The sequence below is a fragment of the Bradyrhizobium sp. 1 genome, assembly GCF_023073315.1.
In the GTDB taxonomy this organism is placed as follows: domain Bacteria; phylum Pseudomonadota; class Alphaproteobacteria; order Rhizobiales; family Xanthobacteraceae; genus Bradyrhizobium.
In genome coordinates, this window is record NZ_JADPJH010000037.1 from 272,238 (window position 1) to 318,802 (window position 46,565).

A 46,565-nucleotide genomic window follows, 5' to 3' on the forward strand; every position below is an offset into this window, starting at 1 on the left:
GGCGCGGCTCCTGCCCGGCTTTGCGCTGCGTGGTCAGCCAGTTAGCGATGGCTTGTATTGTCTGTTCGGTGGACGTGTTGAAGGCCTGCCAGCTGTCGCGGCTGGCGAGAGTCTTGCGTGCGAGCAGTCCCTGATTGACGAGGAGCATAGCGATCGTGCACGCCACAGCAAAGCGCAGGGTCCTCTGCGCGGCAGGCCGATTAGGGAGATGGGATAACCGTCCGAGTACGATGGCCGCGACCAGCGAGGTCACTACGAATATTGGGTAGCCGTAGCGTATCGAGATGGCGTCGTTCTCGCCGGCATAGGTCGCCGCATGCGTGAGATAATAGATCATGAAGCGCATCGCCTCGATTGACAGGGTAGCAAGCAGCATGGCGATCAGCTCGCGGCCGTCGACCTCGAGAGTGTTCCGGGCCTTTTGTATTGCCGCGATTGCGAGCGCGACCAGCAGCGCGATCGTGATCCATGCCGTGCGGTCGTGATGCCAATGCCGCAAATAACTCTTCAGGGGCAGCGTGAGCGGGATGATGCCGTCCGTCGCGGTGGGCGTCGTTTTGACCAGAAGCAGCAGCACAACCGCGCCGCAGGGAATGCAGACCGCGCCCACGATGGCCATTCTGCGGTTGGCGAGGAGTGCGCCGCAGGTCGCGAGCAATCCACCGATCGCGATCAGGAATACCGAACTCGGCTCTTTTGTCGTGGCGTAGGTCAGCGCGGCGACGATGGCCAGCGCAAGCAGGATCGGACGCCCCTCGGTGATCCAGCGCCAACAGAAATAGATCGCGATGGTGCCGATCAGGATGCAATCGATCTCGACCGGACCGAGGCGGGGCATGATGTCCGACCATGCCGGGTGACCGAAATAGAGCGCCGAAAACAGCAGGCCGATCACAAGCCCGAAGCGCCGGTAGACCAGCGTGAACAGCATGGTTGCAGTGGCGACATAGATTGCGAACGCCGCGATGTACCAGAGACGGAAATTGTCGCCGAACAAATAGATCTGCAGCGACTTGAAGGGGTAATGGAACGGCCGGAAGCGCTCGGCTTTGCCAATCGTTGCGAACGACTGGAAATCATCCGTCTGCCGGAGATCCTCGAGAACGTCCGCAGCCGGAGCCGTTGCCGACGATCCCAGCGGGGCGATGATGTCGTGATCGTCGACGAGTGCGGGGTAAGCGCGATCGAGGAACTGGGCGAAGTGGAAGATGAGAATAACGGACAGGATGGCAGCAAACCAGGCGGGGACATTGATCAGTCGATGATGATCTGCCACGTGCACTCTGCTTCAATTTCAGATTGTGGGTGCATGGCTAATCGATGCTGACGCGGTTGGCAAATGCCGGAGGTGGGCAGCCCGATCTTTTCCCGTCAGAGGACCAATCGATAGGTTTTTGCGCGCTTGCTCCGCGGCTCTGTCGCCGGCTTGCCGGTTTTGAGCGCGAATCATACCGATGCGGGCCAGCATGGTCTGGCCGTTGCGCTCGGCGACCAGCAGCAGCGCCTCGGTCGCGCCGTCCACTCCGGCCGCTGCTGCGTCGCGGCCGGCACGGCGGAGATGTGGTTGCTGGCGATGTCTAAGGTATTTGCTGGCGATCCCGGCAGGAATCGAACCTGCAACCCTCAGAGTAGAAATCTGATGCTCTATCCAGTTGAGCTACGGGACCGTCTTGAGCCGCCCCGGTTTTGGGGGCCAGCCGTTCATCTACCATGCCAATATGAAAAATCTGGTCTTTCGCCAAGCCTGAACCGAACCGTTTTCGCACTTAAAGCGACAAAGCGGAACGGTGGGGTGTCAGGGTGCCGGGTTGAGCGGCAGCGGAGCGGACGATGGTTCACATCGCCGGGAACGCTGATCAGCTTCCGGGACACGGCCGCCGGTCGACTGGTCGGATATGGCTGCGCCATCAGGACGGCGTGCGCGGCGATATCTTGATTGGTCTCCTTTGGGCTTGCCTTGCCATGGCGAATGCGACGATTTGCACCTTTGGTTCCATCGCCTTGAGTCCGTCACCTTTCCGAGCATTTCATGCTGCCGCGGTGCTTGTCCGCGATTTCCGGGAGTCCATCCATGATCGGTCTTGTTCGCGCCGTCACACTCTGCGCCGCGCTGGTGTTCGGCCTTTCGGCCGCGCAGGCCGCCGACAAAGCCTTCAAGCGCGACGATCTCGCTGATTCCGCGATCAAGCTGGAAGCGCAGATCAAGAGCGAGGCGGGGCCGGTCGCCAAGACCAATGCAACGCTGAAAACGGACGCCGACGCCGCCTTCCGCCGCAACGACTACCGCACCGGCCTGTCGGTGCTCGGTCAGATCGCGGCAACCACGCCTGAAGATACCGGCAACTGGCTGCGGCTTGCCAAGGTGATCTTCCAGATCACGCCAAAAAGCTCGAGCGAGCAGACGTTCCTCCTGGAGCGCGCCTCGACCGCCGCCTACATCGCCTATCAGCGCGCCGGCAATCCGGGCGAGGAGGCGGATGCGCTCGCGGTGCTCGGCAAGTCGCTGTCTGAACGCAAGCTTTGGCGGCCATCGCTGGATGCGCTGCGGCTGTCGCTTGATATGCGCGAGGTCGCCGACGTCCGCGGCCAATATGAGAAGATGCGCGACGAGCACGGTTTCCGGCTGCTCGACTATACCGTGGATTCGGATTCGGCCAGCCCGCGCGCCTGCTTCCAGTTCTCGGAGGAGCTCGCCAAGCGCACCGATTTTGCGCCATACCTCGCGCTGGCGGGCCAGGACAAGCCGGCGCTGTCGGCCGAGGGCAAGCAGCTCTGCGTCGACGGGCTCAAGCACGGCGAGCGCTACAACATCAATCTGCGCGCTGGCCTGCCGTCCACGGTAAAGGAGGGCCTGCCGAAATCGGCCGAGTTCAACGTCTATGTGCGCGACCGCAAGCCGTTCGTGCGCTTCACCAGCCGCGCCTATGTGCTGCCCAGGACCGGTCAGCGCGGCATTCCCGTGGTCAGCGTCAACACGCCCGCGGTCAACATCAATGTCTTCCGGATCGGCGACCGCAATCTGATCAACACGGTCGTCGACAGCGATTTCCAGAAGACGCTGTCAAAATATCAGCTCAGCGATCTCGGCGGCGAGCGCGGCGTGAAAGTCTGGACCGGCGAGCTCGCGACCGCGATGACGCTGAACCAGGACGTCACCACCGCATTCCCGGTCGACCAGGCGCTCGGCGAACTCCAGCCCGGCGTCTACGTGATGACGGCTGCCGCCAAGGGCCCGGGCTCGGACGACGACTATCAGCTCGCCACGCAATGGTTCATCGTCTCCGATCTCGGTGTCACCGCCTATTCCGGCAATGACGGCATCCATGTGTTCGTCAACTCGCTGGCCTCGACCGATCCGGTCGGCAAAGCTGAGGTGCGGCTGGTTGCGCGCAACAACGAGATTTTGGCCACCCGCAAGACCGACGATAGCGGCCATGTCCTGTTCGAGGCGGGCCTTGCGCGCGGCGAGGGCGGTTTGTCACCGGCGATGCTGACGGTTACCGGTGAGAAGGCGGACTACGCCTTCCTCAGCCTGAGGACCTCGGCCTTCGACCTGTCCGACCGTGGCGTTGCGGGCCGCGCGGTGCCTGCTGGTGCCGACGCCTTCGTCTATGCCGAGCGCGGCGTCTACCGCTCCAGCGAGACCGTCTATCTCACCGCGCTCCTGCGCGACGGGCAGGGCAATGCCGTCACTGGCGGGCCGATGACGCTGGTGATCGAACGCCCCGACGGCGTCGAATACCGCCGCGCGGTGCTGGCTGACCAGGGCGCCGGTGGCCGCTCGCTATCCGTGCCGCTCAACTCGGCCGTCCCGACCGGGACCTGGCGGGTGCGCGCCTTCACTGATCCGAAGGGCTCGTCGGTCGGCGAGACCTCCTTCCTGGTCGAAGACTACGTCGCCGATCGGATCGAATTCGACTTGTCTGCCAAGGATAAGCTGATCAAAGCTAACGCTCCAGTGGAGCTTAAGGCGGACGGTCATTTCCTCTATGGCGCGCCCGCATCCGGCCTCCAGCTCGAAGGCGACATGCTGATCGTGCCCGCGAGCGAACGTCCGGGCTTTTCCGGATACCAGTTCGGCGTCGCCGACGAGGAGACCACCTCGAACCAGCGCACGCCGCTGGAGAATCTGCCGGAAGCCGACGCCAATGGTGTCGCCACCTTCCCGGTGACGCTGGACAAGCAGCCGGCTTCGACGCGTCCGCAGGAGGCGCAGATCTTCGTCCGCATGGTCGAGACCGGCGGCCGCGCCGTCGAGCGCAAGCTCGTGCTGCCGGTGGCACCCGCCAACGCTATGATCGGCATCAAGCCGCTCTTCGCAGACAAGAACGTCGCCGAGGGGGACAAGGCCGAGTTCGATGTCGTGTTCGTCTCGCCCGAGGGCGAGAAGCTGCGCCGCGACGGCCTGCGCTACGAGCTCCTGAAGATGGAGTCGCGTTACCAATGGTATCGCCAGAACAATTACTGGGAGTATGAGCCGGTCAAGTCGACCTCGCGCGTTTCCGACGGTGACGTGACGATTGCGGCCGACAAGCCTTCACGGATATCGCTGGCGCCGCGGCCCGGCCGCTACCGGCTCGACGTCAAGTCGAACGACGCCGACGGCCCGGTGACCTCGGTGCAGTTCGACGTCGGCTGGTATTCCGACGGCAGCGCCGACACGCCAGACCTGCTGGAGACCTCGATCGACAAACCGCAATACGCTTCCGGCGATACCATGGCCGTGTCGGTCAACGTGCGCTCGGCGGGCAAGCTCACCATCAACGTGCTCGGCGACCGCCTGCTGACCACGCAGACCATCGACGTCAAGGAAGGCACCGCGCAGGTAAAACTCCCGGTCGGCAAGGACTGGGGCACCGGCGCCTATGTGGTGGCGACGCTGCGCCGTCCGCTCGATGCAGCGGCCCAGCGCATGCCGGGTCGCGCGATAGGGCTGAAGTGGTTCGGCATCGACAAGCAGACCCGCACGTTACAAGTGAAGCTGACGCCGCCGGCGCTGATCCGGCCGAATGCGATGCTGAAGATCCCGGTCAAGCTCGACGGGCTCAATCCGGGCGAGGACGCCAAAATCGTCATCGCCGCGGTCGATGTCGGCATCCTCAACCTCACCAATTACAAGCCGCCGGCGCCGGACGATTACTATCTCGGCCAGCGCCGCCTGAGCGCGGAGATCCGCGATCTCTATGGGCAACTGATCGACGGCATGTCGGGCACGCGCGGCCAGATCAAGTCCGGCGGCGACGCCGGTGCGGCCGATCTCCAGGGCTCACCGCCTGCGCAGAAGCCGCTCGCGCTCTATTCGGGCATCGTCACGGTTGCCGCCGATGGTACAGCGGAGGTGAGTTTTGACATCCCCGAGTTCGCCGGCACCGCGCGCGTCATGGCGGTGGCGTGGACCGCGACAAAACTCGGCCGCGCCAACATTGATGTCGTGATCCGCGACCCCGTGGTGCTGACCACGACCCTGCCGCGCTTCCTGCTCAATGGCGACCACGGCACGGTCAATCTCGAGATCGACAATGTCGAGGGCCAGGCCGGCGACTACGCCATCAACGTCAGGACGGGCGGTCCGGTGAAGATGACCGGCAATCCCGCCACCACGGTGAAGCTCGCCGCCAAGCAGCGCAACTCGTTCGCGCTCGCAATCGATGCGACCGCGGCGGGGCAGGCGACGCTCGATGTCGACATCAAGGGGCCGAATGGCTTGGCGCTCGCGCGCCACTACGCGCTCGACGTCAAGGCGGCGACGCAGGTGCTGGCGCGGCGCTCGATCCGGACGCTGGCGAAAGGCGAGAGCCTGACGCTGACCTCGGACATGTTCGCCGACCTCGTGCCGGGCACCGGCAGCGTCTCGGTGTCGGCGAGCCTGTCGACCGCGCTCGATGCGGCGACGATCCTCAAAGCGCTGGATCGTTATCCCTATGGCTGCTCGGAGCAGATCACGAGCCGCGCGCTGCCGCTGCTCTATGTCAACGATCTCGCGGCCGGCGCCCATCTCGCGATGGACACCGAGGTCGACCAGCGAATCCGCGACGCCATCGAGCGGCTTTTGGCCCGTCAGGGCTCCAACGGCTCGTTCGGCCTGTGGTCGGCCGGCGGCGACGATGCCTGGCTCGACGCGTACGTGACGGACTTCCTGACCCGGGCCCGTGAAAAGGGCTTTGTGGTGCCTGACGTCCTGTTCAAGACCGCTCTGGATCGCATCCGCAACTCCGTCGTCAACGGCAACGAGCCGGAGAAGGACGGCGGCCGCGATCTCGCTTACGGCCTCTACGTGCTCGCGCGCAACGGCGCAGCTCCCATCGGCGATCTTCGCTATCTCGCCGACACCAAGCTGAACAATCTGGCAACGCCGATTGCGAAGTCGCAGCTCGCGGCGGCGCTCGCACTCGTCGGCGATCGCAACCGTGCCGAACGTGTCTACGGAGCCGCGCTCGACAGCCTCGCGCCAAAACCCGTGCTGGAGTTCGGCCGCACCGACTACGGCTCGCAGCTCCGCGATGCCGCAGCGCTCGTGTCGCTTGCGAGCGAAGGCAACGCGCCGAAGGCGACGCTGACGCAGGCTGTGACCCGGGTCGAGACCGCGCGCGGGCTGACGCCCTACACCTCGACGCAGGAGAATGCGTGGCTGGTGCTGGCCGCGCGCGCGCTCGCCAAGGAAAACCTCTCGATCGAGGTTGACGGCCAGAGCATCAAGACTGCGCTCTATCGCAGCTACAAGGCCGATACGCTGAGCGGCAAGCCGCTGAAGATCACCAACACCGGCGATGCGCCGATTCAGGCGGTGATCTCGGTGTCAGGCTCGCCGGTGACGCCGGAGCCGGCGGCATCGAACGGCTTCAAGATCGAGCGCAGCTACTTCACGCTCGACGGCAAGCCTGCCGACATCAGCAAGGTCAAGCAGAACGACCGCTTTGCCGTGGTGCTGAAGATCACCGAGGCCAAGCCCGAATACGGTCACATCATGGTGTCCGACTATCTGCCGGCTGGTTTGGAGATCGACAATCCAAAACTGGTGTCGTCGGGTGACAGCGGTACGCTCGGCTGGATCGAGGACGGCGTGGAGCCCAAGGATACCGAGTTCCGCGACGACCGCTTCACCGCGGCGGTTGATCGGGCCTCGGACTCCAAGGCGGTCTTCACCGTCGCCTATGTCGCGCGCGCGGTCTCGCCCGGCAAATACGTGCTGCCGCAGGCCTATGTCGAGGACATGTACAACCCCTCGCGCTACGGCCGGACGGGCACGGGCAATGTCGAGGTGCGGGCGGCGAAGTGAGTGATGCTGGGATGAGTGAGGTCGACAAAGACGGCTGCGGAGCAGGGCGCGGTGTTATGCGTGCCCTCTCGGCCGCCGCGCTGACGTTCATCCTCACCATCGTCGCCTTCGTCGGCTGGGTCTACTCGCTCGGCCCACTGCCGCTCGGCGAGTCGCGCGCAGTCTCCACCACAATCGTTGATCGCAACGGCAAATTGCTGCGCGCCTACGCCATGGCGGACGGGCGCTGGCGGCTGCCGGTCGAGACAAAAGCGAATGTCGATCCGACTTATTTAAAACTGCTGCTCGCCTACGAGGACCAGCGCTTCTACGCGCATAACGGCCTCGACCCGCTCGCACTGGGGCGCGCGGCGCTGCAGCTCGCCACGCGCGGCCACATCGTCTCGGGCGGCTCGACCATCAGCATGCAGCTGGCGCGGCTGATGGAGCCGCGACGGCAGCGCTCGCTCCATGCAAAGCTGCGGCAGATCGTGCGCGCGATCGAGATCGAGCGCAGCATGAGCAAGGCTGACATTCTCGACCTCTATCTCGCGCTGGCGCCTTATGGCGGCAATCTCGAAGGCATCCGCGCCGCTTCGATTGCCTATCTCGGCAAGGAGCCGAAGCGGCTCTCGCTCGCCGAAGCAGCGCTGCTGGTCGCGCTGCCGCAATCGCCGGAGACGCGCCGGCTCGACCGCTATCCCGAGACCGCGCGAAAAGCCCGCGACCGCGTGCTCGATCGCATGGTCGAGGAGCACGTGGTCGGTGCTGACGATGCGCAGCAGGCCAAGGCCGTGCCCATACCAAAACTGCGCAAGCCGATGCCGATCCTGGCGCCGCATGCTTCCGACACGGCGCTCTCGACCGTCAAAGACGCGCCAATCATCAAGCTGACGCTGGATGCGAACTTGCAGAAGGTGCTGGAGCCGTTGGCGCGCGACCGCGCCATTGCGCTGGGGCCGAACATCTCGGTCGGCATCATTGTCGTCGACAACGAGAGCGGCGACGTGCTCGCGCGTGTCGGCTCGGCGGACTATTTCGACGAGAGCCGGGCAGGGCAGGTCGACATGACCCGCGCCATCCGCTCGCCGGGCTCGACCCTGAAACCGTTCATCTATGGCCTTGCCTTCGAGGACGGTTTTGTTCATCCCGACAGCCTGATCGACGACCGCCCGGTGCGCTTCGGCTCCTATGCGCCGGAAAATTTCGACATGACCTTTCAGGGCACTGTGCCCGTGAAGAAGGCGCTGCAACTCTCGCTGAACGTGCCGGCCATCGTGCTGCTCGATCGCGTCGGCGCGAGCCGGCTGGCGTCGCGGCTACGGCAGGCCGGCGGCAATCTGGTCCTGCCCAAGGACGAGGCGCCGGGGCTTGCGATGGGCCTCGGCGGCGTCGGCGTGACGCTCCAGGACCTTGCCCAGCTCTATGCGGGCTTTGCCCGGCTCGGCACCACCAAGCCGCTGCGCGAGATCATGGCTGCCAAGGACGACCGCGAGCCGCTGCGGCTGCTGGACCAGGTCGCGGCCTGGCAGGTCGGCAATGTGCTGCTGGGCACCCCGCCGCCGGAGAACGCGGCCCACAACCGCATCGCCTTCAAGACCGGCACCTCTTACGGCTACCGCGATGCCTGGTCGGTCGGGTTTGATGGCCGCATGACCATCGGCGTCTGGGTCGGCCGGCCCGATGGCGCGCCGGTTCCGGGCCTGATCGGCCGCGTGGCCGCCGCGCCGATCCTGTTCGATGCCTTCGCCCGGACCGGCAAGACGCTGACCCCGTTGCCGAAGCCGCCGAAGGGAACCCTGGTCACCAGCAACGCGAAGTTGCCGTTGCCGCTCAAGCGGTTCCGCCCGGTCGGGGAGCTGGTGCGGACCGGCAGCGAGCAGGCGCTGCACATCCAGTTCCCGCTCAACGGCTCGCGGATCGACGTGGATCGCTCCGGCGGAGCCGAGGCCGCCGCCATGCCCGTCAAGGTCGCCGGCGGCGTGTTGCCGATGACTGTCATGGTCAATGGCACAGCCCTCGGCGAGATCGACGGACGCCGGCAGCGGCTGATCGATCCGCCCGGCCCGGGCTTTGCGAGGCTCACCGTGATCGATGCCACGGGCGCCGCGGACACAGTCGTCATTCGAATTCAATGACCTTGCCTCAAGCGGTTGTGGCGATGGCGGTTTCAGCGTAAGCGGAACCAATGGCCGAGACCTACCCGACACCCCGTTTTGGAGCGCCCCGCGAGCCGAAATCACCCGTGAATCCGGGCAGCCGACTCGTGACCATGTTCGACTTCGCCACGGCCAGCCACGCCCGCGCAGTCGCCTTCCTGCTGCTGTGTGCGCTGCTGCTGTTCCTCCCCGGCTTCTTCACGATTCCGCCCGTCGACCGCGACGAAGCTCGGTTCGCCCAGGCCACCAAGCAAATGGTCGAGAGCGGCGATTTTGTCGACATCCGCTTCCAGGAGGACGTCCGCTACAAGAAGCCGGTCGGCATCTACTGGCTGCAATCGGCGGCGGTCGAAATTGCCACGGCGCTGAAGTTGCCGAAGGCCGAGTTGCGGATCTGGGTCTACCGGCTGCCGTCGCTGATCGGTGCCATCGGCGCCGTGCTGATGACCTATTGGACCGCGCTCGGCTTCGTCACGCGACGAGCCGCGGTGCTCGCCGCGCTGCTGATGTGCGCCTCCGTGCTGCTGGGTGTCGAGGCGCGGCTCGCCAAGACCGACGCGATGCTGCTGTTCTGCGTGGTCGCTGCGATGGGCGCGATGTCGCGCGCTTATCTGTCGTGGCAGCGCGCCGAGGACGAGACGCATCCCCCGTGGATCTGGCCCGCGATCTTCTGGACTGCGCTTGCGGTCGGCATCCTGATCAAGGGCCCGCTGATCCTGATGTTCGCAGGCCTGACCATCGTCGCGCTGGCGATCCAGGACCGCGACGCCTCCTGGCTCTGGAAGCTGCGCCCGGTCTGGGGCCTGATGTGGATGCTGGTGCTGGTGCTGCCCTGGTTCATCGCGATCTTCTGGCGCGCGGGCGATGCGTTCTTCGCCGACTCCGTCGGCGGCGACATGCTGAGCAAGATCGGCGCCCAGGAATCCCACGGCGCGCCGCCCGGGCTATATCTGGCGCTGTTCTGGATCACGTTCTGGCCGGGTGCGCCGCTGGCGGCGATGGCGGCGCCTGCCGTGTGGCGGGCGCGGCGTGAGCCCGGCGCCCAATTCCTGCTGGCCTGGCTGATCCCGTCCTGGATCGTGTTCGAGGCGGTGCTGACCAAGCTGCCGCATTACGTGCTGCCGCTGTATCCGGCGATCGCGATCCTCACTGTCGGCGCGCTGGAGCGGCGCGTGCTGTCGCGCTCGTGGCTCGCGCGCGGCTCGGCCTGGTGGTTCGCGATTCCCGCGTCGGCCTCGTTCATCGCTGTGCTCGGCGCGGTGTTGCTGACGCGGCAGCCGGCTTTCGTGGCCTGGCCATTCATCGCGGCCGCGCTGATCTTCGGTCTGTTCGCCTGGTGGCTGTTCGACACCAACCACGCCGAGCGCTCGGTGCTCAACGCGCTGGTCGCAGCCTTGATGCTCGCGTTCGTGGTCTACGGCATCGTGCTGCCGTCGCTGACGCCAGTGTTTCCGAGCATCGAGGTCGCGCGCGCGTTGCGCAACGTTACCTGCGTCGGACCGAGGGCGGCTGCCGCCGGCTATCACGAGCCGAGCCTCGTCTTCCTGACGGGGACGCAGACGCTGCTCACCGACGGCTCGGGTGCTGCGGACTTCCTGAATCAGGGAAGCTGCCGCTTTGCGCTGATCGAGCAGCGCTCGGAGCGCAGCTTCGTGCAGCGCGCAGAAGCAATCGGGCTGCGCTACAAGGTCGGCGCGCGCATCGACGGCTATAATTTCTCGCAGGGACGCGCGATCTCGATCTCGATCTTCCGCTCGGAAGGCACCGAGTAAGATGTCGGCCTCGACCCATATGGAGCCGCGTCCGGGCTATCCCGCGCAATTGCTCACGGTCGCCGGGCGTGCGCTGGCGCAACTCGTGCGCTCGCCCTCGCATTCGCGCCGCGCCGAAGCCGCCCGAAAGCTGGCGCGGCATTCGCTGTGGCTGAGCGCGGCGGGCGCGGCCCTTGTCATCGTGCTGATGCTCGCGTTCGACCAGACCGAGATCCAGTTGATGCCGGCGCGGGGGACGCCGAGCCTGTGGCCGATCCTTATTCTCACTGATTTCGGCAAGGACGAGTATGTGCTTTCCGTGCTGGGGATTGTGCTGGTGAGCGTGGCGCTCGTTGCGGCCGGGCTTCGTGGCACGCGCCGCACACTGCTGCTCGGTCTCGGCACGCGGTTGCAGTACCTGTTTCTGTCTGTCGCGCTGTCGGTGTTCGTTGCCGAGATCCTGAAATATCTCATCGGCCGCGGACGGCCGTTCGTGGGCGGCAGGGCCAATCCTTTCAACTTCGTCCCGTTCGAGGGCTCGGGTGCTTACGCCAGCCTGCCGTCGGGTCATGCGGTGACGGCGTTCGCACTGGCGTTTGCGGTGTCCGCGCTGTGGCCGCGGCTGCGCGTGTTCATGTTCACTTACGCAATCGTGATCCTGCTGACGCGCCTGGTGCTGCTCGCGCATCATCCGAGCGATGTCGCGGCCGGTGCCCTGGTCGGCATGGTCGGCGCCATGGCGGTCCGTTACTGGTTTGCGGCCCGACGGCTCAGCTTTGCCATCCGTGCCGATGGCACCATTGTGCCCCTTTCGGGACAGGTCCCGGGCCGCCTCAAAAGGGTTGCCCGCGGGGCGTCCGCCCCATAAAAGCGGCTGCCTGCCGGGACCGCCGGTTCCCAAGGGGCAGGCCCATTCCAACCACGAGTCTCGATTTGTCGTCGTCCCAGCCTTCGGTTTCCATCGTCGTTCCCGTGCGCAACGAAGCCGACAACATCGCGCCGCTGATCGCCGAGATAAGTGCGGCGCTCGACGGCCGCTGGGACTACGAGATCATCTACGTCAATGACGGATCGACGGATGCGACCGGCGAGCGGCTCGCGTCCATCATGGCGCAGCGGGCCAATCTGCGTCAGCTCCGTCACGCCAGATCCGGCGGCCAGTCGGCCGCGGTGCGCAGCGGCGTGCGTGCCGCGCGCGGCGCGATCGTGGCGACGCTTGACGGCGATGGACAGAACAATCCGGCCTTCCTGCCGGACCTGATCTCGGCGGTCGAGAAGGGCGCGAATGTCGGCCTTGTCGCGGGACAACGTGTCGGACGCAAGGACACCGGCTTCAAGAAGCTCCAGTCGCGCATCGCCAACGGCGTACGCGGCGCGATCCTGAACGATGGCACGCGCGACACCGGCTGCGGCCTGAAGGCGTTCCGGCGCGACGTGTTCCTGACGATGCCCTATTTTGACGGGCTGCACCGCTTCCTGCCGGCGCTGGTTCGGCGTGAGGGATACGAGATCGCCTATGTCGACGTGATCGACCGGCCGCGCCATTCCGGCGTGTCAAACTACGGCTTCTTCGACCGGCTGTGGATCGGGATCATGGATCTCGCCGGCGTGTGGTGGCTGATCCGCCGCAAGAAGCCGACACCGGACGTGACCGAGGTGAACGCATGATCATCCAATACGGCCAGGCGCTGGGCGACTATCTGTACGACGTCTTCGTTGCCAAGTTCGATTTCTGGCTCGCGTTCGGCCTGGTCGCGCAGCTGTTCTTCACGGCGCGATTCCTGGTGCAATGGATCGCGAGCGAGCGCGCCGGCAACAGCGTGGTGCCGATGGCGTTCTGGTTCTGCTCGATGGGCGGCGGGCTGATGACGCTGGTCTACGGCGTCGTCAAGCGCGAGCCTGTCATCATCCTCGGACAGGCGCTCGCGACCATCATCTATGTCCGCAACATCATGCTGATCATCAAGAACCGCGGCCGCGCCTCGAAGACGCTGGAACGCTAAAGCGGTTCGGATCAGCGCGGCAGCGCAGACGCAGCGCCTGAGGCGGGCAGGGCGGCCGTCTCCGCCTCGTTCCTGCGATAGGGCTCGCCGGCGGCATCCAGCACGGGATAGGCGACCGAGCAGATATGCGAGTGGATCCGGCGCAGATCGCGCAGCACGTCGAGATGCAGCGATGTGGTCTCGATGGTCTCGGGGCGGCCCTCGCGCAGGCGGTCGAGATGGCGCTCGACGGCGGCAAGCTCGGTGTTCTTCAGCGCGGTCTTTTCCACCAGCAGCTTGCGGGCCTCGTTGGCATCACCCGACATGAACACGCCGAAGGCGATCCGCAGCGATTCCATCGTGCGCTTGTGGAAGGCGGCGAGCTCCTCGGCACCCGCGGGCGAGAACTGGAGGCGCCGCTTGATCTTCTTGGTCGCAAGCTCGCTCAAATTCTTGTCGATGATGTCGCCGATATGCTCGAGGTTGATGGCGAAGGAGATGATCTCCATGGCGCGCCGGCCCTCGCTCTCGTCGAGGCTGCCCCGCGTCAGTTTTGTCAGATAGAGCTTGATGGCTTCGTCGAGGCCGTCGACGGCGTTGTCCGTCTTGGTGACCTGGTCGACCAGCGCGCGGTCGCCCGTCATCATCGCGGTCATCACCTTGCGTAGCATGGACTCGACGAAGTCGCCCATGCGCAGCGTCTCGCGCGCGGCGTCGGCGAGCGCCAGTGACGGCGTCTCCAGCGCGGTCTCGTCGAGATAGCGCGGCCGGGCCGGGTCGGTCTCCTGCACGCGATCAGGCAAGAGGCGTGTCAACAGGCGCGACATGGTGTCGAGCAGGCCGATGAAGATCACGGCCGTGCCGAGATTGAAGGCGATGTGGAAGGCGGCCGTCATCTTTGCGAGGTCCGGCTGCCAGGCGTGCATATGCTCGGCGATCACGCTCAGGAACGGCAGCACCAGCGCGATTCCGATCACGCGGTTGACGAGATTGCCGACCGGCAGGCGATAGGTCGCGGGGTCGTCGCGTTTTGCGCCTTCAAACACAGGGTTGATGGCGCTGCCGAGATTGGCCCCGAGCACCAGCGCCAGCGCGGCGTCAGGCGTGATGAATTGCGAATAGGCCAGCGACATGATCAGCAGCACGCTGGCGACGCTTGAATGCACCGCCCAGGTGACCAGCGCGGCAATGACGATGCAGAGCACGGGATCGCCCGTGATCGCCGACATCATGATGCGGACGCCCGGCGCGTTCTCGGCCGGCGCCAGCGTGTCGAGCAGGATGTGCAGCGACAGCAGCATCAAGCCGAGACCGATCGAAATACGGCCGATGTCCTTGATGCGCGAGCGTGGGCCGGAGCGGAAGGCAACGAGCCCGAGCACGAACAGCACGGGGGCGACAGCTGCGATGTTGAATGACAGCGCCTGCACGATCAGCGTGGTGCCGACGTTGGCTCCCAGCATGATGGCGAGCGCAGCGGTGAGGCTGACGAGTCCTTCAGCCGCGAACGAGCTGGTGATCAGTGCGGTCGCGGTGCTGCTCTGGAGCACCGCGGTGAGACCGAGGCCGGCGGTGAACGCGTTGATGCGGTTGCCGAGTGCTTTGCCGAGCAGGCGACGCAGGTCGGGGCCAAAGGCGCGCAGGATGCCGCTCTGGACCATATGGAGGCCCCACAGCAGCAGCGCCACGCCGCCCATCAGATCAAGCAGTACCAACGTTCCCATGCTCCGTGTCCGGATGAGAGTCGATCGGTGAGGCTAACGCCAAACGACTGGGGATCAATCCCTTTATTCGGAAGAAGTTTCCGCGTGCCCGTGCCGGAGGCATGCTTGCCGGTTATGAAGGCAGACCCGTCAGACGCAGGCCTTCTTCGAAGGCGGCAAGGTCCCCGGCGCGTCGCAAAGGCCATACGTTTGCGAAATTGGCGATCCGAACCTGCGGGTCGAGCTCGCGCAGCCGGGCGACGGCTTTGTCCCGGTCCTCGTTGCGTCCGGCTAGTGCGCCGCTGACTGCCGCCATGATCAGCGCTGCGGCGTAGTTCGGGTTCTGCCGAAGCGCGCGCTGAGCCCAGTCCAGCGCCTCTTCGTAACGCCCGGCAAAGAAGTGGGCCAGCACGACTCCGTTCTGGACGATGAAGATCAGGGGATCGAGCGGGCTCAGTCGTATCGCGCGCTGGAGATGCTCGATAGCAAGGTCGGGGTCGCCGAGAAACGCCCGGACGTACCCGCTGAAACGCCAGGCCGCCGCGAGATTGGGGTTGAGGTTCAGGGCCCGATCGATGAGCGCGGCGCCATCGTCGAGGTTGGCGGCGACGAATGCCAGGGCGAAGCCCGCCTGGGCGAGCGCGATTGCGTCGTCGAGACCGAGCCTGGCGGCCTTTCGTGCTGCGACTTCCGCGGCGGCAACTTCCTGTCTGGTATCAGCGACCCAGCCATTCGCCTTGCGCCACACATAGCAATACGCGCTCATGCCATGGGCGGTCGCGAAGTTGGGATCGATTTCCGTGGCACGCTGGAAGTTCTGGAGAGCTTCGACGTTGGCGTCTTTCGTCCCCTGATAGATGTTTGCCATGCCATGCAGGTAATAGTCATAGGCTGCGAGCTTGTCGGTCGGCTTGTGCTTGGCGCGCTCGATCTCGGCCTGCTCGAGCTTCGGAGCGATCGCGCCGATCACGCTGGTCGTCACCTCGTCCTGAAGCTCGAACACGTCTTCAAGCGCGCCGTCGAACCGGTCTGCCCACAAATGCGCGCCGTTCGAGGCGTCGATTAGCTGTCCGGTAATGCGCACCTTGTTGCCGGCTTTGCGCACGCTGCCTTCCAGCACGTAGCGGACGCCGAGCTCGCGCCCGACCTGCTTGATGTCGACCGCCTTGCCCTTGTAGGTGAAGCTCGAATTGCGCGCGATAACGAACAGCCATGTCATGCGCGACAGGGCCGTGATGATGTCTTCGACCACGCCGTCCGCGAAATATTCCTGCTCCGGATCGCCGCTCATGTTGGTGAAGGGCAGGACTGCAATCGAGGGTTTCTCGGGCAGCACCAGTGCGGCCGGTCGATCGGGCGGCCTCGTCGCGGACGTAGCTCCCGCTGCCGGGCGCGCTCGCCACGCCCGCATCGGCTCGGAGATGTTCTTCAGCGACTGCTGCCCCATGTCGTCATAGGCGATTTCGGTCTTGCCCCTGATCTGGCGATAGGCATCGTCCGAGATGCAAATGCCGCCGGGCTCGGCAATCCCCTCCAGGCGCGCCGCGATGTTGACGCCGTCGCCGAAGATATCGTCGCTGTCGATGATGATGTCGCCGACGTGAATGCCAATCCGGAACTGGATGTGCTTTTCGGCAGGCATGTCGACGAGGCCGTTGGCCATGGCCCGCTGGATTTCGACCGCGCAACGGACGGCATCGACCGCGCTGCCGAATTCCACCAGCATGCCATCTCCGGTCGTCTTCACGATCCGTCCGCGATGTTCGGCAATCTTGGGATCGACCAGCACCTGACGGCAGCTCTTCAGCCGTGCGAGCGTGCCTTCCTCGTCCTCGCCCATCAACCGGCTGTAGCCAGCGACGTCGGCCGCTAGGATGGCTGCCAGACGACGGTCGACCCGGGCGGTCATGCTTTCAAATCCATCGTCAGTCGACAATCCGTACGGGCAAGACGCAATGGCCACTAGCTTATACGTCAAGCCCGGCGGGCCGTCGATAGCAGCCGGATGGTTGCAGACGGATCCGGGTCAGGAACTCGATGCCGCCTTCAGGGCAGCGAAACCGCAATCGAGATCGGCCTTGAGATCGTCGACGCTTTCGAGCCCGATGTGAAGTCGCAGCGTCGGGCCGCCCGGCGCCCATCTGGTCGCGGTCCGGTAGCCGTCACAGTCGAAGGGAATCGCAAGGCTCTCGAAGCCGCCCCAGGAAAAGCCCATGCCGAACAGTTTGAGCGTGTTGAGCATGGTGTCGACCGCCGTCTGCGGCGCCGGCTTCAAGACAATGCTGAAGAGACCCGAGGCGCCAGTGAAGTCGCGCTTCCAGATCGCATGACCTGGATCGGTCTCGAGTCCGGGATGCAGCACGCGCGCGACCTCGGGTCTGGCAGCGAGCCAGCGCGCCATGTCGAGGCCGGAGCGATGATGCTGCGCGAGGCGCACCGAGAGCGTGCGCAGGCCGCGCAGCGCCAGGAAGACATCGTCGGGACCGGCGCAGACGCCGAGCAGGCGTATGCCCTCCACGATCTGCGGCCAGGCCTTGGCGTTGGCCGAGATGGTGCCGAACATGATGTCGGAATGGCCGCCGATATATTTGGTGGCGGCCTGCATGCTGATGTCGACGCCCTGTTCGAGCGAACGGTGATAGAGTGGCGTCGCCCAGGTGTTGTCGTCGATGACGAGCGCATCGCGCGCATGCGCGACCTCGGCGATGGCGCGAATGTCAGGCATCTCGAAGGATTGCGAGCCCGGCGCCTCCACCAGCACCGCGCGGGTGTTGGGCTTGAACAGCTTGTCGATCCCGGCGCCGATCATCGGATCGAAATAGGTGGTCTCGATGCCAAGGCGGGCGAGCATGCCGTTGCAGAAATTGCGCGAGGGCCGATAGACGTTGTCGCAGACCAGGATATGGTCGCCGGTCTTCAGCACCGAGAGCAGGGTGGTGGAGATCGCAGAGAGCCCCGACGGCACGATGCCGACGCCGGCGCATTGCGGGCCCTCGAGCGCCATCAGCGTGTCCTGGAACGCCCTGGTCGTCGGGGTGCCGTGGCGGCCATAGGTGAACTCGCCGCGATGGGCATGGAGGTCCTCGGCGGTCGGATAGAGCACGGTCGAGCCGTGGAACACCGGCGGATTGACGAACCCCTTCTGCGCCTTGGTGTCGCGGCCGGAGGTGACCAGCCGGGTCTCGGCCTGCTGCGGGGAGAGGTGCGAGGAATCCATGCGTCTGCTTTCAAAACCGCGTTTCCGCTCGGCGCCTGGCGCTTGACGGGCGGGCCGGAGGCCGCTGACGTTAATAACAGAACACAGAAGAGTCCCGTCAACCCCTTGACCCGGCTCGCCAGTCGTTCTGTGATGCGCAGGTGCTATCAGTCGCCGCATGTTGAGGGGCCTGCCGCGACCTTCGATCCATCGTCTGACCGGACCTTGCGCCACGGCCATCATGGCGGGCGCCTGCGGCGGGGATTAAGGTATGGCCTCCCGAAATCGGCGAGTGTTCGGCAAGGTTTCCAGCATGACTCTTGCAAGGCAGCCCCAGTAGGATTTGCCTTGGCAGAGACGATCCTGAGACAACATTCCTGACCTTGAGACGACTTTGAAAGGCCTTCAGCCCATGAAACGCGTAACCCTGGCTCTCACCCTTGCTCTCGCCGCCGGCCTGACTGCCCAAGCCGCCGACGCGCAAACGCTCAAGACCATCAAGGACCGGGGCACGCTGTCCTGCGGCGTCAGCCAGGGCCTGCCGGGCTTCTCCTCGCCCGACGACAAGGGCAACTGGACCGGCCTCGACGTCGACGTCTGCCGCGCCATCGCAGCCGCCATCTTCAACGACCCGACCAAGGTCAAGTACGTGCCGACCTCGGCCAAGGACCGCTTCACGGCGCTGCAATCCGGCGAGATCGACGTGCTCTCGCGCAACACCACCTGGACCATCTCGCGCGACACCTCGCTCGGCGCCAACTTCACCGGCGTGACCTATTACGACGGGCAGGGCTTCATGGTGAAGAAGTCGCTCAAGGTGAACTCGGCGCTCGAGCTCAACAGCGCCTCGGTCTGCGTGCAGACCGGCACCACCACCGAGCAGAATCTCGCCGACTACTTCAAGGCCAACAACATGAAGTACGAGGTGATCGCGTTCGGCACCAATGACGAAACGGTCAAGGCCTATGAAGCCGGTCGCTGCGACGTCTTCACCACCGATCAGTCGGGTCTGTACGCCAACCGCCTCAAGCTTGCCAATCCCGGCGATCACATGGTGCTTCCCGAAATCATCTCGAAGGAGCCGCTCGGCCCAATGGTGCGCCATGGCGATGACCAGTGGTTCGACATCGTGAAATGGACGCTGTTCGCACTCGTCACCACCGAAGAGCTCGGCATCACCTCCAAGAACGTCGACGAGAAGGCCAAGATGGAAAATCCGGAGCTGAAGCGCGTGCTCGGCTCCGACGGCAATTTCGGCGAACAGCTCGGCCTCACCAAGGATTGGGTGGTGCGGATCGTGAAGGCGACCGGCAATTACGGCGAGGTGTTTGATCGCAATGTCGGCGCGGGCTCGCCGCTCGGTATCGCCCGTGGTCTCAACAATCTCTGGAACAAGGGCGGTCTCCAGTACGCGCCGCCGATCCGCTGATCGCGCCCGGTTAGCGGCTCGCGGCAATGAGCACCGAGGCTCGAAAACCGCCGGCCCAGATCGCGCTGAAGATCAGGCGTGTTCTGGGCGGCAAGACAGGCTGGAACGGCATCGCCGTCCAGTTTGTCTTCGCGGCGATCCTGGGGTGGATCGGCTATGAGATCGTCTCCAACGCTCGCGCCAACCTCGAGAACCAGCACATTGCCGGCGGTTTCGGATTCCTGCGGAACAATGCAGGCTTCGACGTCAACCAGACCCTGATCTCCTACACCGGCTCGGACACGTTTTTGCGCGTGTTCGTGGTCGGGCTTCTGAACACGCTCGTGGTCTCGGTGGTGGGCGTCGTGTTTGCCACCGTGATCGGCTTCATCGTCGCGCTGTGCCGGCTGTCGCCGAACTGGCTGCTGTCGCGCGTCGGCGAAATCTATGTCGAGCTCATCCGCAATTTGCCGCTGCTGTTCCAGATCCTGTTCTGGTACCTAGCGGTGCTCGCGGCCTTGCCCAATCCGCGGCAGAGCATTTCGCTGTTCGGCATCGCGTTCGTCAGCAACCGCGGCCTCGTCATTCCCCGCCCGATCGGCGAGAGCGGCTTCGAGGCGTTCCTGGCGGTGCTGGCATTCGGCATCGTGGCCTCGCTGGCCTTGCGCTTCCATGCGCGGCGCGCGCTGTTTCAGCGGGGGCAGGTGATCCGGATCTGGCCTTATGTGCTGGGGCTGCTGTTCGTCCTTCCGCTCGTCACGACGCTGGTATCAGGAGTGCCCTTCACCTTCGAGCTGCCGCAGCTCAAGGGATTCAATTTCGCCGGCGGCTCGCGGATCATCCCGGAGTTCGTGGCGCTGACGCTGGCGCTCTCGACCTATACCGCGGCCTTCATCGCCGAGATCGTGCGCGCCGGCATCCTGTCGGTGCACAAGGGACAGATGGAGGCGGGGGCCTCGCTGGGCCTCAGCCGCGGCAGCACGCTGCGCCTGATCGTCGTGCCGCAGGCGATGCGCGTCATCGTGCCGCCGCTGACCAACCAATATCTCAATCTCACCAAGAACTCTTCGCTCGCGGTCGCGATCGGCTATCCTGACCTCGTGTCGGTATGGGCCGGCACGTCGCTGAGCCAGACCGGGCAGGCAATCGAGATCATTGCCATGACGATGGGCATCTATCTTCTGATCTCGCTTCTCACCAGCGCTATCATGAGCGCCTACGGGTGGCGCGTCAGCCGGAGCCTGGGCGCATGAGCGATATCACCTCGTCCGGCTATGTCCGTCAGGACCTGCTCGCCGAGCGTCCTGCGCCGGTGAAGACGACGGGCTTCGTCGGCTTGGTGCGCACGCGCCTGCTCAACTCGCCGACTAACATCCTGATTACCATCGTCAGCGCTCTGTTGCTCTGGTTCACCATCGTTCCCTCCGTCAGATTCCTGTTCGTCGACGCGGTCTGGACCGGCACGGACCGAACGGCGTGCCTGACCGAGAACACCGGATTTGCGGTCGGTGCCTGCTGGCCCTTCATCCAGGCCAAGCTGCCGCAGCTCATCTACGGCTTCTATCCCGAGGCCGAGCGCTGGCGGGTTGATCTCACGTTCCTCCTCGCGGCGGTCCTGTTGGTGCCCATGCTCATTCCGCGTCTGCCGGCGAAGGGCCTCAACGCCAGCTTGTTCTTCTTCGCCTTTCCCGTGGTTGCGTTTTTCCTGCTGCTTGGCGGCGGCATCACCGGCTTTGGCCTGAGCTGGACCGCCGGCCTGCTGCAATTGTTCGACGACAGCATCATTGGCGCCGGGCAGGTCCTGCTCAGCCTGAGCAAGACATCGGCTATCGCACCGCTGCTGTGGGTTCTCGGCAACCTCATCGTGCTCGTCGGCACGGCGATTTACTGGCTGATCTTTCCGCTGACCTGGCTGCGCGACCAGCTCGAGGGCACCGGCCAGTCGATCTGGACCGACTTCGCCATCACGACCGTCGTCGTGTCCCTGATTGCCTTTATCGTCAGCGGCGGCGTGCGCACGGGATGGCGCCCTTTGGCGTCGAGCATCGTGACTTTCGTCGCCATCGCCATCGTGATCAAGCTGATGGGCCTCGATCACGGCGGCCTGCCCGTCGTGCAGACGAGACTCTGGGGCGGGCTTCTGGTGACGCTGGTCGTCTCCGTCGCCGGCATCGTCACTTCGTTGCCGATCGGCATTGCTCTCGCACTCGGTCGCAGGTCCACCATTCCCCTGATCCGGATCTTCTCGATCACCTTCATCGAGTTCTGGCGCGGCGTGCCGCTGATCACCGTGCTGTTTTTCGCCACCTACATGCTGCCTTTGTTCCTGCCGGGCAATTTCACGGTCGACGGTCTCGTCCGCGCGCTGATCGGAATCGCGCTGTTCACCGGCGCCTATCAGGCCGAGAACGTCCGCGGCGGGCTTGCTGCGATCCCTCGCGGACAGAGCGAGGCTTCGGCGGCGCTTGGGCTGTCCTGGTGGAAGACGACGTCTCTGATCGTGCTGCCGCAGGCGCTGCGCCACGTGATCCCGAACCTCGTCAACAGCTTCATCTCGCTGTTCAAGGATACGTCGCTGGTTTCGATCGTGGCGCTGTTCGATTTGCTGGGCTCGCTGCGAGCCTCGTTCGCGGATCCGAAGTGGTCGGCGCCGTCGACGTTGTTCACCGGCTTTGCCTTCGTCGGGATCATCTACTTCCTGTTCTGCTTTGGAATGTCGCGCTATTCGCTGTTCGTCGAGAACCGCCTCAACGCTCACCGCCGCAACTGATCGAGCTCACCATGACCGACCCCATCGTCAAGATTTCCGGCCTCAACAAATGGTACGGCGAGTTTCATGTGCTGCGCGACATCGACCTCGATGTCCACAAGGGCGAGCGCATCGTGATCTGCGGCCCCTCCGGCTCGGGCAAGTCGACGCTGATCCGCTGCATCAATGCGCTGGAGGAATTCCAGGAGGGCGAGATCGTCGTCGACGGCATCGAGCTCGGGCCGAACCTCAAGCATATCGACGCGGTGCGCCGCGAAGTCGGCATGGTGTTCCAGAGTTTCAATCTGTTCCCGCATCTGACGGTGCTCGACAATTGCACGCTGGCGCCGATCTGGGTGCGCAACATTCCCAAAAGGGACGCGGAGGCCGCCGCCATGAAATTCCTGGAGCGGGTCAAGATCCCGCACCAAGCCAACAAGTTTCCCGGCCAGATGTCCGGCGGCCAGCAGCAGCGCGTCGCCATCGCCCGTGCGCTGACCATGAACCCGAAGGTGATGCTGTTCGACGAGCCGACCTCGGCGCTCGATCCCGAAATGGTCAAGGAGGTGCTCGACACCATGGTCGACCTCGCAGAGGAGGGCATGACCATGCTGGTCGTGACCCACGAGATGGGCTTTGCCCGCGAGGTCGCCAACCGCGTCGTGTTCATGGACGCCGGCCAGATCATCGAGGCCAACACGCCGAACGAATTCTTTGCCGCGCCCCAACACGCGCGGACGAAACTGTTCTTGAGCCAGATCCTGCGCTGATTTCGTAGATCTCGTAGGGTGGGCAAAGGCGCCCTTGCGCCGTGCCCACCATCTTTTGTCTAGACAGAGATCGTGGGCACGCTTCGCTTTGCCCACCCTACTGCACCGTCAATTTGAGCTACGGTTCGTAATCTCTCCTCAACCATATCCAAGGCTGCACCTCCGCCGCTTCACGCGTCCGAAATCTCTTTCTGCGCCTATGGCGTCAAAAGAGGGGACGCCTGTGCTCGACCTCGTATTCGGCCTGAATTCCCGCCTGGGACGCTTGCAGTTCTTCCTCGCCACGCTCGTGCTCGCGGTCGTGATGACCGCGATCTGCGTCGCGATCGCGATGTCCGTGCTGCGCAGCGTCACGCTGGCCAATATTCGCCCCGACGATATCTTGAAGAGCTCAGGGATAATCGCAGCGATGGTGTTCTTCGCGCTTGCGACCGTCACGCTGTACTCGATGCGCTTCCGGGATATCGGATGGGATCCGGTCTGCGTGGTCCCGGCCTGGATCGCGCTGATGTTCGTCGATTACGTCGTCGCGATGAAGTTTCCGGCGTATGCGATCGGCCAGGAGCACACCGGCACGATCGTTGGCGGCATCGCCAATCTCGTGCTGACGCTGGCGCTGTTGTTCTGGCCGGGCCGCGACCGCTACACTTAGCGGCCGCGACCAGTCCGGCCTAGACGAACGGCAGCTTGATGTTGCTGCGCTTCTCCAGCCATTCCGGCACGGGCAGGTTCTTGGCGCGCATGAAGTCCGCGTTGAACAGCTTTGACTGATAGCGGCTGCCGGAATCGCAGAGCACGGTGACGATGGTCTTGCCGGGCCCGAGCTGCTTTGCGAGGCGGATCGCGCCGGCGATATTGACGCCGGTCGAGCCGCCGAGGCACAGGCCCTCGTGCTGGAGCAGGTCGTAGATCACCGAAACCGATTCCTCGTCAGGGACCAGGAAGGCGTCATCGACCTTCGCGGTCTCGATGATCGGCGTGACGCGGCCGAGCCCGATTCCCTCGGTAATGGAGTTGCCCGGCGTGCTCTTGGGGTCGCCGTGCTTGAACAATTCGTACATGGCAAACCCCGGCGGATCGGCGCAGGCGATGCGAATGTTCTTGTTCTTCTCCTTGAGATAGCGGCTGACGCCGGCGAGCGTACCGCCACTGCCGACCGAGCAGATGAAGCCGTCGATCTTGCCGCCGGTCTGCTCCCAGATCTCCGGTCCGGTGGACTCGTAATGCGCCTTGGCATTGTCGAGGTTATTCCACTGGTCGGCGAACAGCACGCCGTTGGGCTCGGTTTTGCGCAGCTCGTCGGCGAGCCTGCGGCCAACATGCTGGTAATTGTTCGGATTGGAATAGGGCAGTGCCGGCGATTCCAGGAGCTCGGCGCCGCACAGCTTCAGAAAATCCTTCTTTTCCTGGCTCTGCGTCTCGGGGATCACGATCAGCGTGCGGTAGCCGCGCGCGCTGGCGACGACCGCGAGCCCAATACCGGTGTTGCCGGCGGTTGCTTCCACCACGAGGCCGCCCGGCTTGAGCTCGCCGCGCTTCTCGGCCTCCAAAATCATCCATTTGCCGGCGCGGTCCTTCACCGACTGGCCGGGATTCATGAACTCCGCCTTGCCTAGGATGGTGCAGCCGGTCAATTCCGAGGCGCGCTTGAGCTTGATCAGCGGGGTGTTGCCGATGGCTTCGACAACGTCGTTTCGAATGGTCATGTCAGGGGAATTCACTGGCAAGGGGTTGATCTGGTTGGCCAGAACCTAGTGCTTGGCAGGCTAAAGGGGAAGGCTTTTGCGCTGCGGCGAAAGTGGGGCAAGCGGCCGGCGGAGCAACCATATTCCGCATGGAAGGATCAGCGCGGGATGCTCCGCCGCGGCGCTCGAAATCACTGGAATGATATGCCCTGCCATGACCGGAGCGTGGAAGATTATGGTCTTCCCAGGCAGCGTTCGATGCCGATCGCAGGGGCGCGCGAGGCAGCCTCTTGAGAATGGCATGGCTCGCTGTGAGACCGATACAGCCGTATCAAATGGCGCCCATCCGTGTGTGGCGCCAATATCACATGAAATCTTGGTAAGTTTGCGCTCGTTTCCGGATGTTTCGACGATGGGAAAAGTCGCTGCGAGAGAGGCATATCTTGCATTTTCGCGCCTCGAACGCCGGTGCTCCAGGCTGTGTGCTTCGCACCTGCGGGACTGTCCCGCAGTTCCGCGCCCGGCTAGTATGGGTGTCAGGTTCCGCAGAAAGCATCACCTGTGAACGAGTTGCCCAAAGCCCGCCGACTGTTCCGCCGCGAATCGGTTAATCCGTTCGCGCGGCGGCGGCTTGATCTGCCCGGCAGGGGGTGGATGTGAGACAGGATGGTCCGGTGGTCGCCATGCGGCGATCTCTTGGTCTTTCGTCCCGGACGCGTCGTGCGGCGCGCTGGGTTGCGGTGCTGTGTCTGGCCGCCAGTTCAGGCGCGTGCGTGCTGACGCAGGATCTTCCGGATCCCGCGCTCGATGTTCCCACGGGTTACAAATATGCCGGGAAGGGCGATACGCCGCCATCACTGGATTGGTGGCGCGGCTTCCGCTCCACCGAGCTGACGCAGCTGATGGAGGAGGCGCAGACCGTCAACCTCGACATCGCAGCCGCGGTCTCGCGCATCGTCGAGGCCGACGCCCAGGCGCGGCAGGCCGGCGCGGCGCTGCTGCCAAGCCTGTCCGGCACCGGGCAGGAGACCTATTCGCGCACATCAGGCTCGTCAGCCTCGGGGCTCACCAATGGCGGACGTGAGGTCGTCAATTACCAGGCTTCGCTCAGTGCCAGCTACCAGCTCGACTTCTGGGGCCAGAACCGCGATGCGCTGCAGACGGCGGAAGAAACCGCGAAGGCCAACCGGTTCGATCGCGACACCGTCGCGCTGACGACGCTGGCGAGCGTCGCCAACGCCTATTTCCAGGTGCTGGCCTCGCAGGATCGCATCCGGACCTCACAGCGCAACATCGCCAGCGCGCAGCGCATTCTCGATGCGGTCCGGGAGCGCCGCAAGGCCGGCACCGGCACCGATCTCGACGTCGCCCAGCAGGAGAGCGTGCTGGCAAACCAGAAGGCCCTGGTGCCGCCGCTGCGCCAGACGCTCGACCAGAACAGAAACGCACTCGCCGTGCTGGTGTCACGGCCGCCGGAAAGCGTGCGCATCGGCGGCGGCTCTCTGAACAACGTTGCGATCCCGCGCGTCACGCCCGGCATGCCGTCGGAGCTGTTGACGCAGCGGCCGGACATCCGCCGGCAGGAGGCGCAGCTGGCATCGGCGACCGCCAACATCGGAAATGCCCGCGCCCAGTTCTTTCCAACCATCCAGCTGACCGGCAATGGCGGCTATCAGAGCTCGGCGCTGGTGTCGCTGTTCCAGCCGCATGCGGCGTTCTTCCAGCTGGTCGGCAGCGCGACCCAGCCGATCTTCGACGGCGGCAAGATCCTCGGCAATTTCGAATACGCCAAGGCGCGTCAGGACGAGTTGCTCCAGACCTACCGCAAGACCATCGTCCAGGCCTTCACCGACGTCGACAACGCGCTGTTCTCGATCAAGCAGACCACGATCAAGCTGCAATTGCAGCGCGATGTGCTCAACGCCTCGCGGCGCGCGTTCGACCTTTCCGAGCAGCAATTGCGGGCCGGCACCGCCGACATCGTGACCGTGCTCAACACCCAGCTGACCCTGTTTACGGCGGAGGACGCGCTGTCGCAGGCGCAACTCGCACGGCTTCTCGCCATCGTCAGCCTGTATCAGGCGCTCGGCGGCGGCTGGGAGCCGCGAATGGAGAAACCGGTCAATGCTCTTTAAGCCGGATAACAAGCAAGGCGCGAAGGAGGGCACGGCGAAGCGGTCGCGCGGCCGCGGCTTCGTCATGACCCTGATCACGCTCGCGATCCTCGGCGGGCTCGGCTATTACGGCTGGACCGTCTGGCATCAGCAGCCGCAGCAGGCGAACGGCCGCAACCAGCGGCCCGATCTGCCGGTGCCGGTGCTGGCGGCGACCCCGCGCATCCAGGACGTGCCGGTCTATCTCGACGGCGTCGGCGCCATCCGCGCCCTCAACACCGTGACTGTGCGCTCGCAGGTCGACGGCAAGCTGATCGCCGTCAACTTCACCGAAGGCCAGGACGTCAAAAAGGGCGATGTGCTCGGCGAGATCGATCCCGCGCTCTATCAGGCGACCTATGATCAGGCGGTCGCCAAGAAAGCGCAGGATCAGGCCCAGCTCGCCAACCAGCGCATCGATCTCACGCGCTACGAGCAGCTCGCCGCTTCCAATGCCGGCTCCAAGCAGCAGGCCGACACCCAGCGTGCGCTGGTCGCGCAGACCGAGGCGCTGGTCAAAGCCGACCAGGCCTCGATCGACAATGCGGGGGCGACCCTGAGCTACACCAAGATCGTGGCGCCGCTGTCGGGCCGTGCGGGCCTGCGCCAGGTCGACCAGGGCAACATCATCCATGCCTCCGACACCACGGGCCTCGTGGTGATTACGCAATTGCAGCCGATCGCAGTTTGGTTCAGTCTGCCGCAGCAGCAGATCATGCGCGTCAACGCGGCGGCGTCGAAGGGCACGCTCGCGGTCGACGTGTTCGGCAATGACGGCGTCACCGTGATCGACACCGGCAAGCTGACCGGCATCGACAACCAGGTCGATCAGACCACCGGCACGCTCAAGCTCAAGGCCGAATTCCCCAATGCCAACTACCAGCTCTGGCCGGGCCAGTTCGTCAATGTCCGACTCAAGGTCGAAACCTTGATGCAGGCGCTGGTGGTGCCGACATCGGCCGTGCAGCGCGGCCCGATCGGCACCTTCAGCTATGTCATCGGCGAGGATAATGTCGTTGCGGCCAAGCCTGTCACGGTGACCCAGCAGAACGAGCATGACGCCGTCATCGCGAGCGGCCTGTCGGCAAACGACAAGGTCGTCACGACGGGCTTTGCCAATCTGTCCGACGGCTCCAAGGTGGTCATCGGCCGCGACGACCAGACGCCGTCGGCCGATCTGGCGCCGCGCAAGCGCTCGCGCGCCCCTGATGGCCAGAAGAAGGACGGTCAGGCCAAAGAAGGCCAGAAGGAAGGCCAAAAGGAAGGCGAGCTGCGTCCCAAGCGGAGCAGCAGCGAAGGCGACCAGAAGGGACAGACCGGGCCCGCACCAGGTCCTGTATCCAATCCTGGGGTATCGGGAAGTGGAGCCAAGCAGCCATGATCCCGACAACAGCCGCCTGAGCGGCAGGCAGATCCCATGGGTGTCTCCGAACCCTTCATCCGCCGTCCGATCGCGACCTCGTTGCTCGGCATTGCCCTGCTGATCGGGGGGCTGCTGGGCTATTTCGCGCTGCCGGTCTCGGCGCTGCCGCAAGTCGATTTTCCGACCGTGCAGGTGACGACGCAGCTTCCGGGCGCAAGTCCCGACGTGATTGCCTCGCTGATCACCGCGCCCTTGGAGCGGCAGCTCGGCCAGATCCCGTCGCTGACGGCGATGAACTCGACGAGTTCGTTCGGCGTCAGCCAGATCTCGCTCCAGTTCGACCTCAACCGCGACATCGACGGCGCCACCCAGGATGTGCAGGCCGCGATCAATGCTGCGGCGGGCGTGCTGCCCAAGACGCTGCCGTACCCGCCGACCTACGCCAAGGTGAACCCGGCGGACGCGCCGGTGATGACGCTGGCGCTGCGCTCCGACACGATCTCGCTGCGCGCGATGAGCGACATCGCCGACACGCTTCTGGCGCAACGCCTGAGCCAGATCTCCGGCGTCGGACGGGTTTCGGTGCTCGGAGGGCTGAAGCCGGCCGTGCGTATCCAGGCGGATCTCGCGCGGCTCGCCGCCTATGGCATCGCCATGGAAGATCTGCGCACCGCGATCTCCAATGCCAACGTCTCCGGGCCGAAGGGCTCACTCGACGGCGCGCAGCAATCCTACATCATCGCCGCCAACGACCAGATCGCCGCCGCTGACGCCTACAAGCCGATCATTATCGCCTACCGCAACGGCTCGCCTGTTACGATCGGCGACGTCGCGCAGATCGTCGACGGCCTCGAGAACGACCGCACCGGCGGCTGGTATCAGGGCTCGCCGGCCGTCATCATCGACATCCAGCGCCAGCCCGGCGCCAACGTCATCGACGTCGTCAAGCAGATCCGCGCCGAAATCCCAAAAGTCCAGCGCGCCATTCCGGCCGGCGTGAACCTCACCATCGTCTCTGACCGCACCGTCACCATCCGCGCCTCGGTGCGTGATGTGCAATTCACGCTGGTCCTCAGCGTCGTCCTGGTGACGCTGGTGGTGCTGTTGTTCCTGCGCTCGCTGCGGGCGACGCTGATCGCGGGCGTGGCGCTGCCGCTGTCGCTGATCACCAGCTTCGGCATCATGTATTTTGCTGGCTTCAGCCTCGACAATCTGTCGCTGATGGCGCTGACGATCGGCACCGGTTTCGTCGTCGACGACGCCATCGTGATGATCGAGAACATCGTCCGTCACATGGAAAACGGCGACGGCCCGATGGAGGCTTCGCTCAAGGGCGCCAGCGAAATCGGCTTCACCGTGATCTCGCTGACGGTGTCGCTGATCGCGGTGTTCATCCCGTTGCTGTTCATGTCGGGCCTCGTGGGGCGCATGTTCCGCGAATTCGCGCTGACGCTGACGATTGCGGTCGTGACCTCGGCCGTGGTCTCGCTGACGCTGACGCCGATGATGTGCTCGCGGCTGCTGAAGCACGCCCATGAAGAGCTTGCGGTACCCGGGCTCGCCGCGATCAGCCGCTTCATCGACCGTACCGTCGAGTTCTACCACCGGACGCTGCTGGTTGTTCTGCAGCACCAGCGCATCACGCTGGTCGTGACTTTCGTCACGCTGATTGCGACTCTCGTTCTCTATGTCGTCGCCCCAAAAGGCTTCCTGCCGCTCCAGGACACGGCCTCGATCACGGCCGTGACGGAGGCGGGGGCCGACGTCTCGTTCGCGGAAATGCAGAGGCGGCAGGCCGAGGCGGCCGACGCCATCAAGGCCGACCCCGACGTAACAGGCGTGGTCTCGGTGATCGGGGCGGGCTCGGTCAACCCGACCACCAATGTCGGCCGTCTCGTCATGACCTTGAAGCCGCGCGGCGAGCGGCGCGATGATGTCAGCGTGGTCGTGACCCGGCTCAAGGAGCGGGTGGCCGGTATCCCCGGCATGACCGTTTATTTCCAGCCGGTGCAGGATGTGCAGATCTCGACCCAGTCGAGCCGCTCGCAATACCAGTACACGCTGACAGGCACGGATGCGGCGCTGGTGTCGGAATGGGCCCGCAAGCTGGTCGCCGAGATGCGGCGCGATCCCTTGTTCCGCGACGTCTCCTCGGAGGCGCAGGAAGGCGGACTGCGGGCGCAGCTCGACGTGGATCGGACGCGGGCCGGCCAGCTCGGCGTCAGTCTCCAAGGCATCACCGACACGCTGAACGATGCCTTCGCGCAGCGGCAAGTCTCGACCATCTACGGCCAGGCCAACCAGTACCGCGTGGTGCTGGAGGCGCTGCCGATGTACCAGCGCGATCCCTCGGTCCTGTCGAAACTCTACCTGCCGGGCGGGGCGAGCGCGACTGCGGGCGCGCCCAACGCGCAGGTCCCGCTCTCTGCCGTCGCGACCTTGAAGCGCACCACCGCGCCGCTTGCGATCTCGCACCAGGCCCAATTCCCCGCGATCTCGCTCAGCTTCAACCTCGCGCCGGGCGCAGCGCTTGGCGACGCCGTCGACGCCGTGAAGACGATCGAAACCCGCATCGAGATGCCCAACAGCATCGCGGGCATTTATGCCGGCGACGCCGCCGAATTCTCTAAGGCGCTTGCGGGACAGCCATGGCTGCTGCTCGCCGCTGTCATCACAATCTACATCGTGCTCGGTGTGCTCTACGAGAGCTACATCCACCCCATCACGATCCTCTCGACGCTGCCCTCGGCCGGCGTCGGCGCTATCCTGGCGCTGATTCTGTGCGGGCAGGATCTCTCGGTGATCGGCCTGATCGGCATCATCCTGCTGATGGGCATCGTCAAGAAGAACGCGATCATGATGATCGACTTCGCGCTCGAGGCCGAGCGCGGGCAGGGCATGTCGCCGAACGAGGCGATCGTGCAGGCGTGTCTCTTGCGCTTCCGTCCGATCATGATGACGACGCTGGCGGCCCTGTTCGGTGCGCTGCCGCTGGCGATCGAGAGTGGCACCGGCGCCGAGCTGCGCTTTCCGCTCGGCATCTCCATCATCGGCGGCCTGCTGCTGAGCCAGTTGCTGACGCTCTATACCACGCCCGTGATCTACCTCGCGCTCGACCGTATCAACCGCCGCCTCGAGCAGGCGCTGCCGCCGGCCGAATCCGGCGGCCCGCCGGTCGCGGGCGCGACCGAGGGGATGCAGTAATGGCATCGATCTCGGAGCCCTTCATCCGCCGCCCGGTCGCGACCACGCTGCTCTCGATCGGGTTGTTCCTGCTGGGTGTCGTCGCCTACGAGTTCCTCCCCGTTGCCTCGGTCCCGAACGTCGACTTTCCCGCCATCTTCGTCTCGGCCAGCCGGCCCGGCGCCGACCCGTCGGTGATGGCGGCAACCGTCGCCTCGCCGCTGGAGCGGCGGCTGGGCGAGATATCCGGCATCAACCAGATCACCTCGACGAGTTCGCTCGGCGTCTCCAACATCCAGCTCCAGTTCGACATCGGCCGCAACGTCGACAAGGCCGCGCGCGACGTACAGGCGGCGATCAATGCCGCGTTGGTCGACCTGCCGAGCGACCTGCCGACGCTGCCGCGGTTCCGCAAGGCGAACACAGCCGGCGCACCGGTCTTCGTGCTCGCCTTGACCTCAAAGACGCTGTCGGCGAGCGCGATCTACGACGTCGCCGATACGGTCCTGGCGCAGCGCATCTCGCAGGTCCCTGGTGTCGGTGACGTCACGGTGAGCGGTGCCGATCAGCCGGCGGTGCGGGTGCAGCTCAATCCCGTGGCGCTGTCGAATGCGGGCATCGCTACCGACGACGTCCGGACCGCTATCATCAACGCCAACCCGCTCGGCCCGGTCGGCATCTTCAACGGCGAACGCCAGAGCGAGACGCTGGCGCTCAACAAGCAGATGCGCACGGCAAAGGAATTCCGCGACATCATCGTCAAGAGCTCGAACGGCAATTTCGTCCGGCTCTCCGACGTCGCCGACATCGAGGACTCCGTCCGCAACGCACGCTCGATCGCCTGGTTCAACAAGCAGCCGGCCGTGCTGATCCAGATCACCAAGCAGGGCGATGCCAATGTCATCGACACCGTCGACAGGGTGAAGGCGCTGATCCCCGATCTGAAGCAGTGGATTCCGGCCGGCGTCGATATCTCCACCCTGGTCGACCGCACCAGCACGATCCGCGCCAGCGTGCAGGACATGCAGTGGACGTTGTTTGCGACTGCCATCCTGGTGATGGTCGTTGTTTTCGTGTTCCTGCGGCGGCTGACGCCGACGATCGCGGCCGGCATCTCGGTGCCGCTGGCGCTGGCTGGGACCTGCGCCGGCATGTGGGTGGCGGGCTTCTCGATCGACAATCTGTCGCTGATGGCGCTCGCGATCTCCGTCGGCTTCGTGGTCGACGATGCCATCGTCATGATCGAGAACATGTTCCGCAACCTCGAGCACGGCATGCGACCGCTTGAGGCCGCCCTCGAAGGGGCCAGGCAGATCGGTTTCACGGTCGTCTCGATCAGCCTGTCGCTGGTCGCGGCGTTCACGCCGCTGATCTTCATGGACGGCATCGTCGGCCGTCTGTTGCGCGAATTCTCGCTGACGCTGACCTTCGCGATCCTTGTTTCGACGGTGGTGTCGCTCACCGTGACGCCGATGATCTGTGCCCATTACATCAAACAGACCACGTCCGACTCGGCAACGCTGTTCGACCGCCTCATCGAGGGATCGCTGTCGCGCATCGTCACCTTCTACGCCCGCAGCTTGCGCAACGTGCTGGAATATCCGCTGCTGACGCTCCTGGTGTTCTTCGCCACCATCGCGTTGACGGTGACGCTCTACATCAAGATCCCCAAGGGCTATTTCCCAACCGACGATTCCGGCTTCGTGATCGGCGCGACGCGTGCCTCGGCCGACATCTCGTTCCAGTCGATGCTCGGTCTCCAGCAGCGGCTCGCCGATATCGTGATGCAGGATCCGGCCGTGGCCGGCATCGGTTCGACCGTCGGCAGCGGAGGCGGGCCGGGGGCTCCGACCTCCAACCGCGGCACCATGTTCATCAGCCTGAAACCGCCGGAGGAGCGCGACCACGTTTCCACGCAGGTGGTGATCGACCGTCTCCGGCGCGCGCTGTTCCCGGTGCCCGGCATCCGCCTCTTCATGTTCGCCGCCCAGGACGTGCGCGCCGGCGGACGGCAGAGCGATTCCGACTACCAGTACACGCTCTCCTCGACTGATCTCGACCTGTTGCAGAAATGGGCGCCGATCGTCGCCAAGCGGTTGGAGAGCGTCGAGGGCATCACCGACATCTCCAGCGACCGCGATCCCGGCGGGCTTCAACTGACCTTGTCGATCGACCGCCAGAAGGCCTCGGCCCTCGGCGTTCGCGTCCAGGACATCGACAACGCGCTGAACAATGCCTTCTCGCAACGGCAGATCTCGATCATCTACACCCAGCGCAACCAGTACATGACCGTGCTGGAGATCGACCCGAAATTTCAGGTCGACCCGTCCAACCTCGATCGCATCTATGTCGCGGGCTCTGGCGACGCGCAGGTGCCGCTGTCTGCGGTGGTGCGTGTGACGCGCGGGCTCGCCGCGCTTGCGGTCTATCATTCGCAGTCGTTCCCTTCGACCACGGTGTCGTTCAATTTGTTGCCCGACGTGCCGCTGCAGACCGCCACGCAAAACGTCCAGCGTGCCGTCGAAGAGCTGCATATGCCGGAAGGAATCCGCGGCAGTTTTGACGGCAATGCCGGCGATTTCGCCAAGACCAGCGGCCGCCAGCCGCTGCTGATCCTCGGCGCGCTGGTGGCGATGTATATCGTGCTCGGGGTGCTCTATGAGAGCCTCGCCCATCCGCTCACGATCATCTCGACGCTGCCGTCCGCCGGCCTCGGTGCGCTGCTCGCCTTGCAGATCACCAACACGCCGCTGACGGTGATCGCCTTCGTCGGCATTATCCTCCTGATCGGCATCGTCAAGAAGAACGGCATCATGATGGTCGACTTCGCGCTCGACGCCGAGCGCCAGCGCGGGCTGTCCTCGGCGGAGGCGATCTTCGAGGCTTGCCAGGCGCGTTTCCGACCCATCCTGATGACCACCATGGCGGCGCTGTTCGCCGGCATTCCGCTGGTGGTCGCGACCGGCCCCGGCACGGAGCTGCGCCGTCCGCTCGGCATCACCATCATCGGCGGCCTGTTCGTCTCGCAGATCCTGACGCTCTACACCACGCCCGTGATCTACCTTTTGATCGACCGCCTGCGGCGGCGATCCGAGCCGCGCCCGGTGGCCGCCCCGGCGGAATAGGTTGTTGACGGCCTTCGCAAAGCGTATAGCGGCGACCATGTCGAACCCCACAGCCGCCGCGCCCGAGCCGATTCCCGAATGTCCGCACTGCCAGAAGCCCATGCCGCTGTGCATCTGCGACAGCGTCACGCCGGTCAAAAATCGCCTTGGCCTCCTGATCCTCCAGCATCCGCAGGAGCAGGACAGGGCGCTCGGCACCGCGCGGCTGCTGGCGCAGCATTTTGGGAATGCCACGCTCCGCGTCGGCCTGTCCTGGCCCAGCCTGTCAAAGGCGCTGGGGCAGCCGATTGAGAACGCCTCGCACTGGGCCGTGCTCTATCTCGGCTCGGCGAAGGCGGCCGATCTCGAGGCCGAGGCCGAGATCGTCGCGCTCAACCGCAAGGGCGAGATCGCGGAGAACCAGCGCGCGCTGCTCGGCAAGCTCGAAGGTGTCGTCCTGCTCGACGGCACCTGGAGCCAGGCCAAGGCGTTGTGGTGGCGCAATCCCTGGATGCTGAAATGCCAGCGCGTGATCCTCAATCCACAAGCCCCCTCGCGCTACGGACGCCTGCGCAAGGAGCCACGAAAGGACGGCCTCTCGACCATCGAGGCGGCCGCGACGATTCTGGCCGGCCTGGAGCGGCGTCCCGATATCGGCGAGACCCTGAACGCCAGTTTTGAACGGATGTTAACACGCTACCGCGAGGTCCAGGCCGAGATGCCGGAACTGGCGCCCAAACCGGCGGTCAAGGACCGCCGACGCGGTGTTCGGCGCGGCAAGCGCGCCTGACTTCGGCCGTCTTCATCCGTACGGTTGATTGCTCCACGGCAGGCGGCCGGATAGAGACGACCGGCCGATAAGCCTGCTATTCTGGCGCAGCATCGGAATACCGGAAGGGGCAGTCGAATTCAGCTCGCAGCGCAGGAGATCCTGGCCCAGGCGACGCGGCTCGATCGTTGGGGCACGCTCGCGCTGATGGATATTTCGCTGCGCTATCGGCGCACCGTGATCGGCCCGCTCTGGATCACGCTGACCCTCGCAGCGACCATCGCCAGCGTCGGTACGGTCTATGCGGCCCTGTTCAAGCAGGACATCGCGGGCTTCCTGCCGCCCTTCGCCGTCGGCCTGATCGTCTGGACCCTGATCGCAACGACGCTCCAGGAGGGATCCAGCATCTTCGTGGCCTCCGCCCACCTGATCAAGGCCGTGCCGGCGCCGCTGGTCGTGCACGTGCTCCAGATGATCGCGCGCAACGTCCTGATCTTCGCGCATCATCTGGCGATCGTCGTCCTGCTTTATATCGTGATGCCGTGGCCGCTGCACTGGACCATGCTGCTCGCGGTGCCCGGCTTTGCGATCCTGGTCATCGTCCTCCTCGGTGGCTCGGTCGCGCTCGGCATGCTCTGCGCGCGGTTTCGCGACATCGGCTCCGCGATCGTCAGCGGCCTGCAATTCATCTTTTTCCTGACACCGATCATCTGGACCGAGGAGACCGTGCGCGGCACCGCATTCTCCTGGCTGACCCGCGCCAATCCGTTCGCGACGCTGCTCGATCTCGTGCGCAGGCCGCTGCTGTCGCAGCCGACCGATCCGGAGCAATGGCTGCTCGGAATCGTCTACGCGGCTATCGTGGCCGTGATCGGCCTCGGCTGCTACGCAAGATACCGCCATCGCTTGGCGTATTGGCTGTGAGGCACGCATGAGCCTCGCTGCCCATATCCTGCTCCGCAACGTCGCCGTGACCTTCCCCGTGCTGTCGTTTCGCGACCGCTCGCTCCGCAGCCGGTTCGTCAGCGCGGTGACGCTGCGAAGGACAGGAGCAGTCCCGCACATCGTCTCCGCGCTGAACGACATCAGCCTCGACATCCGCGCCGGCGACCGGCTTGCCATCATCGGCGCCAATGGCGCCGGAAAGACCACGCTGCTGCGGGTTCTCGCGGGCATCTATCACCCGACCGCGGGGAGTGTGGACGTCAACGGCCGCTGCCTGTCGCTGTTTGACCTCTCGGCCGGCTTCGACGAGGAGGCGACCGGCTACGAGAACATCATCCGGCGCGGGCTCGTGATCGGCGCGCGGCGCGCCGAGATCGATGCGCGGCGGGCGGAGATCGCCGAGTTCACCGAGCTCGGCGACCGGCTCGACTTGCCGCTGCGCACCTATTCCAGCGGCATGATGCTGCGCCTGATTTTTGCGGTCGCGACCGCTGTCGAAGGCGAGATCGTGCTGCTGGACGAATGGATCGGCGTGGGCGACCAGCAGTTCCGGAAGAAGGCGAGGGAGCGGCTCGACGAGATCGTCGCCCGTGCCGGCATCCTGGTGCTGGCCTCGCACGACGTCGATCTCATCAAGAGCACCTGCAATCGCGCGATCCTGTTGCGGGAAGGGCGGATCGTTGCCGCGGGTGCGACCGAGGAGATTCTGGGCCAGTATCTCGCGAGCGCCGGAAGGTAATCCGTCCGCGCGCGCTCGGGGCCCTGCCGCAGCCAAAGACACGAACGGGCATTCGTCGCGCTGCGCCTGCTGCGGCGCCTCAGGCCTCACGATCGTTGTATCCAGAAGCCCAAACATTGGGCGGTGTGGCTTTTTCGCACTATTGGTTCCGGATCAAGAACCGTAGATGTACGGGTATCAACATGATTGTGGAAATTCAGTCGTTCTATTGGAGGTTTTTATGAAAGTTCATCTTGCTGCCGCCGCCATTCTCTTGGCTTCCACCTCGATGGGTTTTGCAGCCGATATGGCCATGAAGGCGCCGTATGTTGCGCCGGCGGCCGTTTGGAATTGGACGGGGTTCTATATCGGCGGCCACGTCGGCGCCGGTTGGGGCACCACGGAGTCGACGCTGACTGCGGTCAGCCCCGGCGGCGCGATTCCGGGCGGGTTTCCCATCGCCCAAAACAGCCGTAGCGGCTTCCTCGGCGGCGGCCAGGCCGGCTACAACTTCCAGTCCGGCTGGGCTGTCTTCGGCGTCCAGGGCGACATTGCGGGAATGGACGTGAAGGGCACGACGCCGTGTCTGGGCGGCGCCGCTTCCTGCACGGCGAAGAGTGATTGGCTGGCTACCGTGACCGGGCGGATCGGCGGCGTGGTCGGCGATCGCACCCTCGTCTACGTGAAGGGTGGCGCGGCCTGGATGCACACCGACCACAGCCTCAGCGTCCCCGGCGGTTTCGGGCCTGGCGCTGGGTCCGTCGGCACGAGCACCACGGCATTGGGTTGGGTGCTGGGCTTGGGCGCCGAATACGCCTTCGACCACAACTGGAGCGCGTTCATCGAATACGACTACATCGACTTCGAAAAGAAGAACGCCGCGTTGGACTTCTCTCCTTTCGCCGGTGTTCCCGCGACGGCAAATGTCGATTTCAAGAACAAGCTTTCGATCGCGAAGGTCGGCTTGAACTACAAGTTCGGCGGCCCCGTCGTCGCAAGGTACTGATCGTCTCTTCGCTCTCGTTCACGGAGAAGCCCCGCTTAGCGGGGCTTCTTTGTTTTCGGCTGCGGCCATCAAGCGGTCACGTGTCGGCCGCGCAAGTCGAACGAAGGCGGTTGCCTAAACCCTTGATCCCCTATATTGCTCCGCCCTCGTTGGGGCCACGTGGCGGAGTGGTTACGCGCCGGTCTGCAAAACCGTTTACTCGGGTTCGAGTCCCGACGTGGCCTCCATCGCAAGCTCCTGATATCTCGGCACATATTCGATTGCGACGCGGGTTCAATGGCGCGCGCGGGCGATGCCTGTGGCCGCGCACACCGGGTTTGCCCGGGGCTCGGCGGAAACCAGCGATTCAGGCTCAATGGCATAGTCTTCGCATCTGCGAAGTGATGCATGTCCCATCAACGAGCGCTGGAGAGCACGTGGGCGAAATCGTCCGACTTATCCCGAAACCCGAGCTGGAGCGGGCTCGCCTCATTGCCGAGGCGCGCGCGATCTATGACAGCATCTTCCCGCCGGCCGTACCCGACCGGGCGCCGCAGGACGGCGAGGAGCGCGTCAAGACCTGATCGCGGCCGCGCCGGTCCAGCGCAAGGCCGATAGCAAAACGCCCGCTGGAGCGGGCGCATCGGTCGACGTCGAAAGTGGTCTCAGCAGGCCGCGTACCAGCCGTCCGGAAACGGCAGCAGGGGCCAGGCGCCCTCATTGTCATTGGCGGCCCTTAGAATTTCCTGGGGCGTTGCGGCGTACGACCACGAGCGGGGCGTGAATTCCTCCTCCGGCAGTGGCGCGAAATCTTCGTTGATCATGGCGTCCCGGACGGTATCCAGCAGCAAGTTGAATTCGGCTTCGCTCATCACACCCTCGCACAACGCGGATGGCGCAATGTCGCAAAGCCGGTTTGTTACCCGATTGAGCCGATCGTTCGCATTTTAACGATCGCCCGATCCGGGCCCGATTGGTTAACGATTTGTAAAAATCCCCGCGGGAACCCTACGGTCCGCCCGGCTGCCCCTAGTGTGAAAGAGGTCACATCTCCCGCGGTTTATTTCTCCTACGCCTTCGGGACACCCGGCCAATGCAGGCCGGGGATGGGCAGGGCAGACAGGAGACTTCGTCATGAAGGCAAGGTTCTTGCGGTTCGCAGGTCTGAAGAGCCGGGCGCGCCGCGCCTCGACGGTCGGGCTGTTCCTGACGTTGTTCGCCACCGCCGCCCAGGCGCAGCAGGGAACCCCCGAGCAGCGCCGGGCCTGCACGCCCGACGTCTACCGGCTCTGCGCCGGCGAGATTCCCAACGTCCGCGCCATCACGGCGTGCCTGCGCCGTAACCGGTCAAGCTTGAGCGAGGCTTGCCGCACCGTGTTCGATCAGGCCGGCGGCTGACATAGCTGGCCTGTGGATTTGTGCGCAGCAAGTGGCCTGCGCGGGCTGGCGAATCCGGCATGATCGGCCTGTGAATATGCTGCGGACAGGCTGTGGATTGCTGTGGATGCCGGCCGCAGATACGTCGGCCGGCGTCGCATCTCCGTCAGAAGACGTCATATCTCTGTCAAATAACTTCATCATATGATTCGCCTATCGCGCAGTTGCTTGCGCGGTCCAGGATGATTTGGTTCTCCCGAATTCGGAATCGCGTGCCGCAGCGTCCGGCGCCTGCGAACAGTTTTTGTGCAGCCGCCTGCCCAAATCGCGGGCCCCCTCCATCCAATTTATTGTACGCCCGCGGACAAGCTTTCTCGTCCGCACTCCACCTAGGCTTCCTCCCGAGATTTGGAACATGGCCACTGCCATGGCAATTCGAAGGAGCGGGACGATGGAGAGACGGGTATTGCCCCAGACACGGGGGATGTCGCGCGCGTTGCCATGGCGCAACGTCACGCTCGGCGCGGCCATCGCTTTAGGTCTCGTCGCGGCCGCACCGCTGAGTGCGCAGGCCGCAGCGCCTGCCGCCTGCGCCGCGCTCCAGGACAAATATCCCGACTGGAAGGGCAAGACGCTCGTTAACGCCATCAACCCGCACACGCCGGGCTATGAGACGATCGACCCGAAGGATCCCAGCAAATATATCGGCTTCGACATCGATCTGGGCGAAGCCATCGGCGAATGTCTCGGCTTCAAACTGACTTACAAGCCAGTGACGTTTGCGGCGCTCCTGACCACGCTGTCCGCAGGACAAGCCGACATCGTGATCTCCGACATCTATGCCACCAAGGAACGCGCCAAGGCCGCCGACTTCATCACCTATTCGAAGGTGTTCGACGGCGTGCTGGTCGCCAAGGGCAATCCGAAGGGCATCAACGGCATCAACATGTCGATGTGTGGTGCTGCCGCCGCCGAGAACACCGGCTATGTCGAGGTCCCCCTGATCCAGGCGCTGATGCCGGAGTGCAAGAAGGCCGGCAAGCCCGAGCCGACCGTCCAGCTCTATGACAACAACGCCAACTGCATCCAGGCGATCCTCGCCGGCCGTGCCGACACCTATGTCAACGACGTCAACACCGTCGACAGCGCGGTGAAGGCCTATCCGGACAAGCTGGAGAAGGCGACCGCGGTGACGATCCCGTATTCGGTCGGCATCGCCGTGCCCAAGGACAAGCCGAAATTCCGCGACGCCGTGATGGCCGCGCTGATCGAGGTGCAGAAGGCCGGCACGCACATGGAGCTGCTGAAGAAGCATGGGCTCGATGTGGGTAATTTCAAGGAGCCGGACATTCTCACGGCTGACTGATGTCGCTGTTCCTCCATTACCTGAGCATGCCGTATCTGCTCGAGGGCATCGAGCTCACCCTCGAGGTGACTGCCCTCGGGCTCGGCGGCGGATTGATCCTCGGATTGATCCTCGCCGGCATGCAGCTCTCGCGCTTCTGGGTCCTGGCGGCGGTCGCCAGGGCCTACACCGTGATCTTCCGCGGCACGCCGCTGATCCTGCAGATGGTGTTCGCCTACGACGCGCTGCCGCATATCGGCATCAAGCTGCCGGCAGTGCTGGCCGCCGGCCTCGCGCTCGCCTGCAACGAGGCGCCGTTCATCGCGGAGATGCTCCGCGCCGGCGTGCTCGGCGTAGATCGCGGGCAGGTGACGGCAGGGCAGGCGCTCGGCATGACGCCGCGGATCCTGATGTGGCGGGTGATCGCGCCGCAGGCGATCCGCACCATGATCCCCGCGTTTGGCAACGAGGCCGTCAGCGCGCTGAAAAACTCTTCGCTGGCGTCCGTCGTCGCGGTCCAGGAGTTGACTTTGCGCTCGACCCAGTTGGCGTCCTCGACCTTCGATTTCTTCTCGATCTTCTTCGCCTCGGGTCTCCTGTATCTCGTACTGACCTTCGCCATCAGCATCATTCAGCTGTTCGTCGAATGGTTGCTCGATCTCGACCGGGCAAAAGGCCGCCAGCGCAAGCTCGCCGATTACTTGCCGTGGCGCCGCGTTGACCTCACGACCAAGCTTGAACTCGCTGAGGCGACCGTCGCCGATCCCGAGCCTGTACAGACGGAGCCTGCCGACACACCGCCGCTGGCACTAAGCCGCGAGGAACGTACCCGGCGTGCCGCGACGATTGCGCGCAACAACATCGCGGTCGAGACCAGGGATCTCAGCAAGAGCTACGGCGCGCAGAAGGTGCTTGGCGGCCTCGATCTCACCGTCCGCGTCGGCGAAGTCGTCGCGCTGCTCGGGCCCAGCGGTTCCGGCAAGAGCACGCTGCTTCGCTGCATCAATCATCTCGAAAGCTGGGACGGCGGCACGGTGCGCGTCGGCGGCCGCCGACTCGGTTTTGACGACGACGGCAAATTGCTGTCACCCCGGGCGATCGCCAACGAGCGGGCGACCGTCGGCGTCGGCATGGTGTTCCAGCAATTCAATCTGTTCGCCCATCTCTCGGCGAAGGAGAACATTGCCGGCCCCTTGCGCTGGGTCCACGGCATGACCCGCATCGATGCCGACCGCCGCGCCACCGAGCTGCTCGACCGCGTCGGCCTGACGCATCGTGCGGACGCGTTACCTCGTCATCTCTCCGGCGGCCAGCAGCAGCGTGTCGCCATTGCCCGCGCGCTCGCGCCCAATCCGAGCGTGCTGCTGCTGGACGAGCCGACCTCGGCGCTCGATCCCGAACTCGTCAACGAGGTGCTGGAGGTGATCCGCCGCCTCGCCATCGACGACGGCCTCACCATGATCATCTCGACCCACCAGATCCGCTTCGCCGACGAGGTCGCCGACCGCGTCGCGTTCCTCAGCGGTGGCGCGATCATCGAGGAGGGGCCTGCGCATGAGGTGCTCTCCAATCCGCGCAATCCGCTGACCGCGCGTTTCCTCAGCGTGATGGAAGCCGACAAGACGCCGGAGGCGGTCCGATGAGCGCCGCATCCGCAAGGTTCAAGACTCCCGAAGAGGCCATCTCATGAAGCATGTCACGCTGCCGGTTTCGCCAAAGACCGTCCACTGGGGCTATTTCTCCAAGATCGTCGCTCCGGCGCTGACGCTGCGCTCCGGCGATCGCGCCACCATCGAGACGCTGACCCATCATGCCAATGACGATTACGAGCGCATGATCGCCGGCGATCCCGGCGCCGAGAGCGTGTTCCAGTGGACCCGCGAGCACAAGGCGGTGGCGCGTCGCGGTTCGGGTCCGACCGAAGGCCCGTTCATCCGCGGCGCGGGCGAGGGGATTGGCGTGCATCTCCTCACCGGACCGGTCGCGATCGAGGGCGCCGAGCCCGGCGATATCCTGGAAGTCCGCATCCTCGATATCAGGCCGCGGCCGAGCTGCAGCGCCTGCCATGCGGGCCGCTGCTTCGGTTCCAATGTCGCGGCGAACTGGGGCTTTCACTATCACGACCTGATCGAGGAGCCGAAGCCGCGCGAGGTCGTCACCATCTTCGAGCTCGACACCTCGGGCGAGCCCTATGCGAAGGCCGTCTACAACTACGTCTGGACGCCGCAAACCGACCCCGACGGCATCGTGCATCCGACCATCGACTATCCCGGCGTCCGGGTCGATCACGCCACCATCAGGAAGCGCGAGAACATCCTCTCCAGCGTCAAGGTGCCGGCGCGGCTGCATTTCGGCACCATGGGCCTTGCGCCCTCGGAAGCCGATTTCGTCAGCTCGATCCCGCCCAGCTATACCGGCGGCAATATCGACGACTGGCGCATCGGCAAGGGCGCGCGGATGTTCTATCCGGTCGCGGTATCGGGCGCCTATTTCTCGGTCGGCGATCCCCACGCCGCCCAAGGCGACAGCGAACTCGGCGGCACCGCGATCGAGACCTCGCTGACCGGCGATTTCGAATTCATCCTGCACAAGAAGGCCGATCTCGCGGGCACCCATCTCGAAGGCCTCGACCATCCCATGCTCGAGACCGATCACGCCTGGTCGTTCTACGGCTTCACCTATCCGAACTATCTCGCCACGCTCGGTGCGGATGCGCAAACCGAGATTGCCAATCATTCGAGCCTCGACCGTGCGATGCGCGATGCATTCCGTAAACTACGCCGGTTCCTGATGACCGTGCATGGCCTGAGCGAGGACGAAGCGATCTCGCTGCTCTCGGTCGGCGCCGATTTCGGCGTCACCCAGGTCGTCGACGCCAATTGGGGCGTCCACGGCACGATCCGCAAGAACATGTTTCGGTGCGACTAATGCATTGAGGGATATTCCGTTTTCGGGGTGAGGGCGTGAACAAGGAAGATCATCTGCGTCCCGTCGCTGCGACGGATGAGCGCGTTCGTCTGGCACAGAGGTTGCTTCGATCGACCGCAATCTGGGTCGATCCGATGAGCTTCCGTCCCTTCACGAGCGAGTCCTATGCGCAAGACGACCGCCCGGAAGCCTGGCGGGACGTGCTGGCCGCGGTCGGCCTGCAACCGGCGGGTGGCCACTCTTTCTTTGACGGGCACGCAACGGCGTCGCATCGTCACGCCGTGGGTGTTGCGCTGACGCGGATGGCCGCGGGGGCACAGAGCGTCGGCCCCCTCCCGCAAGCAAACGAAGACCTTCCGATCGCGCTGATGCCGCTCGAGGACGGGATGGTGCTGAAAAGCGCCGGCAGCCACCGCATCGTTCCCGTCGGCCATCTCGTGCTGCTGCCGCGCAGCGGGGACTGGAGCATCGTGTTCCAGCGCGACATGCGCGCGATCGTGCTGTCGGTGACCACGAGCGCGCTGCACGGCCGCCTCTCGGGCAAGCCGCGGATCGGCGAGCCCCGGGTTGTCGCGCCAAGCGGTTTCTCCGACGTATTCGCGCGGCTGCTGGATGCGACGGCGCGCACGCTCGACAATTTGAGCGATGGCGAATGGAATGCGGTCGCGCAAGGCCTGGTCGATCTGCTCCTGACGCTTGCGCATCAGCTGGCTGCCTCGACGTCCGATGCCGGGTCGAGCGCGACGCAGGCAGCGCTCCTGCACCGGATCTGCCAGACCATCGAACGCCGGCTCGACGATCCCGATCTCGTGCCGGCGCGCGTCGCGCAGGCCGAGGGGATTTCCGAGCGTTACTTGCAAAAACTGTTCGAGACGGTCGGCGACAATTTTACCCATTATGTCCGCGAGCGCAGGCTCCAGCGTGCCTGGGCCGATCTGTCCAATCCGGTTGAAGCGCATCGCTCGATCTCGGAAATCGCCTACGCCTATGGCTTTGGCGACTCCGCGCATTTCAGCCGCGCTTTCCGCCATCGCTTCGGCCTGCCGCCGCGCGAATTTCGTCAGCAGGAGGCGGAGCGGGCGACGTTGCAGCACGGCGTCGCCGGCCAGCGCGGCTGGCCGCAGGAGGCGCTGGCGCAGCTGCGCACGCATCAGAGCGTGGAGGCCCGCAACGGCGTCGCTTGTGCCGGCGCCGAAGAACGGACCACAACGGAGCGCAGGCATCATCACCTCCCGGTCGAGGCCAGCCGCATTCATTGGGGCTATTTCAGCCGCTCACTGTCGCCGCAGATCGAGATCGCCTCGGGCGATACCATCACCATCGAGACGCTGACCCAGCACGCCTCCGACGCCCCCGACATGATGATTGCGGGCGATGCCGGCGCCGAAAGCGTGTTCGGCTGGACGCGAGAGAAGAAGAACGTCGATCGCCGCGGCGCCGGGCCAATGGATGCCAGCGTATTCGGCCGCGGTGCGGGCGAGGGGTTTGGCGTGCACATCTGCACGGGCCCGGTGGCGGTGAAGGACGCCCAGCCCGGCGACGTGCTGGAGGTGCGCATCCTTGACATCGTGCCGCGCGCAAGCCGCAGTCCGAACCATGCGGGACGCGTGTTCGGCTCTTCGGTCGCGGCGTGGTGGGGCTATCACTACAACGAGTTTCTCGGCGGCCCCAAGCCGCGCGAAATCGTCACCATCTACGAGATTTTTAACGACCCCGGGGAGCCCCACGCCCGCGCGCTTTATTCCTACCGCTGGGAGCCGCAGACCGATCCGTTCGGCGTCGTGCACGCGACCTACGACTATCCCGGCGTTCCCGTCGTATCGGGCACGGTGAAGCGCCGCCACGCCGTGCTCGACGGCATCCGTATTCCGCTGCGGCCGCATTTCGGCGTGATCGCGGTGGCGCCACGCGAGGTCGATTTCGTCGACTCCGTGCCGCCGTCCTATTTCGGCGGCAATCTCGACAATTGGCGGCTGGGGAAGGGGTCCAGCGTCTATCTTCCGGTCTCGGTGCCCGGTGCGTTGCTGTCGGTCGGCGATTCCCACGCCACCCAGGGCGACGGCGAATTGAGCGGCACCGCGATCGAATGTTCGATGACCGGCACGTTCGAGGTGATCCTGCACAAGAAGGCCGACCTCGCAGGCCAACCCTTCGCCGATCTCTCTTATCCGCTGATCGAGACCGAAACCGATTGGGTGCTGACCGGCTTCAGCCACCCCAACTACCTCGCCGAGTTCGGCGCGCAGGGCCAGAGCGAGGTCTACGCAAAGTCCTCGCTCGATCTCGCCATGAAAGATGCGTTCCGAAAAATGCGGCGCTTCCTGATGAACGTGAAGGGTCTCAGCGAGGACGAGGCGATCGCGCTGATGTCGGCCGCCGTCGATTTCGGCGTCACCCAGGTCGTCGACGGTAATTGGGGCGTGCACGCCATCCTCAGCAAGCGCCTGTTTCGGGACGCGACTTAACAAGGATACCTCTCGTGAAATTCCACATGATCAGCGGCGGACCGAAGCCGGTTGCGCCCTTCAGCCACGCCGTCGAGACCGACGGCTTTGTCTTCGTCACCGGCCAGATGCCGGATACGCCGCAGGCGCCAGGCGTATTGCCCGACGGCATCGTCGCGCAGACGCAAGCCGTGATGGAGAATTTGAAGGTGGTTCTCGCCGGCCTCGATCTCGGCCTCGAGCACGTCGTGATGACGCGTATTTACCTGACGCGCTTCAAAGAGGATTACGCCGCGATGAACGAGACCTATCGCAGCTTCTTCCCGCCGGATCGGCTGCCAGCCCGCACCTGCGTCGGCGTCACCGGCCTTGCCTATGACGCGCTGATCGAGATCGACCTGGTGTGCCGGCGGCCGTGATAGTTCATAGGGTGGGTTAGCTTTGCGGCTGCGCGAAGCGCAGGCGCTGGGCGTAACCCACCACGTCTGTTGCCGCGGAGACCCAAGAGGTAGGTTACGCTTCGCTAACCCACCGTACAATCCCTTGTGTTGCCCGTCGAGGCTGAGCAAGAATTGGTCGTTGGCGGCCTTAGG

General features: G+C 64.8%; 33 protein-coding genes and 2 tRNA genes (1 of these 35 only partly in view). 27 read left to right on the forward strand and 8 right to left on the reverse strand.

The genetic code is table 11. From position 1 onward, the window contains the following. From IVB29_RS35730 to IVB29_RS35740, 3 genes are all read right to left on the reverse strand, one after another. On the reverse strand, window positions 1-1,276 hold the 5' portion of the coding sequence (locus tag IVB29_RS35730; protein WP_247508112.1) for a hypothetical protein. Its footprint begins 269 nt before the window's first position; only the first 1,276 of its 1,545 coding nucleotides appear in the window; its start codon is at window positions 1,274-1,276; the stop codon falls past the left edge of the window. 18 nt (window positions 1,277-1,294) lie between these two features. Beyond that, window positions 1,295-1,522 carry a hypothetical protein gene (locus IVB29_RS35735; RefSeq protein WP_247508113.1) on the reverse strand — a complete coding sequence of 76 codons (228 nt, stop codon included), beginning with the start codon at window positions 1,520-1,522 and terminating at the stop codon, window positions 1,295-1,297. Window positions 1,523-1,590: 68 nt separating this feature from the next. Then, a tRNA-Arg gene (locus IVB29_RS35740) sits at window positions 1,591-1,667 on the reverse strand. Between the two features lie 404 nt (window positions 1,668-2,071). Here IVB29_RS35740 and IVB29_RS35745 point away from each other — a divergent pair. From IVB29_RS35745 to IVB29_RS35770, 6 genes are all read left to right on the forward strand, one after another. After that, a complete protein-coding gene (locus tag IVB29_RS35745) occupies window positions 2,072-7,276 on the forward strand; it encodes an alpha-2-macroglobulin (protein WP_247508114.1) in 5,205 nt (1,734 codons plus the stop codon). 11 nt (window positions 7,277-7,287) lie between these two features. Then, window positions 7,288-9,393, forward strand: coding sequence for a penicillin-binding protein 1C (gene pbpC / locus IVB29_RS35750; protein ID WP_247508115.1), 2,106 nt, complete (start codon window positions 7,288-7,290; stop codon window positions 9,391-9,393). Window positions 9,394-9,443: 50 nt separating this feature from the next. Then, window positions 9,444-11,186, forward strand: coding sequence for a glycosyltransferase family 39 protein (locus IVB29_RS35755; RefSeq protein ID WP_247508116.1), 1,743 nt, complete (start codon window positions 9,444-9,446; stop codon window positions 11,184-11,186). A gap of 1 nt (window position 11,187) precedes the next feature. Then, window positions 11,188-12,033: a phosphatase PAP2 family protein gene (locus IVB29_RS35760; protein WP_247508117.1), complete on the forward strand. Its 846-nt coding sequence runs from the start codon at window positions 11,188-11,190 to the stop codon at window positions 12,031-12,033. Between the two features lie 65 nt (window positions 12,034-12,098). Then, on the forward strand, window positions 12,099-12,833 hold the full coding sequence (locus IVB29_RS35765) for a glycosyltransferase family 2 protein (protein WP_247508118.1): 735 nt from the start codon (window positions 12,099-12,101) through the stop codon (window positions 12,831-12,833). Then, window positions 12,830-13,168: a lipid-A-disaccharide synthase N-terminal domain-containing protein gene (locus IVB29_RS35770; protein WP_247508119.1), complete on the forward strand. Its 339-nt coding sequence runs from the start codon at window positions 12,830-12,832 to the stop codon at window positions 13,166-13,168. Before IVB29_RS35765 ends, IVB29_RS35770 begins: the two co-directional genes overlap by 4 nt. An 11-nt stretch (window positions 13,169-13,179) precedes the next feature. Here the strand turns inward: IVB29_RS35770 and IVB29_RS35775 are convergent, their stop codons facing one another. From IVB29_RS35775 to metC, 3 genes are all read right to left on the reverse strand, one after another. Further along, window positions 13,180-14,871, reverse strand: a complete 1,692-nt coding sequence (locus IVB29_RS35775) for a Na/Pi cotransporter family protein (protein WP_247508120.1) — start codon at window positions 14,869-14,871, stop codon at window positions 13,180-13,182. Window positions 14,872-14,983: 112 nt separating this feature from the next. Further along, window positions 14,984-16,759 carry an adenylate/guanylate cyclase domain-containing protein gene (locus tag IVB29_RS35780; RefSeq protein WP_247508121.1) on the reverse strand — a complete coding sequence of 592 codons (1,776 nt, stop codon included), beginning with the start codon at window positions 16,757-16,759 and terminating at the stop codon, window positions 14,984-14,986. Window positions 16,760-16,876: 117 nt separating this feature from the next. After that, window positions 16,877-18,067, reverse strand: a complete 1,191-nt coding sequence (metC, locus tag IVB29_RS35785; protein ID WP_247508122.1) for a cystathionine beta-lyase — start codon at window positions 18,065-18,067, stop codon at window positions 16,877-16,879. A gap of 391 nt (window positions 18,068-18,458) precedes the next feature. Here metC and IVB29_RS35790 point away from each other — a divergent pair, with 391 nt between their 5' ends. From IVB29_RS35790 to IVB29_RS35810, 5 genes are all read left to right on the forward strand, one after another. Next, window positions 18,459-19,475, forward strand: a complete 1,017-nt coding sequence (locus IVB29_RS35790; protein ID WP_247508123.1) for an amino acid ABC transporter substrate-binding protein — start codon at window positions 18,459-18,461, stop codon at window positions 19,473-19,475. 26 nt (window positions 19,476-19,501) lie between these two features. After that, on the forward strand, window positions 19,502-20,707 hold the full coding sequence (locus IVB29_RS35795) for an ABC transporter permease subunit (protein WP_247508124.1): 1,206 nt from the start codon (window positions 19,502-19,504) through the stop codon (window positions 20,705-20,707). Beyond that, a complete protein-coding gene (locus IVB29_RS35800) occupies window positions 20,704-22,224 on the forward strand; it encodes an amino acid ABC transporter permease (RefSeq protein WP_247508125.1) in 1,521 nt (506 codons plus the stop codon). The genes IVB29_RS35795 and IVB29_RS35800 overlap by 4 nt, the downstream gene beginning before the upstream one ends. Before the next feature lie 11 nt (window positions 22,225-22,235). Then, window positions 22,236-22,973, forward strand: a complete 738-nt coding sequence (locus IVB29_RS35805) for an amino acid ABC transporter ATP-binding protein (RefSeq protein WP_247508126.1) — start codon at window positions 22,236-22,238, stop codon at window positions 22,971-22,973. Between the two features lie 223 nt (window positions 22,974-23,196). Further along, window positions 23,197-23,625: a hypothetical protein gene (locus tag IVB29_RS35810; RefSeq protein ID WP_247508127.1), complete on the forward strand. Its 429-nt coding sequence runs from the start codon at window positions 23,197-23,199 to the stop codon at window positions 23,623-23,625. Between the two features lie 19 nt (window positions 23,626-23,644). Here IVB29_RS35810 and IVB29_RS35815 read toward each other — a convergent pair whose 3' ends face one another. Beyond that, a complete protein-coding gene (locus IVB29_RS35815) occupies window positions 23,645-24,679 on the reverse strand; it encodes a cysteine synthase A (RefSeq protein WP_247508128.1) in 1,035 nt (344 codons plus the stop codon). Between the two features lie 662 nt (window positions 24,680-25,341). Between IVB29_RS35815 and IVB29_RS35820 the strand changes: the two genes are divergently transcribed. From IVB29_RS35820 to IVB29_RS35865, 10 genes are all read left to right on the forward strand, one after another. Beyond that, window positions 25,342-26,793 carry an efflux transporter outer membrane subunit gene (locus tag IVB29_RS35820; protein WP_247508154.1) on the forward strand — a complete coding sequence of 484 codons (1,452 nt, stop codon included), beginning with the start codon at window positions 25,342-25,344 and terminating at the stop codon, window positions 26,791-26,793. Beyond that, window positions 26,783-28,192 carry an efflux RND transporter periplasmic adaptor subunit gene (locus IVB29_RS35825; protein WP_247508129.1) on the forward strand — a complete coding sequence of 470 codons (1,410 nt, stop codon included), beginning with the start codon at window positions 26,783-26,785 and terminating at the stop codon, window positions 28,190-28,192. The genes IVB29_RS35820 and IVB29_RS35825 overlap by 11 nt, the downstream gene beginning before the upstream one ends. A 36-nt stretch (window positions 28,193-28,228) precedes the next feature. Next, window positions 28,229-31,378 (forward strand): efflux RND transporter permease subunit, encoded by a 3,150-nt coding sequence (locus IVB29_RS35830; protein WP_247508130.1) that lies wholly within the window; start codon window positions 28,229-28,231, stop codon window positions 31,376-31,378. Further along, window positions 31,378-34,482, forward strand: a complete 3,105-nt coding sequence (locus IVB29_RS35835; protein WP_247508131.1) for an efflux RND transporter permease subunit — start codon at window positions 31,378-31,380, stop codon at window positions 34,480-34,482. Before IVB29_RS35830 ends, IVB29_RS35835 begins: the two co-directional genes overlap by 1 nt. A gap of 37 nt (window positions 34,483-34,519) precedes the next feature. Beyond that, on the forward strand, window positions 34,520-35,251 hold the full coding sequence (locus tag IVB29_RS35840; protein ID WP_247508132.1) for a tRNA-uridine aminocarboxypropyltransferase: 732 nt from the start codon (window positions 34,520-34,522) through the stop codon (window positions 35,249-35,251). 186 nt (window positions 35,252-35,437) lie between these two features. Beyond that, entirely contained in the window at window positions 35,438-36,154 is a 717-nt protein-coding gene (locus IVB29_RS35845) for an ABC transporter permease (protein ID WP_247508133.1), read from the forward strand. 7 nt (window positions 36,155-36,161) lie between these two features. Further along, window positions 36,162-36,914: an ABC transporter ATP-binding protein gene (locus IVB29_RS35850; RefSeq protein ID WP_247508134.1), complete on the forward strand. Its 753-nt coding sequence runs from the start codon at window positions 36,162-36,164 to the stop codon at window positions 36,912-36,914. A gap of 220 nt (window positions 36,915-37,134) precedes the next feature. Further along, a complete protein-coding gene (locus IVB29_RS35855; protein WP_247508135.1) occupies window positions 37,135-37,899 on the forward strand; it encodes an outer membrane beta-barrel protein in 765 nt (254 codons plus the stop codon). Window positions 37,900-38,052: 153 nt separating this feature from the next. Continuing rightward, window positions 38,053-38,126, forward strand: a tRNA-Cys gene (locus IVB29_RS35860). Between the two features lie 189 nt (window positions 38,127-38,315). Beyond that, window positions 38,316-38,462: a hypothetical protein gene (locus IVB29_RS35865; RefSeq protein ID WP_247508136.1), complete on the forward strand. Its 147-nt coding sequence runs from the start codon at window positions 38,316-38,318 to the stop codon at window positions 38,460-38,462. Window positions 38,463-38,543: 81 nt separating this feature from the next. On the opposite strand, the gene IVB29_RS35870 is transcribed toward IVB29_RS35865, so the two are convergent. After that, on the reverse strand, window positions 38,544-38,750 hold the full coding sequence (locus IVB29_RS35870; RefSeq protein ID WP_247508137.1) for a hypothetical protein: 207 nt from the start codon (window positions 38,748-38,750) through the stop codon (window positions 38,544-38,546). Window positions 38,751-39,012: 262 nt separating this feature from the next. Here IVB29_RS35870 and IVB29_RS35875 point away from each other — a divergent pair, with 262 nt between their 5' ends. The 6 genes from IVB29_RS35875 (at window position 39,013) to IVB29_RS35900 (ending at window position 46,391) form a co-directional block, all read left to right on the forward strand. Next, on the forward strand, window positions 39,013-39,276 hold the full coding sequence (locus IVB29_RS35875) for a hypothetical protein (RefSeq protein WP_092031403.1): 264 nt from the start codon (window positions 39,013-39,015) through the stop codon (window positions 39,274-39,276). 463 nt (window positions 39,277-39,739) lie between these two features. Next, window positions 39,740-40,621, forward strand: coding sequence for an ABC transporter substrate-binding protein (locus IVB29_RS35880; protein ID WP_247508138.1), 882 nt, complete (start codon window positions 39,740-39,742; stop codon window positions 40,619-40,621). Next, window positions 40,621-42,243, forward strand: coding sequence for an amino acid ABC transporter permease/ATP-binding protein (locus IVB29_RS35885; RefSeq protein WP_247508139.1), 1,623 nt, complete (start codon window positions 40,621-40,623; stop codon window positions 42,241-42,243). Before IVB29_RS35880 ends, IVB29_RS35885 begins: the two co-directional genes overlap by 1 nt. Window positions 42,244-42,286: 43 nt before the next feature. Further along, window positions 42,287-43,528, forward strand: coding sequence for an acetamidase/formamidase family protein (locus IVB29_RS35890; RefSeq protein ID WP_247508140.1), 1,242 nt, complete (start codon window positions 42,287-42,289; stop codon window positions 43,526-43,528). A 134-nt stretch (window positions 43,529-43,662) separates the two neighbouring features. Then, the gene (locus IVB29_RS35895) at window positions 43,663-45,993 is read left to right on the forward strand and encodes an acetamidase/formamidase family protein (protein ID WP_247508155.1); all 2,331 of its coding nucleotides are present in this window, start codon (window positions 43,663-43,665) and stop codon (window positions 45,991-45,993) included. Window positions 45,994-46,007: 14 nt separating this feature from the next. Then, on the forward strand, window positions 46,008-46,391 hold the full coding sequence (locus IVB29_RS35900; protein ID WP_247508141.1) for a RidA family protein: 384 nt from the start codon (window positions 46,008-46,010) through the stop codon (window positions 46,389-46,391). The last annotated feature ends 174 nt before the right edge of the window (window positions 46,392-46,565 follow it).

What these genes read in the sequence shown, in the direction of transcription:
- IVB29_RS35745 (WP_247508114.1), top strand. Translation starts at nt 2,072, where the DNA reads ATGATCGGTCTTGTTCGCGCCGTCACACTCTGCGCCGCGCTGGTGTTC.
- pbpC (WP_247508115.1), top strand. Translation starts at nt 7,288, where the DNA reads ATGAGTGAGGTCGACAAAGACGGCTGCGGAGCAGGGCGCGGTGTTATG.
- IVB29_RS35755 (WP_247508116.1), top strand. Translation starts at nt 9,444, where the DNA reads ATGGCCGAGACCTACCCGACACCCCGTTTTGGAGCGCCCCGCGAGCCG.
- IVB29_RS35760 (WP_247508117.1), top strand. Translation starts at nt 11,188, where the DNA reads ATGTCGGCCTCGACCCATATGGAGCCGCGTCCGGGCTATCCCGCGCAA.
- IVB29_RS35770 (WP_247508119.1), top strand. Translation starts at nt 12,830, where the DNA reads ATGATCATCCAATACGGCCAGGCGCTGGGCGACTATCTGTACGACGTC.
- IVB29_RS35775 (WP_247508120.1), bottom strand. Translation starts at nt 14,871, where the DNA reads ATGGGAACGTTGGTACTGCTTGATCTGATGGGCGGCGTGGCGCTGCTG.
- IVB29_RS35780 (WP_247508121.1), bottom strand. Translation starts at nt 16,759, where the DNA reads ATGACCGCCCGGGTCGACCGTCGTCTGGCAGCCATCCTAGCGGCCGAC.
- metC (WP_247508122.1), bottom strand. Translation starts at nt 18,067, where the DNA reads ATGGATTCCTCGCACCTCTCCCCGCAGCAGGCCGAGACCCGGCTGGTC.
- IVB29_RS35790 (WP_247508123.1), top strand. Translation starts at nt 18,459, where the DNA reads ATGAAACGCGTAACCCTGGCTCTCACCCTTGCTCTCGCCGCCGGCCTG.
- IVB29_RS35795 (WP_247508124.1), top strand. Translation starts at nt 19,502, where the DNA reads ATGAGCACCGAGGCTCGAAAACCGCCGGCCCAGATCGCGCTGAAGATC.
- IVB29_RS35800 (WP_247508125.1), top strand. Translation starts at nt 20,704, where the DNA reads ATGAGCGATATCACCTCGTCCGGCTATGTCCGTCAGGACCTGCTCGCC.
- IVB29_RS35805 (WP_247508126.1), top strand. Translation starts at nt 22,236, where the DNA reads ATGACCGACCCCATCGTCAAGATTTCCGGCCTCAACAAATGGTACGGC.
- IVB29_RS35815 (WP_247508128.1), bottom strand. Translation starts at nt 24,679, where the DNA reads ATGACCATTCGAAACGACGTTGTCGAAGCCATCGGCAACACCCCGCTG.
- IVB29_RS35820 (WP_247508154.1), top strand. Translation starts at nt 25,342, where the DNA reads ATGCGGCGATCTCTTGGTCTTTCGTCCCGGACGCGTCGTGCGGCGCGC.
- IVB29_RS35825 (WP_247508129.1), top strand. Translation starts at nt 26,783, where the DNA reads ATGCTCTTTAAGCCGGATAACAAGCAAGGCGCGAAGGAGGGCACGGCG.
- IVB29_RS35830 (WP_247508130.1), top strand. Translation starts at nt 28,229, where the DNA reads ATGGGTGTCTCCGAACCCTTCATCCGCCGTCCGATCGCGACCTCGTTG.
- IVB29_RS35835 (WP_247508131.1), top strand. Translation starts at nt 31,378, where the DNA reads ATGGCATCGATCTCGGAGCCCTTCATCCGCCGCCCGGTCGCGACCACG.
- IVB29_RS35840 (WP_247508132.1), top strand. Translation starts at nt 34,520, where the DNA reads ATGTCGAACCCCACAGCCGCCGCGCCCGAGCCGATTCCCGAATGTCCG.
- IVB29_RS35845 (WP_247508133.1), top strand. Translation starts at nt 35,438, where the DNA reads ATGGATATTTCGCTGCGCTATCGGCGCACCGTGATCGGCCCGCTCTGG.
- IVB29_RS35850 (WP_247508134.1), top strand. Translation starts at nt 36,162, where the DNA reads ATGAGCCTCGCTGCCCATATCCTGCTCCGCAACGTCGCCGTGACCTTC.
- IVB29_RS35855 (WP_247508135.1), top strand. Translation starts at nt 37,135, where the DNA reads ATGAAAGTTCATCTTGCTGCCGCCGCCATTCTCTTGGCTTCCACCTCG.
- IVB29_RS35870 (WP_247508137.1), bottom strand. Translation starts at nt 38,750, where the DNA reads ATGAGCGAAGCCGAATTCAACTTGCTGCTGGATACCGTCCGGGACGCC.
- IVB29_RS35875 (WP_092031403.1), top strand. Translation starts at nt 39,013, where the DNA reads ATGAAGGCAAGGTTCTTGCGGTTCGCAGGTCTGAAGAGCCGGGCGCGC.
- IVB29_RS35880 (WP_247508138.1), top strand. Translation starts at nt 39,740, where the DNA reads ATGTCGCGCGCGTTGCCATGGCGCAACGTCACGCTCGGCGCGGCCATC.
- IVB29_RS35885 (WP_247508139.1), top strand. Translation starts at nt 40,621, where the DNA reads ATGTCGCTGTTCCTCCATTACCTGAGCATGCCGTATCTGCTCGAGGGC.
- IVB29_RS35890 (WP_247508140.1), top strand. Translation starts at nt 42,287, where the DNA reads ATGAAGCATGTCACGCTGCCGGTTTCGCCAAAGACCGTCCACTGGGGC.
- IVB29_RS35895 (WP_247508155.1), top strand. Translation starts at nt 43,663, where the DNA reads ATGAGCTTCCGTCCCTTCACGAGCGAGTCCTATGCGCAAGACGACCGC.